Below are 57,671 nucleotides of genomic sequence, written 5' to 3' on the forward strand. Positions count from 1 at the left end.
TGAAAGCTAAAAGCTACTTATAGTAAGTATTTACCTATTGCCCATTGCCCATTCCCTATTGCCTCTTGCTATAAAGTTAATTTAGACTTTATTAGGCTGAAAATCTATTAAAATCCCATTATTCCCGATTCTCGGCTATAGATTAAGAATACTTCCTAATTTTCAATCATAGTAGAACGCTGGGCTCGACAGGCTAGAAAATATTCAACTTCTTCCTCGGTTGTGACCCAGGTTTTTAAGTTCCCATTCCAGGTAAACTCAATGCGATGTCTAAGTCTTAATTGAGAGACCCGTTGATGAGAAACTCCTAAAATTCGAGCTACATCAGATTGTCTTAACATGGAAATTTTCAACCAAAAATGGGGATACCGATGAACAGTAGTAAATCATTTTATTAACACTACTTTTCATCTGATTTGGCTTGATTCTATCAGGGTTATCCTTTAAAAAAAACAGTATTTATTCGGAAAAATAATTCGCTAAAATCGCACTTTTTCGTTAATTTGCGTAATTCTACTGATGTGATGGAGCAACAAAAAGTTATATAGCACTACACATTCCCCCTGTAGAGACGTTGCATGCAACGTCTCTACAGGGGGGGTTAGAAGCATAATCCATAGCATCTATAAGATGATATAAAGATGAATCACCATGATAAAATTTAATAAGCGCTACTCATCATCCTTGAATTCTTCACATAAATCCTGCAAGGTTTGATGTTGAAAACGACGGGAAGAACGACGATATTTTTTACTCGCTAATTTAGGTTCTAATTGTTGTTTACCTCCTAATTTGGTTTTAGATTTAACATTAGTTTCTATATCCGGTTGTTGTTTAATCGCTTCTTGATACTCGATCGCAGTTTCTAAAAACTCCAAATAAATCGGATAACGTTCCCAGTCGCCCCGAACAATACAATTCGGTTCATCTCGATGGGAACAATCACTAAATTGACATTTTCCGGTACTTAAACGGAGTTTTGCTTCCGGGAAATAATCGATTAATTCTTCTGGATGACATTCTAATTCAGGTTGATTAAATCCCGGTGTATCGGCTAATAATCCCCCAGTTGGTAATTGAAATAGTTCAACATGGCGAGTGGTATGTCTTCCCCGTCCTAACTTTCCTGAAACCGTAGCGACTCTTATATTGAGACTCGGAATTAATTGATTAATTAAACTGGATTTTCCCACCCCAGAGGGGCCAGAAATTACCGTGGTTTTATCTTTAAGTTGATAAAGTAAAGTATTTTCTTTAAAGGTATTTTCAGCTTGAAAAATAGATTTTTCAACCACTCTACGCTCAGAATCAACCGTATATTCTAAACCACTATTAACACTAATAAATAAAGGATAATATCCACAATTTAATAAGCGATCTCGCCAAAATAATAACGCCTCGGACGACACTAAATCGCACTTATTCAAACATAAACAGACTTCTAAACCCGTTGATTCAGCTTTAACTAAAAACCGACTTAAAGCCGTGATTTCTAACTCCGGTTCGGCGATCGCAAAAACTAACAAAATTTGATTCGCATTGGCAATGGGAGGACGACTCAGTTCCGTAATTCGGGGAAACACCCGAGCGATCGCCCCCCGTTTTCCTGACCAGTCCGGTTCCTCCACAACCACCCGATCCCCCACCATCACCTGCTGACCCATCTTTTTTAAAAGAGAACGACGGGTACATAGCAATAGGGGTTCAGGTGCTAAAACCCGGTCAGATTCCAGTTGAACCTGATAGAAATTCGCTTGAACTGCGACGACGGTTCCCACCAGTTCCGTTGTATTTAAGGAGTCATCACTGATCATTGGACGGGTTTAGGAGTGAGGAACGAACCTGAACCGCAAAAAACTCTCCACAATCTTTGATTTGTTCGATATGATATCCCGCCATGGTCAAACTATCGGGGACTTGTTCAATGGGTTCTCCCCCATCTAACCAAACTTCCAACAGCGAACCCGATGTCATCTGTTCCAGGCGCAATTTAGTCCGAACAAAATTCAAAGGACAAGGAGTCCCCCGCAAATCCAATTGAGCATCCGGCGTTAAAGTATCGGTTTCTCTCATAAAAACAAGGTATCAAAATAATCAAAATCTGATTAAATTAGTGCTACAGATGGCAAGGGAACAGGGAATGGGGAATGGGGAATGGGGAATGGGGAATGGGGAATGGGGAATTACGAATTACGAATGGCAAAAGTTTACCTCCCCTGCCTCCCCTGCCTCCCCTACTCCCCCTACTCCCTTACTTCTGGTGGAATAAGTTACCCAGAAACCCCTCAATGCCGCCCTTCCCAGTGCGATCGCCTCGAATTTTGACCAACTGTTCCAGCAGTTCCCGTTCTTCCGGTGCCACCTTGGTAGGAATTTCCACCTGAACTGTAATTAAATGATCCCCCCGGCTCACCGGATTTCCCAGACGGGGAACCCCCTTATTTTCTAAGGTTAATACCGTTCCGGGTTGAGTTCCCGCCGGAATAGTTAACTTAGTGGGGCCATCAACGGTTTCCACCTCAAAATCAAACCCCAGGATTGCCTGAAGATAGCTAATTTTGACTTCCGATAGAATATTAATCCCATCCCGTTTAAATTTCGGATCGGGTGCTACCGACAAGAACACATATAAATCCCCCGGAGGCCCACTGCGTTTGCCTGCATCCCCCTCGTTAGCAACCCGTAAACGAGTGCCATTATCCACCCCGGCCGGAACATTAATTTTTAGTTTCTTCGTGACTTCATTTAAACCCCGACCGCCACAGGTGGAACATTTATCCTCAATCATCTGTCCCGTACCATTACAGTTCGGACAAACGGAAACTTGAGTAAAACTACCGAAGGGAGTCCGAGTCGCCCGACGGACTTGACCACTACCGCCACAGGTAGAACAGGTTTGGGGGCGAGTCCCCGGTTTTGCCCCTGTTCCGGTGCAGGTTTCACAGGTTTCTAAATGCTTAATGCGGATTTCTTTTTCTCCGCCAAAAATCGCTTCTTTGAACTCTAAACGCAGGTCTAAGCGTAGATCATCCCCCCGTGCCGGGCCAGTGCGTTTACGCGCTTGGGTATTACCGCCCGCCCCGCCACCGAACCCACTGAAGAAGCTCTCAAAAATATCGGTAAACGGATCGGTAAAGTTGGGGTCAAAGCCACCCGCACCACTCGATACCCCGGCTTCTCCAAAGCGGTCATATCGCGCCCGTAACTCCGGTTCTTTTAGCACTTCATAGGCGCGACTAATTTCTTTAAACCGTTCTTCCGCGCCCGCTTCTTTATTCACATCGGGGTGATACTTGCGAGCTAGGCGACGATAGGCACGCTTAAGTTCTTCTGTATCTGCCTCGCGGGAGACACCCAATATTTCATAATAATCGCCTGCCATAGAGTATTTTGCCTAAAATTATTCAGTGAATTGAGAGGTAAAAGGATTGCCCGGATCGGGTGCTGGCTCGGGAACAGAAACTGGATCTATTCCAAAGGGAGTGTCAATGATACTGTTGTTCACAAGGGATAACCCGCTACTGGTATCATCGGTATCTTCCATGCCTTCTAAATCTTCTGCATTTTCCGTGTCTTCTACATCTTCTTGAGTAGCATCCAATTCTGAATCCTCAGAAGCGAAAGACGAAGACGGGGACGGGGACGGGGAAGAATTCTGGCCAGCTTGTTCATAAATGGCCGAACCCAAAGCATACAACATTTCTTGGAACGATTCTACCTGTTGTTTCATCTCCTCGTAGGAGATCTCGGCATTAGCCACGGCTTTTTTTAAGGCAGCAGCTTCTTGACGGACTCGTTCTTTGAGTTGATCACTAATCCGGTTAGCATTTCCTTTCAGGGTTTCTTTACAATTATAGAATAGGGTTTCGGACTGATTTTTCAAATCGGCAACTAAACGCCGTTTTTCATCTTCATCGGCATAAACCTCTGCCTCTTGACGCATCCGTTCAATTTCCGCTTCGGTCAGTCCTCCGGTATTACTAATTTCAATACTTTGTGCCTGCCCTGTCCCCTTATCCTGAGCCGAAACCTTGAGAATGCCATTGGCATCAAGATCAAAGGCGACTTCAATTTGAGGAATACCCCGTTTAGCCGCTGGAATACCACTGAGGAGGAACTTGCCTAAACTTTTATTATCCTTTGCCATGGCTCGTTCTCCTTGGAGGACGTGAATTTCTACGGAGGACTGACCATCAACGGCCGTAGAAAACATTTGAGACCGGCTCGTGGGAATAGTAGTATTGCGTTCAATAATTTTAGTTGAGACTCCCCCGAGGGTTTCTAAACCTAAAGATAAAGGGGTAATATCTAATAACAATAAATCCTTCACTTCCCCTGCTAAGACTCCCGCTTGAATGGCGGCACCTAAAGCCACGGCTTCATCGGGGTTAACCGAACGATCTGGGGTGCGACCGCCAAAATAATCACTAATGGCTTGTTGCACCGCCGGAATGCGGGTAGACCCCCCGACTAAAATAATCCGATTAATCTGATCAGGTTGTAAACTGGCATCTTTGAGGGCTTGGGCAACGGGTTCGATCGTGCTGTCTACGAGATGTTTCACCAACCCTTCAAATTCGCCTCGACCGAGTTCTAGTTCCAAATGTTTAGGCCCAGAATCATCGGAGACAATAAAGGGTAAATTAATGGAAGTGGTGTTGCGATTGGATAGCTCGATTTTGGCTTTTTCGGCGGCTTCGCGTAACCGTTGCACCGCCATTTTTTCCGATGATAGGTTAATTCCTTCCTGGGTTTTGAATTTTTGGATCATCCATTGCACGAGACAGTTATCAAAATCATCCCCACCGAGATGATTATTGCCCGCCGTTGATTTGACTTCAAAAATCCCGTCTCCGAGTTGCAGAATGGAGACATCAAAAGTACCGCCTCCAAGGTCAAAGACCAAAATTTTCTGTTCTTGATCTTGTTTATCTAACCCATAGGAGAGAGCCGCCGCCGTGGGTTCATTGATAATCCGCAGCACGTCTAACCCGGCAATGGTTCCGCCGTCCTTGGTGGCTTGTCTTTGAGCATCGGTAAAATAGGCGGGAACCGTAATCACCGCTTGGGTGACGGCTTCTCCCAAATAGGCTTCTGCATCTTCCTTGAGCTTTTGCAAGACCATCGCCGAGATTTCCTGCGGGGTATAGACTTGGTTGCGAATTTGGACATTAACGGTATCGTCCTTGCCCTTCACACAGTTATAGGGAACCCGGGAGCGTTCTTCTTCGGTATCTTCCCACCGACGCCCAATAAACCGCTTAATGCTGTAAACGGTATTTTCCGCATTGGTAACGACTTGTCGCTTGCCCAATTGACCGATGAGGCGATCGCCATACTTGCCAAATCCCACAATACTAGGAGTGGTTCGTCCTCCCTCGGAGTTGGAAATGACAATGGGTTGACCCCCTTCTAAGACCGCCACACAACTATTTGTTGTTCCTAAGTCAATGCCAATGACTTTTCCCATAACTCCTCTTATCAGTAATCAGTTATCAGTTATCAGTCGATAGTTAATAGTTATCAGTTATTGGTCATCAGTTATCCGTAAACAGTTATTATCAGTCAAAAATTATTTTCAGTAATCAGTTATCAGTTATTATCGATAAACAGTGATCAGTCAATAACTATAGCAATCTGCGCTTTCGAGAAGGAGGTTATAACATTTCAATACTGATATGAAACAGTCAGAAGTATTATCCCATATGCGGTGTTCCCTTTGGCTCAGTAATTTTGAACACAAATCAAATAGGATTGCTACAGGTATTAACTATTGACTGATAACTATTAACTATTAACTGATAACTGATAACTGATGACTGACAACTGATTAAGGGGTTTCTGCTTCTGCCGTGGATGCTTCTGTAGAATCGGAAGAACCCGGTTCTGGAGCGGTTGCTACCTTCACCATGGCATGACGTAATACCTTTTCTCCCAATTGATAACCGTGCATTAAATCCTCAATCACCGTTCCTTCCGGGTAGGCATCCGTAGGTTCTCGCATCACCGCTTCATGTAAATTCGGGTCAAAAGGCTCTCCCTCTGGACGCATCACCGCTACCCCAAGTTGTTTGAGGGAATCTACCATTAATTTATAAACCCCCTGGTAACTTTTGTGGATATTCATTTCCGCATCCGTCTGGGGTTTAATTTGAGATCTAGCCCGATCAAAGTTATCCACCACCTGGAGTAACGGTTTCAGGGTTGACCCTTTAATGGAAATTTCTAAATCTTCTTTTTCCTTTTGAGTCCGTTTGCGGAAGTTTTCAAAATCCGCAGCTAGACGGCGATATTGCCCCGTGATGTCTTCTAGTTGAGCTTTCAAGGAAGTATTGGCTTCTGCTAAGGCCATGAATTCTTGCTGAAGGCCCTCACCGCTTGATTCTATTTCCTGACCAAAGGTGGTTTCGCCAGGAGCAGTCGTGTCCGTTGCCACAGAAGTTTCAGAGCTTGATTCTGTCGCCGTTGTAGCATCATCTTCGAGATCACCAAAGCTTTTCGCTTCCGATTCAGAGGTTGAATAGGATTGACCCGTTAGTTCATCAGGAGTATTAGCTGTTGAATTAGGCACCATAATCGTACTTTGTCCTTGTTGATCACAAAAAATCCAGCGAGATTTCCTAAACCTTCAAGATATTAGGAGCAACCTCACCCTTTATGACTGTAAACGTTACTTCAAAAATTTTAACTGAATCGGAGCCATTCATCCCACCCCAGGGGGAATACCGCAACAGTAGGATTTTTGAGGAGTTATCTTGAATCAGAAGTTCTTCCATTCAGTTGCCTCAAACTATTAAATCTTAAAATACAATCTGGTGACTGAGGAAAAGCTATCATCAATATAGATTATTAATAAAGTGAACTACTCACCGCTAACCGGGAGTACCAGGTGGAGCGGGGGACTTCCCTGCGGTGTAAGTTAAAATCCAGATAAATTGCAGATGAAAGCGGTTGTATTCTGGAGACTTGGCTCTTAGATGGGTCTGAAAATCGGCTAGAAAATTTAAAGATATATACCTTAAGTCTAGGCTATGACTAATACATCCCAAAGACGCGCCTTGGTTGTTCAAAGTAATACTCCCTTTGGCAACAAATTAATTCAATCTGGCTATATTAATCCTGAGCAACTTCAGCAGGCCCTAAAAACTGCCCGCCCCGGTCAGCCCCTAACGGAAATTTTGGAATCAATCACGGGTCAGCCTCTGCCCCCGGAGTTAGCCCGTCAGTACAAAAAACAACAGTTATTTGAACTGAGAATTGTTCATGGGGTCGAAGCCTATGATCCTGAAATTGAACCGATGACGACGGAAGAACTCGAAGTCATGCTGAAATTTCTGGAGACGGGTTTAGAAACCTGTAAACGCCATCGCTTTATTCCCCTACGCAAAGTCGAAAATGATCCCTCCTCGGTCTTGATTGCGATGGTTGACCCCGATAACCTAACGGCGTTGGAGGAGTTAAGAAACCAAATTCTGCGACCCAAAGCCCTGAAGTTACAACGGCGGGTGATTACCCATGAAGATTATGACCAAATCATTTCTGCCTACAGTGATGAGGATGTTAAACGCAAAGCCGTTGAAGCTGCCATTCGTGACAAAGAGAAATTAGAATTTACCGCCGGGGATTTTGATACGACAGACCTCGAAGATGTGGGGGATGACGGCGGTGGGATGGATTTGGCTGACGAAATCCAAGAGTCCGAAACCGCCCCGGTGATCAAAGCGGTGAACGTGATTTTAGCCAAAGCTCTCTCGGAAGGGGTGTCTGATATTCACGTTGAACCCCAAGAACATGAGATGCGGATTCGGATGCGTCGAGATGGGGTGTTGGAGGAATATTATAAATTTCCTAAAAAGGTGATTCCCGCCATTACCTCCCGGTTTAAGATTCTAGCAGAAATGGATATTGCCGAACGCCGTCAAGCTCAGGATGGCCGGATTCGTCGCAAGTTCCGAGGACGGACGGTGGATTTCCGGGTGAATAGTCTCCCCAGTCGCTACGGGGAAAAAATTGTTTTGCGGATCTTGGATAGTTCCTCGACTCAATTAGGATTAGATAAATTAATTACCGATCAAGAAACCTTAGCCTTAGTTCGGGAAACCGCTTCTCGACCCTTTGGGTTGATTTTGGTGACTGGGCCAACGGGTTCAGGAAAATCCACCTCCTTGTATTCGGTTTTAGCCGAACGCAACGATCCTGGGATTAATATTAGTACGGCCGAAGACCCGATTGAATATGCCTTACCCGGAATTACCCAATGTCAGGTAATTCGAGAGAAAAATTTAACTTTTGCTAATATTTTACGGGCGTTTTTACGACAAGATCCCGATGTGTTGCTGGTGGGGGAAACCCGGGATTTAGAAACAGCTAAAACTTCTATTGAAGCCGCCTTAACTGGACACTTAGTGTTAACGACTTTACACACAAACGACGCCGCCGGGGCGATCGCCCGTTTGGATGAAATGGGGGTAGAACCCTTCATGGTGTCGGCTGCCTTATTAGGGATTCTCGCCCAACGTCTGATGCGTCGGGTTTGTGGCGAGTGTCGGGTTCCCTATACCCCCACGGTTGAAGAACTAGGTCGCTATGGACTATCGGCTTCCCAAGAAGTTGATATTACCTTTTATAAAGCCAATACCATTCCTGTTGAACACCGGAAGCATCTGACGGATGGGAGTCAGTTGTGCAAAAAATGTAATGGACTGGGTTACAAAGGTCGGGTAGGGGTATACGAATTCTTGAAGGTGACTGAAAGACTGCAAACCCTAATTACCAAAGGTGCCCCCACGGAACAAATTAAGGAAGCGGCCGTGGAAGAGGGGATGAAAACCATCTTAGCCTACAGTTTGCAGCTAGTCCGCGAAGGCTATACCACCTTTGAAGAAGTGGAACGGGTCACGTTTACCGATTCGGGTTTGGAAGCGGAACTCAAAGCCAAACGGAAACAGGGCTTAACCTGTAAGAGTTGTGAAGCGGAATTGAAACCGGAATGGTTAGATTGTCCCTATTGCATGACCCCACGCTTTACCAGCTAAACATGGGGGAAAAATTGCTATTTTCCACAGGTTTCCCAGGGGTTTTGGTGCTTAGTAAAACACTACTATTGGGAATACTAGGAGAAATTCTTAATTTTCAGAGGTCTTGGGTTAACACTCCCAACTGATCAAATCGTTACAACTTAATTTAGAGGAGAACAATAATGGGATTAATGATTGAAGACGCTTTAGAGTCTTTAGTCGAGCAGGGGGGGTCTGATATTCATATTCAAGCAGGCGCGCCCATCTTTTTCCGAATTAGTGGGAAACTCACCCCTCAGCCTCAATTTGGGGAAACTCTATCGGCGGAGGAAGTGCAATCTCTGATCTATCAAATGCTGAATAATATGCAGCGTAAGCAGTTAGAGCAGGAATGGGAATTGGACTGTGCCTATGGGGTACGGGGACTGGCGCGGTTCCGGGTGAATGTCTATCGGGAACGGGGGTGCTGGGCGGCTTGTTTACGGGCCTTAGCCTCTAAGATTCCTAATGCGGATAAATTAGGGGTTCCCCAAGTGATTCGGGATATGACCGAACGTCCGAGGGGCATGGTGTTGGTCACTGGTCAAACGGGTTCGGGTAAAACCACAACCATGGCGGCTTTGTTAGACTTAGTGAATCGGACTCGCTCCGAACATATTCTGACGGTGGAAGATCCGATTGAATATGTGTTCCCTAATATTAAAAGTTTATTCCACCAACGGCAGAAGGGAGAAGACACTAAGAGTTTTGCGAATGCTTTAAAAGCGGCATTGCGGGAAGACCCCGATATTATTCTGGTGGGGGAAATGCGGGACTTAGAAACCATTGGTCTGGCGATTTCGGCGGCTGAAACCGGTCACTTAGTCTTTGGAACCCTGCACACGAACTCGGCAGCGGCGACGGTAGACCGGATGTTAGACGTATTCCCACCTATCCAACAACCCCAAGTTCGCTCCCAGTTATCGGGTTCACTGGTGGGGGTTTGTAGTCAAAACTTGGTTCCCGCCATTGGGGGAGGTCGTCGGGCTTGTATCGAAATTATGATGAATACTCCGGCTATGGCTAACCTGATTCGGGAGGGAAAAACCGCTCAAATTTATTCCCAAATTCAAATGGGGGCAAAGTTAGGAATGCAAACGATGGAAATGGCCTTGGCGAGACTCTATACCGAGGGTCAAGTGACTTGGGAAGCGGCGATGAGTAAATCGTCTAAACCCGATGAATTGGAACGTTTAATTGGCCCGGCTCCCTCGGCGACTAAGGGACAAAAAGCTAGAGCATAATCAGTTATCAGTTAACAGTTAACAGTTATCAGTGTAAGAGTTATCAGTCATCAGTTGACAGTAAAGAGTTCATTGTTAATATTTGTGGGCTAAAAATAGTTAACAGTTAACTGTCAACTTCTTAACTGATAACTGTTGACTGTTAACTGATGACTGATTAGGGGCAGGTTCATCGAGATGCACGGTAATTAACAAAGATCGAAAAGAACCCGCCCGTACCAGTGATCAGTAAAAGGTTAATTAATACTGAATAGGTAAAAATATATGGCAGGTAGTGTAGTTCGGAGTCAAGTCAGAAATCGGGGTTTCGACTTTAAACGAATTGAAGAAAGTATTAGTATTGCCCTGGCAAGTATTACAGTTAAAGACTTGGCAATTTTTGCTCGTCAGTTTGCGTCTATGTTTAATGCTGGGATTGCGATGGCGAGATGTTTGAGTGTATTAAGTGAACAATGTAGTAATGCCAAGTTAAAAAACGCCTTAACTTCGATTCGGGCTGATGTGGAAGAAGGGACGGAACTTTCTGTGGCGATGAGGAAATTTCCCGATATTTTTGATCAGCTTTTTATTAGTATGGTGTCGGCGGGAGAAACTGGGGGGGTATTAGATGAAGTTTTAGAACGGCTGGCGGTGATGATGGAAAAAAACCACAAAACCAGCGCTGAAATTAAGTCAGCGATGTCCTATCCCAAAACCGTGTTTTTTATTGCTATTACTATCTTTTTTGGGATGACAACATTTTTGCTTCCCACTTTTGCTAAGGTGTTTCAGGATATTGGGGCAACACTGCCAATGTTTACCCAGATTATGCTCAATATTAGTTCCTTTTGTAGAACTTGGCCACCGATTCCGCAGGGAATTATCATCGGAGTAATTTTTGGGCTATTGACGGCCTATAAAATTTCCTATAAAACCCCCGCCGGAAGAATGTTTTTTGATAAGCTATTTCTGAAGTTACCGATTTTTGGAAACCTGATTAAAATTTCTGCTGTAGCAAGGTTTTGTACCATTTTTGGGAGCTTAACTCGGTCTGGGGTGCCGATTATGAATTCCCTGGAAATTGTGGAAGAAGTGGCGGGAAATGCCCTGATTGCCCAAACGATTCACCATGCTAGAGAGTCTATTCAACAAGGGGGTTTAATTAGTTTAGCTTTACAGGAGGGAAATGTATTTCCGGCTTTGGCGATTCAAATGATTGCCATTGGAGAAGAATCGGGGGAACTGGATAAAATGTTGATGAAGGTGGGGGCGTTCTATGAAACGGAAGTGGAAGAAGCCGTAAAAGGACTCACCAGTATGTTAGAACCTCTGATGATTGTGATGGTGGCCGGAATTGTCGGTTCAATTTTGTTATCTATGTATTTGCCCATGTTTTCAGTATTTGAAAAAATGGGTTGAACACTGTTCAAGGGAAGACTAAACGATATGTATTCCCTTGAATCTAATAATTTGAAATTAATTTTTTATCCAGGTTATGTCTATTCAAAAATCTCATTATGAAGCGTTGCTGGCAGAATATAGTAATTCGGAAGCTGTAATTACTTTACTCAAGCAACATCGTCCTTATTTTGAAATGGTTCCGAGTATTCGCCGTTCCGATGATAGTGTGATTACGATTCCCTTACCCATCGTGCGTTTGCGTCATGGCGTTTCCTATTCGGGAGTGCCGGGAATTAGTATTAAACCTGGCGATGCCCTGGGTTTGCCCTGCGATATTGGGATTCTGATGTGTGACCCAGAATGGAAAGTTAAAATTGGGCCGGAAATTTTTGTTTTTATTCATCGTCCTCAAGAAGAATTATCGGATTTATTAAGACGCTGGCGATTAACTCAAGTCCTATTAGATCAAGATTATGAATGGATTATGCCTCACCATTATAAACATATTGATTCCCAAGAGGCGGAGGATCTTTATCCTTTATTTGTTTTATTTCCCGAGACATCGGAATCGATTAAACGCGGATTAATTGGAGCCAATTTACCATTTGTTATCCACTCCTTAGAGGAGATCATTGACAATTATGAATACCCGGATTTTGATGCAATCCCATTAGAAGAATATCAAGAATTTGGTGGGGAATAAGGATCAGCTTTGATACTTCATATAATCAATCCGGTTCCCGTTTATAACGTCGGGGGTTGCGTTCTCCATGGTGACTTTGTTTCCTGTACCAGCGATACCATTCCCCAGAAATCCGAATGGAAAGCCATAGTAATAATAATGCAATTAATCCCCCCTGTTTAGGGGCGTCGAAGGCAAAAATTACCAAGAAAATACAAAGAATATCCTGTCCTAAAATCACCCATAGGGGCAAACCCCGTAGACGATAAAATAATCCTGTTTGCACTAATTGTAAAACCAGAGCCAGTAAACCCGCAACAATGGCAATAATCCAATATAAGCCCGGTTGAACGTTAGTTGCTCCGGCGATCGCTAAACCCAAAATAGCACCCACAAAGGGGCTAAATAGTAATTGTATTATTTGTAAAATCCGCTGTCCCAGTAGTTTTTTTGATGCAAAAATTTCAAATAATGACCAACTGACGAGAACCCCGACAACAACCTGTGGAGAAAATTTAGACAGAAACGGTACACTCGACCATAAATCATTTCGCAATAAACCAATAACCAGTAAGGGTAAAGCAATCCTTAATCCCGCCGCCGCCGAAGCCGATAGCACCGCTAGAAGTTCAATCATAAATCAAAGTGAGGAACGGAGTATTTGATACCGAAAATTAAATAGGGGGTCTGAGCCTGGTTTAAAGGGTGATCTTATATTCTATATATTAATTATGATTTTGTTACAAATGGTGATTTTATTTTCTCTATTCAATAAATGAAGTTTCTCTGTCAAGGTTTCTATGTTTATAAACTGGGTTAATTCTATTATGACATATCTATTCTAACTGGGAACTTTTCAAGTCATTAAATGTCTATAAAGTTCGGAGCAAACAGCACTAAAATGATCCCAAAATTCCTAATTGGTTTAATCGTTAGTATCATCTCTTTAAATCCCAGTTTATCCCTTGCCTTAGTAACCCCTGATCGAATTGATCAAAAAGTAGAATGTGATCTATTAGTGGTTGGGGGCGGACTGGCGGGAAGTGCGGCGGTTTATGAAGGGTTACTGGCAGGAAAAACCGTTTGTTTAACCGAAATTACCGACTGGGTTGGGGGACAAATTTCTGCCCAGGGAACCTCCGCCCTCGATGAAAGACCGACCCAAAGATCTCTTTTATTTTATCCGATAGGGTATTTAGAATTACGGGCAGAAATTGAAAAAAAATATGGGATTCTGAACCCGGGGGCTTGTTGGGTGAGTGAGGCTTGTTTTATGCCAGAAGCTGGGCATGAAATATTATTAAAAATGTTTAAAAAAGCTGAAAATAAAGGGAAAGGAAAATTACACTGGTTTCCCGCTACTGTCATTAAAGATATGGCAATTACCGATCATCAAATTATAGAAGCGATCGCAATTCAACATATTTCTGCCCCTGGACAACCGCCCTTAAATACAAAACCTTTATCTGCGATTATTGATGATGCTTATGAGTATGAAAATTCCCCACAATTACATAAAACAATTATTAAATTTATTCCTAAACAAAAAGCGAATCAAGGAGCCGATTGGTATATTATTGAAGCGACAGAAACCGGAGAAATTATTGGTTTAACTAATATTCCCCATCAACTCGGAATTGATCCCCGTTCTCCCCAAGAACCCACATCATCTAGTATTACAAAATATCCCTATTGTACTCAAGGATTTACCTATACCTTTGCTATGGAGGCGACTAAAAATCCCCAAATCCATGAAAAACCCTCATTTTATGATCAATATGCTCCCTATTATAGTTATGAATTACCCCGATTAGCCAATTTTAATTTAGTTTATACCTATCGGCGAATTCATAGTATGAATCCCAAAGAAAAACGGTCAGGAAATCCCAGGGAATGGCCGATTTATCCTGGGGATATTACTATGCAAAATTGGACGTGGGGAAACGATTATCGACCCGGAACCTCAGCAGATAACTTAATTTTAAGCCCCGCTCAATTAGAAGCAACAGATCAACTCGAACCAGGGGGATGGAAAGGCGGGTTAAGAACAGAAACCTTGCGAAAAGGAGAAGAAAATGCCCAAGGGTTTTTCTATTGGTTAGTAGCAGGAACTACCGACTCCCAACTGGGTGAAGGTATTAAACAAAAATATCCCAATTATCGCTATTTATCAGGGTTAAATTCTCCCATGGGAACCGTTCATGGGTTATCTAAATATCCCTATATCCGAGAAGGGAGACGAATCATTGGTCGTCCTTCCTATGGTCAAAAAGACGGATTTAGGGTATCAGAAATTGATATTTCTCGGAATAACTTTCGTCAAGATTGGTATACTAAAAATTTAACTCCAGAAACCTATAGACTGCTGTGGTTAGAGTTAGGGAGATTAAACAGTTTACCCGCTTTCTCCGGCGAAAAAACTATTGCAGAAATTAAAGCCCGTTCTCGGGCTACAATTTATCCTGATACCGTAGGAATTGGTCATTATGCGATTGATTTTCACCCCTGTTTAACCCTAAGTCCACCGGAAACTCCAGGGAATATGGAACGGGAAGGAGAACGTCAAGGACAGGGGGAAGCTTATCCCTTTCAAATTCCTTTAAGAGCCATGATTCCGCAAAAAATTGATAATCTATTAATAGCAGGAAAAAGTATTGCTGCCAGTCATGTTGCGGCGGCGGCTTATCGGGTTCATTCCTTTGAATGGTCGGTGGGGGCGGCGGCGGGAACCACCGCAGCATTTAGCTTAAAAACCGAAGTTTTTCCCTATGAATTAGTGGATGATTTACCCTATCGGGAACCAATATTAGAGGAGTTACAACGGTTATTAGAAAGCAATAATAATCCGATTTTATTCCCAGGAATGTCTATTTTTAATCAGTCTTGGGAAGATTGGCAATAATCACATAACTTCCGCAGGAGTTCTATTAATTTATCCTAGGCGACTTAGGATATAATAGTGAGTATCCTAGTAATTGTAAACAGAACAGATCACAATTATGAGACTAGATGAAGCGGTTGAATTTGCAGAAAATCCTGAACCTCGGTGTCCCTGTGTGTTGTTGTTGGATACTTCCGCATCCATGCAAGGAGTTCCCATTGACGCCTTAAACGATGGACTGATGGCGTTTAGAAATGATTTAATTCGGGATGAACTCGCTAAAAAACGGGTGGAAGTGGCAATTATTTCCTTTGATAATCAAGTTAAAATTTTACAGGATTTCGTTACTGCCGATCAGTTTGAACCGCCTTTATTAACCGCCCAAGGTCAAACTTTTATGGGAACTGCTATTAACCAATCTTTAGATTTAGTGGCGGCGAGAAAGTTAGAATATCGTAATAATGGTATTACCTATTATCGTCCCTGGGTATTTATGATTACCGATGGTGAACCTCAAGGAGAAAATGACCGGGTGACAGAAGAAGCAACTAGACGAATTCAAGAGGAAGAATTTAAAAAACAGGTGGCTTTTTTTGCTGTGGGAGTTGAAGGAGCAAATCTGGATAAATTAGCTCAAATTGTCCAGAGAACTCCGTTAAAATTACGAGGGTTAGACTTTAGAGAAATGTTTATTTGGTTATCTACAAGTATGCAAACCGTTTCCCATTCTAAAGTTGATGAACAAGTGGCTTTACCGCCTCCAGGATGGGGAAGTGTTTAAGCAATTATTCATAAAAAATAGGAGTTTTCTGTCCGTCGTTAAATTATATAAAATTACAATGGATTTAATTGGTCATTGGCAAGTTGTCTCAGCATCAGTAACCGGAAAAAGTCATGAAAAACAAAATATGCCTTGTCAGGATGCTCAGGGTTATAAACGGTTATCTAATAATCAATTAATTTTTGCTGTAGCTGATGGAGCAGGTTCGGCAAAATTAGCGGATTTAGGAGCGAATATTGCTGTTAAAATAGCTTTAGAGACTCTGGAAAAACAGATTAATTCTGTTGATATAGATATTGTTTGGGAAGATTATCTAAAAGAGGCTTTAAATGCGGCTTTAATTGCTATCCAAACAGAATCTGTTACCCAAGAAACAGAAGTTAGAGAATTAGCAACTACTTTAATTATAGGTATAGCCACACCGGAATTAGTCGCTGTTGCTCAAGTGGGAGATGGGGCAATGGTTGTGGAGGATAAAACCGGAAATATTCTGGAATTAACCATACCAACTAGTGGAGAATATTTGAATGAAACGGTATTTTTAATTGCTCCGAATGCAGTTGAAACTGCACAAATCAACCTCTGGTTAGGACAACCGAAATATTTAGCTGCTTTTTCCGATGGTTTACAAATGTTAGCGTTAAAAATGCCAGAAGGAAAACCCCATCACCCGTTCTTTTCTCCTCTGTTTAAATTTGTAGAAACCATCACCGATGAAACCGATGCTCAAGAACAGTTAATCGGGTTTTTGCGATCGCCCCGGGTCACAGAAAGAACCGATGACGATCTAACCTTAATCTTAGCCAGTTTTAACCCTTAATCTAATTCATCTGGGTTAATTCCCATCTGTCGCAAACGTTCTGCTAAACGTTGACTACGTTCGGTTTCTTGTCTTAATAATACTTCCGTTTCTTCTGCTCGTTGGTGTTCAGTTTCTGCTCGTTGACGTTCAGTTTCTGCTCGTTGACGTTCGGTTTCTGCCCGTTGACGTTCGGTTTCTGCTCGTTGAATTTCCTGTTCCAACTGTTGATTAATTTCCACATAAGACAAGAATTTTGCCCCATCAGGGCGATAGATTTGTAGTGGGTGTTCTGAAACTTCAAAACGAATCCCCAACCGAGGACTAACATAATTTTCAGAGATTTCAATTACATCTAACCCCCCATCCCCACGCTGCCAACCTTGGAATTGATAATTGTCAGGATTATAAATATAATATTCCTCCACGCCGTAGCGTTCATAAAACACTAATTTGCGTTCCATTTCCGACTTTGTATTCCCCGGAGAAAGAATTTCAAAAACCACTTGCGGGGCAATTCCTTCTTCCCTCCATTGCAAATAAGAACCCCGTTTTCCTTTCGGTCTTCCTAATACCACTAAAACATCCGGTGCATTGACAATATGAGGTTTTCCCTCCACCGGATACCAGAATAAATCCCCGGCTACAAATACATTAGGATCATGAGCAAATAACCATTCTAAATTCTGTTCAATTGCCACAATCCAATTAAATTGTTCTGTATTATTTGCCATGGGTTTTCCATCAGTTTCGGGATAGATAATTTCCGTTGGGTTAAGAGTTGCAGGTTGAGAAACCATAACTTTAATTAAAATAAAGGGAATGGGGATCACGGATCTAATAGGATGACGCAGATTAACACAGATTTTAATCTGTGAAATCCGTGAAATCCTCTTAAATCCGTGATCGGTAATGGGGAAGATATAAAATCCTTTTAATCTATTATACTATCTACTTCATAACCTATGATCCAGTATAAATTCAGTCCCGTTGTCAGGAGTTGCAGCAGATGAAGCTTAAAGAGTTATTAGCAAAAGTTGGGATATCAATATCGTCCGAGTCTCACCCGGCTTTAGAACAAGAAGTTAAGGGGTTAAAAACGAACTCTATTGCTTGTCAACCGGGGGATTTGTTCTTAGGAATGCCCGGAACCCGGGTCGATGGCGGGGAATTTTGGCCTAGTGCGATCGCCTCCGGTGCGGTAGCAGCTATTATTTCCCAAACCGCCGTCGAAAAAACCCAAGACCGCATTACCGCCGAACATCCCTGTATCATTCCCAGCGATAATCTGACCCAAACCTGCGCCCAAATTGCCACGGCTTTTTATGACCATCCGGCGGAAAAATTGCGCCTGGTAGGGGTCACAGGAACCAATGGCAAAACCACAACCACCCATTTGATTGAATTTATCCTCAGCCATAGTAACCATCCCACAGCCTTACTGGGAACTCTGTACGCCCGTTGGCCAGGATTCCAAGAAACGGCCACCCATACCACCCCCTTCTCCGTAGAATTACAGGGACAACTGGCCCAGGCGGTGGCCGCCGGATGTGAGTTTGGGGCGATGGAGGTGAGTTCCCATGCGTTAGACCAGGGACGGGTTCTTGGTTGTCCGTTTCAAGTGGCCGTGTTTACCAATTTAACCCAAGATCATTTGGACTATCACGCCACAATGGAGGATTATTTTGCGGCGAAATCCCTATTATTTAGTCCCGACTATCTCAAGGGTCGAGCTATTATTAATGCCGATGACCCCTATGGCCAAAGGTTAATAGCCCAATTGGGGGATAGGGCGTGGAGTTATAGCACCAGTGACCCAAGGGCTGATCTCTGGGCGGATCAACTGTCCTACCAACCCACGGGGGTTAAGGGTGTTCTCCATACTCCCCAAACAGAGGCGGAATTTTATTTACCTTTGGTCGGTCAATATAATTTATCTAACCTGTTAGCTGCTGTTGGGGCGGGGCTAAGTTTGGGCTTAGATTTAACTACCATTGTCGAAAAAACGACTCAGTTTGAGGGAGTTCCAGGACGGATGGAACGGGTACAAATTAGCCCTGATCAGGATATTAGCGTAATTGTGGATTATGCTCACACCCCCGATAGTTTGGAGAATTTACTCAAGGCGTCCCGTCCGTTTATTCCGGGTCGGATGATTTGTGTCTTTGGTTGTGGGGGCGATCGCGATCGGACTAAACGGCCAAAAATGGGAAAAATTGGGGCAGAATTAGCTGATATTGCCGTTGTGACTTCGGATAATCCTCGCACGGAAGACCCAGAACAGATTTTACAAGATGTTTTAGCCGGAATTCCTGACAGTATCAAACCGATTGTAATTGCAGATCGAGCCCAAGCAATTCATACTGCTATTCTCGAGGCTCAACCGGGAGATGGGGTATTAATTGCGGGAAAGGGTCACGAAGATTATCAAATTTTGGGGACTGAAAAAATCCATTTTGATGACCGAGAACAAGCTCGGAATGCTTTAGCTATTCGGATCAAATAACACAGTTAGAAAAAAAATGATTCTCTTTAACAGTGCAACTTATTCCCCCTTTTTTAAGGGGGTTTAGGGGGGATCATCTGTAGCGTTAATAGATTTTATATTGGTTTTTGTGCTATTTCCCAGAGTTATGAAACACCCCTGAAGGGGTGACTACGAAGATTGTATATAGGCTTGTCTAAAGATATAAATTGAGAGAATAATTAAAAATATTCTAAACATTAGAGTCACGGTTTGATCGGATAATTTGGGTAAAAATCGGGTGCTAATTTGCGCTCCGAATAATCCTCCTAACCCTAAAATAATTCCTGGAATCCATAATACATTCCCTTGAGTTGCGTGTCCAACACAAGCAGAAATAGCTGTAATCATAATCACTCCTAAACTGGTTTGAATCGCAACTTTAATGGTTTCTCCTAATAGCAATATTTGCAAAGGAACCATAATAATTCCTCCACCCACGCCAAATAATCCGGCTAAAATTCCGGCGGAACTTCCGGTTAAAATTCGAGAGAAAACCGGATTAAATGGCATATTATCCTCAGAATTTATAGTAGATTCAGAGGTTTGTTGTTCTTCCCGTTGTTTTTTCTTAGCTGTTATTTGTTTACGAACTTCTACTAAATAAACATTTAATAATAATAAACAGCCAAATAAAAATAATAATAATCTTGAGGAAAATATTCCCGCCAAAAATACCCCAATTTGTGCCGTTAATACCGAAGGAAATCCTATACCAATTACTTTATTTAAACTCAGATATCCCATCCGCCAATTTTGAAAACTTCCAGAAATAGCCGTAATCACAATGGATAAACTACTGGTTGCGACCGCTTGAACAGGTGTATATCCTAAGGCTACTAATAAAGGAACTAAAACCGTCCCGCCCCCAATTCCTAAAAATCCCGCTAAAATCCCAGCAATCAATCCCCCACCAGCTAAAATAATTAATTGAAATGTAGTCATATTTATTGTAATTAATAGGGTTCCTATCGATTATAATGAAAATCTGGCTATAGAATTTACTTTAGGTGTAATCCTATTTCCTATTCCCTACCATGATCATTATTCAGAAAATTATACAATTTTTATATACGATTTTCACCCAACCCATTAGAATCGGCGAAATCACGATTTCGGTAAGTCTAATTATTACGGTAATTATATCACTATTAGTCGTAATTTTCTTGGCGCGATTGGTGACAAACTGGCTGCGGGATAAATTATTGATTAAATGGGGATTTGATGAAGGAAGTCGAGAAGCGATCGCCACAATTTTTTATTATTTTGTAATTGCATTAGGGTTTATTATTGTTCCTCAAGCCTGCGGTTTAGATATTCGATCTTTAACCTTCTTAGCCGGGGGTTTAGGGATTGGAATTGGTTTAGGATTTCAAGGATTATTCCAGAATTTTGTCAGTGGATTAATCCTACTAATTGAACGTCCGGTAAAAGTAGGAGATTATATTGAAATTGATGATTTAGAAGGCAATATCAAAAAAATATCTATTCGCGCCACAACCATTTTAACTAATGATGGAATCTCAATTATTGTCCCTAATCAAAGTTTAGTCAATGCCAATATTATTAACTGGAGTTATGGAAATATTAATAGTCGAATTCATATTAAAATCCCCGTCGCTTACGGAAGTGATCCGGTGTTAGTGACAGAAGTTTTATTAACCGTTGCTCGTCAAGAATCCAGAGTTTTATCCTATCCGGCTCCTCAAGTTTGGTTAAGAAATTTTGGAGATGATTGTATTAATTTTGAACTCTTAGTTTGGATCGATCAACCCAAAGCTAGACTTCCAATTCAAAGTGCCTTAAACTATATGATTGAAAATGCTTTTAAAAAAAACAATATTACTATTCCTCTACCCCAAAGAGACTTATGGATTAAAAATCCCGAAGACCTAAGAATGATTTTTAACCCCGATCAAACTGCTGTTAATTCTCCGGTTGAAACCCCATCTTTTCCGATTCAAACTATTGAAAATTCTCAAGGTTTAGAACTGGAATCTATTAATCATATATCCCTGCGAGATTTATTAAGAAAAGTTGTTTATTTTGAACAGTTAACCGAACTGGAAATATTAGGATTAATTGAACAAGGGTATCGAGAAACTATTGTTCCTGGAGCGTTTATTTTCCATGAAGGAGATCCGGGGGATGCGTTCCATATTATTCTTTCAGGTTCTGTAGAAATTATATCAGAAAAACTCGATAAACAGATTAGAAATTTACAAGCTGGGGACTTCTTTGGAGAACTAGCTTTAATTATGGGAATCCCCCGCACAGCGGCGGTTAGAACCCTAGAAACAACCATTTTATTTGTGGTTGATCGCAATGTATTTCACTATTTTTTATCTAAATATCCGCAAGTCGCGGATCAAATTGCAGAAAAATTAGTTGAACGCAAACAGGAATTAGTTGAACGTCAACAACTATTAAGAGAAATGGGAGTATTGGGGGAAGAAGAAGATTTAGAGATTAATCCTCTGGTCTGGATAAGAGAACGAATGAAAGCATTATTTGGAATTTAAAAGTAACAATAATATTAATCAATTTTTAGATAATTTCCTGCGTCTACAGCGTAAATATTTCGCGGTTATTGTTTTTTTGCGAAGGAGTGATCGCTTTCTTTTTCGGCTGCTTCATAGCACCAGGGGAAACACCGGAAAAGTAAGCCGTGAATGAGTTTCAGGATTTTGGAGTGTGTAATACGTAGCACTGTAGAAGATCCTTTGATGGACTCGTGTGGGAAGATAGATATAACTTATATAAGAAAAAGCTTGACAAAATCAATGTTACTGACTTAGATTAGAAGATAGTTTAAATCAGGCTTATCTTTTAACTAAAACGCCTTCAAGTAAGGCTTTTTGGAACTAAATCCCTGGTTTTTTGCTTATTCTCATCTTTCAGGTGTATCTATGGCTTCCCGAAAAGGCTTTTTTGGTTCTCGTGCTCCGCAGCATCAGCAGTCTTTTATCCTTGAACCGATTCTGACACCGAGTGGTTTTATTGATGGTGGGGACGATACACCTGATCCGGTTAATGTAGACCTGGTAACACCCCTAGATGATGAATTCGAGATCTCAGTAGACGAAGGGGATGTTATAGATGGGGGTGAAGATTTAGCGATACACCCGCAGGAAATCCCAGATATCTTAGCGGATGACGACTTAGAAGAAATAGCTTTTGTTACTCATTTAGACTCAGACCCAGATATTACTGATGGGAGTCAGGACTTAGTTGGGGAAGATTTAGATACCCTTGATACACCCTCTCCAGAAGATCCTCAAAACTCGGAAAATGTAGCTGAAACCGATCCAAAACTATTAGAAACTCAAGACTTTAATCCCGTTGCTGAAGTTACCGAAGAAAGTAATATCCCTGAAAATTCAGATAGTCAAACATCCTTAAACTTAACAGATACATTTACTGAAGAAAAAACGGCTGATTCTGTTTCCCAAGTTGATCAAACTAATAACAGTATTTCAGAATTAGATCCAGATCAAGTTGCTGCAAATTCTTTAGAAGAATCTAATGATTTTGAAGAATTATCTCTCGATATTAACACAGAAACCCAGGATGTTAATACTTTAGAGGAAACCGAACAATCTGAAGAATTATCAATCCTAAATGAAGCCGAATTACAATCTCAAACTGAGGTTAATGGTCAACAAATTGAACCCGAATCTGAGTTAGAATCCGATCATCTAACTACTTCAGAAGTCGAGGGAGAACCCGCAACAGAAATAATACCAACTGAACAAATAGATGCAGAGAGTGAAGTTGATGTAGTAGATGCGATCGCTACCTCAACACCTAACTTTAAATTTGATTCCGGGGTATTTACCGTTGACGAAACCGGAGAAGTTGGGATTGATTATCTATTTGATGGTGGGAAATATAAAGGACAATTAGCCATCTTTAGTTTAGAGGGGATGGAACAATTTGAACCCGGTTCATCGGACTTTATTCAAGAAGCCGCGAGTCGAGCTTTAAGTAACTCAGAATTGGGTTATATTGTGATTTCTGATGCTACTGAAGGAGCTAAATTCAGTGGAAAATTATCGAACGAAGTTGATTGGAACCAAGGAGAATATCAGGGTGTAAAAACCTTTAATATGCAAGCTGGAGATCAGTTTGCAATTATGTTAGTTCCTAATGGAAAAGTAGCCCAAGTTTTTCAGAATCCTGATGCAGAAGGTTCACTACGTCCTCTATTTTCCCTCGCAACAGCTAATCCTGAAGATGGATTTAATGTTGGACAAATTGCTGATGTGACTGGCGATGGAAATACCTTTGTGATGGAGGATGTGCGGGTAGATGGGAATACGGATAAAGACTACAATGACATTGTTTTTCAAGTCAGAGGAGCAACGGGGAAAGCGGTTCATTTAGATGAAGTTATCAACCCGGCAAAAGACTGGCGAACTTCCGATTTAGGTGAAGGGTTAATTGCCTATGCTAAACCTTATATTACCCCGGAAGATCCACTTCCAGAAATTGAAGATGATCTCGCTTCGTTACTCGATGAACTCGATGGTTTACTCGCAGATGATTTCGATTTTGAACCAGAAACAGAACCCGAAGTTGTTGTTGCTGAAACCAACCCCGAACTAGAAACAGAACCAGAAGTTATTGTTGCGGAAACGATTCCTGAATCTGAAGCAGAACCCGAAGTTATTGTTGCTGAAACTACTCCTGAATCAGAAACAGAACCCGAAGTTGTTGTTGCTGAAACCACTCCTGAATCAGAAACAGAACCCGAAGTTGTTGTTGCTGAAAATAACCCAGAATCAGAAACAAAACCCGAAGTTGTTGTTGCGGAAACGATTCCTGAATTAGAAACAGAATCAGAAGTTATTGTTGCGGAAACGATTCCTGAATTAGAAACAGAATCAGAAGTTATTGTTGCTGAAACTACTCCTGAATCAGAAACAGAATCAGAAGTTATTGTTGCTGAAACTACTCCTGAATCAGAAACAGAAGTTATTGTTGCTGAAACTACTCCTGAATTAGAAACAGAACCCGAAGTTATTGTTGCTGAAAATAACCCAGAATCAGAAACAGAACCTGAAGTTATTGTTGCTGAAAATAACTCTGGACTAGAAACAGAACCTGAAGTTATTGTTGCTGAAAATAATCCAGAATCTGAAGCAGAACCTGAAGTCATTGTTGCTGAAACTAACCCAGAATCAGAAACAGAACCTGAAGTTATTGTTGCTGAAAATACTCCTGAATCTGAAACAGAAGCAGAAGTTGTTGTTGCTGAAAATAACCCAGAATCAGAAACAGAACCTGAAGTTATTGTTGCTGAAAATAACCCAGAATCAGAAACAGAACCTGAAGTTGTTGTTGCTGAAACAACTCCTGAATTAGAAACAGAACCTGAAGTTATTGTTGCTGAAAATAATCCAGAATCAGAAACAGAACCCGAAGCTATTGTTGCTGAAACCAACCCAGAATCAGAAACAGAACCCGGAGTTGTTGTTACTGAAACTAACCCAGAATCAGAAACAGAACCGGAAGTTATTGTTGCTGAAGACAATCAAGATTTAATTGAAGAAACAGAACCGATTGTTATAGGAAGTGAACAAAATGATACATTAACCAAAGTAGAAACCCCTGAATATCCGACAGAAACCATTAATAATCCTGAAGAAATATCTAGCGACAACAATCCAATTGTACCGCTTAATATTACTCAGAATAATATTCAAACAACAGAAATAAAAATTACGCCCATTGTTCCACAGGAGCCGAATAACCCATTAGTAGATCGATTAGAAAATCTCACCCAACAATTACGCCATCAAACTGTATCGGAGCAACCCGTTAATCAAACACTGATTACGCGCTTAGAACAATTAACCACTCAACTGCAAAACAAACCCTCTACCAGCCTCAATTCTACCGCCTTACAATTAATCGAAAAACTAGAGGCAAAATTAGGAACTCAACCCCCAATTCCTGCAACCGTCGAACCGCCTGTCCAGTTTGAATTTGCTACAGAAAAGCAACCTTTAGTTGGGGTCATTGATACTGGATTTAGTGGGAATAATCCTGATATTGACTACACTCGAATTACCTGGGGAAGCGATAAAGTTGATGGCGATGCTGACCCCACTTTATCGGCTGGAGAAGGCAACGAACATGGGACTCATGTATTAGGAATTATTGCCGCCCAACAAAATAATGGCATTGGTATTGATGGGATTAATGATAACGCTCCGATTTGGGCAGGACGGGCAATTGGTTCAGGAAAATGGGCAGAATCTTTAGTGGAATTTGTGGATGCCGCTAAAGCGTCAGGACAACCCAATGCTGTGGTTAATTTAAGTTTAGATTTAACCCAAATTAATCCCGATGGAAGTGTAACCACTCGTTATGAATTAACCCCACAAGAACGAGCCGCGATTGAATATGCGCGCCAGAATGGGGTATTAATTGTAGCTGCGTCGGGTAATGATGGCGGTGTCATGTCAGTTTTGGGTCAAGCTTCCCAGGAATTTGACAATATTATTACCGTTGGGGCGGCGCAACGAATTAATGATCAAATTGCCCTTTCTAAAGCTTATGATCGCGCGGACTATTCCAGTTACGGTCGCGGATTAGATATCATGGCCGATGGGGGGACAGTGGAAAATCCAGTGTTGTCCACTACTGGTGATGGAGTTGGTACGATGGCGGGAACATCGGTGGCGACGGCGAAAGTCACGGGTGCTGTTTCGCAAGTTTGGGCCGCAAATCCTGAGTTAAGTTATCGTCAAGTGATTGAAATATTGAAACAAACCGCAACGGATTTGGGTGTAACGGGTTTCGATCAGGAAACCGGAGCCGGGTTACTGAATATTGCGGCGGCGGTGCAGTTGGCGAAGGTGACAACACCGGAAGTTTATAACCCTACTCCGTGGGTGACTCCTGACACTTGGAGTGGTGAAGGGAAGGTAACGCCAGAGGAACGGGCGGCGCAGGGTGGGACTTCTCTTGCTACGGCTACTGTACAAACAGCACCTAATTTCTCGGAGCGCGATCGGGTTGACTCGAATCAGCCTGATAAATATTATCAGTTTACGGTGAACGAACCTGGTTATGTCAAGTGGAATTTGACCAGTCTCAACCCGGTTTCAGGATTTCCTACTCCCCCAAATGTAACTATTATCAAAGCTGACGGCAAGCCTGGATCTCATATCTTCAGTAAAGGGATAGGGATTTCTCTTAGTTCTTCTGTGATCGGGGAGGGACAGACTTCTTTCTCAGGTGGCGATTTTTACGATCCGGGGACGTACTATCTCAAGGTCGGTAGCGGTGCTGGGTCTACTTTCAAGGATTACAACATATCAACTCAGTTTACTGCCGATCAAGTTTCCAGTTTTGCTGGGAATGTGCAGTACAGAACTCAGCCCTATTATTCCTTAGACGACAGCCTCCAAAGTCCGATTTTCTCAGGGCCGGCTGTCTCTGAGTTGAATAATTTAGCAGGTGTGGTCACTTATGACGAGATAAATTTCAACAACCGGATTGCTAAGTATGGGTTTGAAGTGAAGGAGTCGGGAAAATTCAGGATAAATTTGAATTCTCCCAATGGCAAAATGGAACTGAGCGTTAAGAAATTTATCGGTTCTGAAGATAGACCAGTACAACTTTCTGGCCTTGGGGTTGCTGCTAACTCCAATCAATGGTTGGAACTCGAACTGAATAAAGGGCGCTATGACATTGAGGTGAAAACTCCCAGCAATTACTGGCAAGAACCTGATTGGACTTGGGCTAAACAGACATTGGTACGACCTTATACATTGAATGCCACTTTTACTCCCAATGCGCCACAACCCGGACAAGGGAAAGTTCCTTCGTCCGCAGGGGTATTTGATAAGACAGTAGTGAGTAATGGGGTTGTTAATCACTATTACAAGAATGGGCATTTGACGGTGCAGCCTTCGGGTCAAGCGAGTTGGTATGGCTATCCTATGATAGTGATATCAGGTTCAGCGCAACGAATTAATGAACCTTTGACCGATCCTGATGGTAATTACTCAATCCAGACTGCCGCAAATTTATTTTATAGTAATCTTGACTTGGGGGATGGGATTGATATAAGACGTGCTCTTGGCTCAATTGGTGGTAACGATTTAAGCGATTTCCACAAATTCAGCTTAAACAGCTTGAAATTAGTAAATTTTCAATTATCTCAACTCACCAATGGTGCTAAGTTGGAGTTAATTCAAGACCGAAATGGTAATGGTCAAGTTGATTTTGGTGAAGCGATTACTACCAGCGATCCTGGATTGAATCCCCGTTCTTCATTCTCGTTTGATCGAATTTTAAGAGCAGGGAATTATTATTTGCGAGTGAGTCCTGGTTCTTCTGGTGCGACGACTAAATATCAAGTGGATGTGGCAGAGCGATCGCCAGAGAATCAAGTCATTGCTGGCTACAATTCGGATTACTATTTAGTCCAGAATGCTCAATTGCGACCGATTCCAAATCAAGAAACATTGAACGCACTAAAAATTAATCCGAATACAGTTAAGCGTTTCTCGAATGAAGATTTAGCTCGGATTCCACAGGGAAATCCTTTACCTTCACGTAAAGACGGCGATGTATTTAGAGATCAGTCTGGAAATATTTACTTGATGCAGTCAGGAAAAGGATATTTGGTTTCTGATTTGGATACTCTGAGAGCCATTGGCATAAACGAGACAGCGATGGCAACTTTTCCTGAGAGCGATCTCAAGGATATTCGCTCAGGAGAACCTTATGTTTTACTGAACCACTGGAAGGCAAGCTTTATCAACCGCAATGCAGGAAACGTTTCCCAATTGTATAATATTGGGGATTTCAATAATCCTGTAGCCACTTTGGATTTGGGAGTTCAAGGAAGTGGGGACGGTAATCTAAGTTTGTACCGCAATTGGGGCTTGACCAGTCCTGACAATCGGGTGCAAAAAGATTACTTTGCTATGCAGGCATCGACTCGCACTAATATGCAGGCTGGTAAGTTGTATCAGGTGAGAACTAAATCTGATGATGGGACTCGGTTCTTACTCAAGAATGTCAAGACGGGTGAAGTTAAAACTATTGAACAATTAGGTGGCTGGAGTGGTGGAGATTGGCGGGGTCGTGGTGCTGATGAACCAAATAAGATAATTTACTTCAAAGTACCTGATTCGGGTGATTACGATTTCTATGTCCAGTATTACGAAAATGATGGGGGTTCTACAGTTGATATTTCAATGGGTGAAGTTAAGCCAGTTGACGGTTTCTATGACAGCGATCGGACAAATTGGAAATCCAGTGTTTACTGGTGGGATCGGACTAAAGCGGGCGATCCACCTTTAGATTTCCAAAAAGCAGAAAATAAGATAGGGGTTTACAATCTGGGTAAAAATGACCGCAGTGATGGTAAAAAGGGTATCAGCCTGGATTGGCGCAGCAAGCTTCCTAATAATGACGTTACCTTGCCAAAAAACAATTTTGCTATCAGCAGCTACACTCAGGCTCGTTTTGAACAAGGTAAAAAGTACACAGCATGGGTGTATTCAGATGATGGATATCAGCTATATGCTATCAACCGCAGTACGGGTCAACGAGTTAATATCACGCCTAGTAATGAGTGGAAAAAAGATGCTTACGGGAAGCATCAACCAATTGATATCAACGTTCCACCCGGTGATTATGATGTTTATTTTAATTACTTTGATGGGGGTGGTGATGCTTATTTTGACTTGTCTTGGGAGGGGGTTGCTTCTTCTTCACCAAAAATTGATCTTCCTTCTGGAAGTAGTGGTATTGATGTATCTAATAACAATGGTTATGTAGATTGGCAAAAAGTGAGAAATGCAGGTAACTTATTTGCTTTTATGAAAGCAACAGAAGGTACAGGCTACACCTATAATCGCTTTTTCCAAAACTTGCAACAGATCCGACAAGTTGGTATGCGTCCTGGTGCTTATCACTTCTTTGTTTCTAATGTTAATGGACAGGAACTTAGCGGTGAAGAGCAAGCTAACTATTTTCTCAATGCTGTAGGAACTATAGGGAAAGATGATCTTCCTCCTGTGTTGGATTTAGAAGAATATGATGGCAGGCCTGAATACAGTTGGAAAAACATAACTTTAGAAGCTCGTTTAAAGCTTGTCAAGCAATGGTTAGATACAGTTGAACAGAAGACAGGACGCAAGCCGATAATTTATACAAATCCGGGCTTCTGGAGATATTATATGGGGGATTCTAAAGACTTCGCAGAATACCCATTATGGATTGCCAACTATGGTGTAAGTCAACCTGATATTCCGGGTGGCTGGAAGAATTATGCTATTTGGCAATATTCTGAGACAGGTCAGGTAGATGGGGTAAGTGGAAATGTAGACTTGAATAAATTTTCTTCTTTGAATGAGATTGCTGCCCCTAGTGGCGGTTCCAACAATGGTGGTGGCACTATCAATCCTGGAGGCAACAACGGTGGCAGTGGAACTTCTTCAAATCCAAATCTGACTCAACTGCTAAACGGTCAACTTACGGGCAACTATATAGATGTAGACCGTGCCTATGGTAATCAATGTTGGGATTTAGTTGCTTATGTGACAGGACAAACGGGATTAACAACAAATTGGAAACGCAGCGTCAATGTCATGTCCAGTGGAAATATCCCAATTGGAACTGCTATTGCAACTTTTCTGGGTCCAAATGGTACTTACGATACACCACCCTATTACAACAACCAACACACCGGGATTTTTGCCGGCTACGGCACTGAGAATGGATCACCTGGCTTTTACATCTGGCAGCAGAATTGGCCAATAGGTTCGTCTGTGCAAAAGGGCTTTATCAAAGCTAGTGGTTCAGGAGTTTATAATGCAAACAATTACCATGTAATTCAGTTCTGAGTATGACAACATTTAGAGCAATATGTCAGTAGTAGTTGTAGAGTACGTTGGATGGAGAGGGCGATCGCCTTTTAGGATAGAGAAACTGCGATCGCTCTTTATTTCTTTATCTCAAATTAGTTGTTTTTCCTCATCATTTCTTCTAACAAAATCGGAGGGCTTTCATCATAGAATACTTGCTTGTTGTCAATCGTTTCATCCCTAAATCTGCCACAAGATTAACAGCAGGTTTAGCCAGCACTGCGATGCGACGCATTTTATGTATTTATTTTTCTCAAATCAGAAGTAAAATGAGACAAAGCTATCTAAGCCTCCCAATCTAACTAACCATGCAAACTTTAACATTTGACAGCATTTTAGACGCGATCGAAACCTTGTCTATAGACGAACAAACCGCTCTGCTTGTCATTATGCACCGAAGACTTAGCGATCGCCGTCGCACCGAAATTGCCGCTAACATTGCACAAGGAAAACAGGACTATCAATCTGGAAACATCTTTAGAGGTACAGTTGATGAAGCGATCGCGGAGCTAAACCGTTGAAAACTATCACTTTTACTTCATATTTTAAACGTGCCTACAAAGCCCTCATCCGTAAACACCCAGAGCTACAACCCAAAGTTGAAGATGTCTTGAGACTTTTGGCAGAAAACTCTTTCGATCCATCACTGCAAACACACAAACTCAAAGGTCAATTAGCTGGCTCTTGGGCTTGTACTGTGGAATATGACTGTCGGATTGTATTTGATTTTGTTGAGAATCCAGAGTCGGGAGATGAAGAAATTCTCTTGCTCGACATTGGCAGTCACGATCAGGTGTATTGAAAATGTTGGCTTATGCGATCGCCTTTTTCTATCTGCCATAGTCAAGGGCGATCGCTCTATTGTCACCTCAACATATTGCTCAAATTAGTTGTTTTTCCTGATCATTTCTTCTAACAATATCGGAGGGCTTTTATCGTGGAATACTTGCTTATTATCAATCGTTTCATCCCTAAATCTGCCACAAGATTAACAGTAGGTTTAGCCAGCACTGCGATGCGACGCATTTTATGTATTTATTTTTCTCAAATCAGAGCGATAGGGCTAACGTGACGCAGCGCGATCGCTCTTTCTCCACCTAAGAAACCTGCTTTAATCGCTTGAGACGTTGTTCTCTAATATTACGTTCTAACATTTCAATCACCTCTTGTAACTCCAAACCAGCTAACTCCATATCTTGACAAGCACGATGGGCCTTCGCGAGAGTCCGCTTTACCTGTTGTGGATCGGGCAAAAAGGGTGTTTCATTCATAATAAATTCCAATCCGCTTTAATTTCTTGTGTACTACGTTCCAAGGCGGGAACCCTGCTAGAGATACTAACAATCCTATCATCTAATAATGTTAACAGATCGGGAGTAGCCCTGGGCTGTGATTCCGCAATCCGCATTTGTAAGATAGACAGTTGAGAAAATCGTTGTTTAGCTTGCTCGGCGATTTCAGTCAGTTGCTCCAATGCACCCAATGTACTCTCCGTCTCTCCAAAACGCTCCAATAAGTCTAACTCAGTAGCCTTAGCTTCATCCACAATATCTAATAATCGTTGTTTGAAATCCCAAATAATTGCCCGACGCTCTGGGGGTAATTTCGCCATCTTGTGATCGTGAATCAGTAACAGTAGGTATTATAGGGATAAAGTACCCTCAATCATTCAGTTTTTGTGAAAGGGCTTTAAAAAGCGTGGCCTCAGCCCTATCGCTCTTTTGGGGATGGGAAGGCGCGATCGCTTTTCACCTCACATATTGCTCAAATTAGTTGTTTTTCCTGATCATTTCTTCTCACAATATCGGAGAGCTTTGATCATGGAAAACTTGCTTGTTGTTAATCGTTTCATCCCTAAATCTGCCACAAAATTAACAGCAGGTTTAGCCAGCACTGCGATGCGACGCTTTTTATTGATATCTTTTTCTCAAATCAGAGCGATCATACTCCACTCTTATCCCCCCCTTTTTAAGGGGGTTAGGGGGGATCAAACCCAACAACTCCCCACAAACCCCCTCAAAACTCTGCAACACCTCAACATTCGTAAACCTAACAACTTTCAATTCATACCCTTCTAAAATCACAGTTCTTTCTGCATCATATAGTTTCCCTTGTTCGGTAAAATGACTATCCCCATCTATCTCAATCACCAATTTCAAAGCAGCACAATAAAAATCGACAATAAAATTATCAATGGGTCTTTGTCTCAACACCCGAAACGGAAAATGTCTCAAAAAATCTTGCCAAAGTTTACGTTCTGCTGGGGTGGCATTTTGTCGCAGTTGTTGAGCAATGGGTGTCAGTTTAGAATTATAAGGAAGATGGAAGTTGGAGTTATTGAATCTGGGCATGATCCCCCCTAGCCCCCCTTAATAAGGGGGGGATAAGATGTTAGGAGGAATTATAGGTTAAGTTGAGGAGGGTATAGGATGTTGATGGAAATTTGTGTTAAAGAGAGCGTCTTAAAGCCCCCCTTCTCAATGGGGGTTTGGGGGGATCTCCACTTAGATTATCCGAAGAAGATCCCCCCTAGCCCCCCTTAAAAAGGGGGGACAAGATGTTAGGAGGAATTATAGGTTAAGTTGAGGAGGGATAAGATGTTGATGGCAATTTGTGTTAAAAAGGGCGATCGCTTACCTCTTAAAGCCCCCCTTCTCAAGGGGGGTTTGGGGGGATCTCCACCTAGATTACCCGAAGAAGATCCCCCCTAGCCCCCCTTAAAAAGGGGGGGACAAGATGTTAGGAGGAATTATAGGTTAAGTTGAGGAGGGAATAAGATATTAAGAGTAATTTGTGTTAAAGAGAGCGATCGCTTACCTCTTAAAGCCCCCCTTCTCAATGGGGGTTGGGGGGATCTTCACTTATATTATCCGAAGAAGATCCCCCCTAGCCCCCCTTAAAAAGGGGGGGACAAGATGTTAGGAGGAATTATAGGTGAAGTTGAGGAGGGATAAGATGTTGATGGTAATTTGTGTTAAAGAGGGCGATCGCTTACCTCTTAAAGCCCCCTTTCTCAAGGGGGGTTTGGGGGGATCTCCACCTAGATTACCCGAAGAAGATCCCCCCTAGCCCCCCTTAAAAAGGGGGGGACAAGATGTTAGGAGGAATTATAGGTTAAGTTGAGGAGGGAATAAGATATTAAGAGTAATTTGTGTTAAAGAGAGCGATCGCTTACCTCTTAAAGCCCCCCTTCTCAATGGGGGTTGGGGGGATCTTCACTTATATTATCCGAAGAAGATCCCCCCTAGCCCCCCTTAAAAAGGGGGGGACAAGATGTTAGGAGGAATTATAGGTTAAGTTGAGGAGGGATAAGATGTTGATGGTAATTTGTGTTAAAGAGGGCGATCGCATTCTATTTATTCAAAGCCAACTATAAATAACAAAAAGAATTGACAAATTATCTCAATCAATATATAATTGAGATAATTTATATATCAATTTGTTAAAAATAATGAATACTATTGAATTGCGAAAGCACATCGAGCAAAGTCTTTTAAAAATTTCGGCAGATAACCTCAAGATAATAGCTGAATTTGTTGAATTTATTAAACAAAAAGAAAACGCTAAAAATATTGATTATCCATCACCAGAAAATATTTCTTACAAACCCGCTTCTGGTCAGTCGGTATTGCGACACGCTGGTCAGTGGGTTGGTGATGACTTACAAAACTGCCTTGATTTAGTTAATCAAACCAGAGGAAAAGTATCGGTCAATAGACATATTAATCCTTTTAAATAATGTATCTTTTAGACACCAATCATTGTAGCCTTATTCTCCTCAATAACCAAGCCGTTATCCAAAACATAGAACAGGTAGGAGAAACTAATATAGCTACCTCTATTATTACAGCAGGTGAGCTAATTTATATGGCAGAAAATTCCACTAATAAAGATCAAAATTTAACCCTAATAAACCAGTTTATTGAAGATATTAGAGTTTATTATATTGATCAAGAAACCGCTAAATTCTATGGACAAATTAAAGCTGCCTTAATCAAGGAATTTGGCCCCCAACAAAAAACGAAACGAAAAACAACTAAAATAACAGAATTAGGTTTTGATGAAAATGATCTCTGGATAGCTGCTATTGTTCGGCGTTATCATCTTACCCTAGTAACATCTGATAGTGACTTCAACCGCATCAAAACAGTTATCAGTTTTACCCTAGAAAACTGGAGAATATAAAGTATTGCGATCGCATTCTCCCCAAAGTGCTCATTTTTAATAAAAATTTTACCTAATAAACCCTTGACTTATCCCTAAAAGTTTAATAGAATGAATTAGTGCATCTAGGTAATCATGAATGCTCATAATCCTCTCCCTGAATCCAACAGTTTAGACTGGATTTGTCCAGACTTAACTCTCTACTGGAAATTAGCAAAAGTTAAAAATTTTAATCAAATCGTTCTCAAAGCTAAACAAGGTCAAACTCACCATTTATTTTCATCTCAAGAAAGCTTTGCCCTGCGATATTTTACCGGACAATTCACGATTACAAAAGTTCAAAAAGTTTGTCAACAGGAATTTGGAGAAACCTTAGCTCCCAATTTTGTGATTAACCTGCTACAAAAATTGATTGAACTCAATATATTAGCCTTGGATGAAGAAGAAAACGGCGAGAACCCAGACCTGGGGTTTTTAAATACCTCACTTAAAAAACAGCCACTCTCCAAAGCCTCCTTAAAACTGAAAGATTGTGTGCAGTGGATAAAACACCCCGATGGATATTGGATTCTGCGGAACCCGGAAGATGTCAAATTCATCCAAGTCACCGAACAAGATAAAACCATCATTGACCAACTGGGACATCAGCCGATGGCTGCGGTGGCTGTGGAATTCGGCATTTCCCAAAACCAGATTAAATATTTGCTGCAAATGCTGACGGTAACGGCCATGTTGGAGGGAACCACACCGCCCCAACCCCCCAAACGCAAATTCAACCCGATGCAGTTGTTGTTTTTCCGCATTCCCCTGTTCAACCCTGACCCTTGGTTAAGCCGACATATCAAGGGTTTGCGGTGGATCTGGACTCAACCAGTTGGCCTGCTTCTGGGTGTGTTCCTGACCGTTGCCGCCCTGATGGGGTATTCCCAACACGGTGAACTGCTCCAAACTGGACAACAACTATTGGCCCATTCCCCCAGTTCTCTGCTGCTTCCCTTTGGGTTGTTGACGATGTTGGTTGTCACCCTGCACGAACTCGGACACGCCTTCACCCTCAAATATTACGGCGGCATTATTCCCCAAATTGGACTGTTGATGATTATGTTCATGCCCGCCGCCTATACAGATACTAGCGATAGTTATTGTTTAGTGAAGCGATATCAACGGGTTCTGGTCATCGGCGCGGGGGTTTTAGTCCAGTTAATCATAGCAGCAATTAGCCTATTTTTATGGAACGGGTCTAGCCCTGGAACCTGGTTAAATTTCCTCAGCTATTTGTTAATGTCGGCGGCTCTGTTCACCGTTGCCCTTAACCTCAACCCCCTGGCTAAATTTGATGGCTATTACCTCGCCGTTGCCCTGACTGGAATTAATAACCTCCGTAGTCGGTCGTTTGGATTTTATAAAAATTTATTCACCAGAAAACCAATTCAGGAGACGGGAAAAGATGCTCTAATTTTAGCGATTTATGCCCCTTTAAGTTTTGTCTATATCTACTTTGTGTTTGGATTTTTATTCGTTAGAATTGCTGACTGGTCATTCACGAATATTCCTATTTTATCATTAATGTTGTTGCTCATCTGGGCAATTTATTATTTTCTCCCCCAAGACCGTTAACATTCAAAATTAACCCTTAAATTCGGAGATTTCACCATGACTAACCACCCTCAAAACCCATCCCAACCCCGTCTAAAAGTTGTTCCTCCTGTGGTTCAAGATACTCCTGTTTCTAAACCTGTAGAAGCACCCGCTCCAGTTTCTCAACCCGCACCTAAGACTTCTAATTCCTTGATAATTTGGGGGGTTGTAGTTTTGGGAATTAGTGGTATTGGGATGATTCCAGTTAACCCTAGACTGAGTGGGGAAACAACTATTACTTCAACGGTTGGAGAACGTCAGGCTATTACAATGCCTCAAGCGGGTACTTTAATGCTTTCTGTGCGCCCGAATCAAGTTGTTAACCCGGGGGAAATTTTAGGAACAATTTCCAGTCCAGAGTTAGAAAAACAAATTACTGATTCTCAACAAAAATTAGCCGAGGGTAAGACGATATTAAGTGCGGCACAACAGCAGTTAATTCTTGCTCAATCAAAATTAGGAGTTGCTAAAATCCTAGAAGCGAATGCCCAACAACATTTTGATAAAAGACAAGATGAATTAAAGGGAGCTATTTCTGAAAAAGGTTTACCGAAAATTCGGGGAATTCAGGAAGAACAGGAGGGAATTGAAAATGAAATCACTGGAATACAACATCAAATTAATGGGATAGGAGATGAAATTTCAGGAATAGAAAGTGAAATTGAAAAAGTTAAAATTAATATCCAAGGACTAAAAAACCAGTTAACAATAGTAGAAGGTAACCTGAATCGGCTAAAACCTTTAAAGGAACAAGGAGTATTAGGTGCTTCAGCTTTTGTAAACCCAGAAAAAGAATTTGAAGAACTAACAAGTAAAATTCTTCAGGAAGAACAACAAATCAAAACCCATCAACAGCAAATTAATCAAAAACGCAATCAAATTCTGCAAATTCAGGAACTAAAAAGTCAGAAAGATCAAACGATTCAAGCTAAATCTGAGCAAATTAATGAAGTCGCTCAATTAAGTCAAGAGAACTTAGACCAAGCTCAATTTCAAGTTCAACAAAGAATGGCTGAGAGTGTATCATCTCAAAAGGAAGTAGAAGCGGCATTAACTGAAATTTCACACCAACAGAACTTAGTAACTCAACAAGAAGCTGAATTAAAACGTTTACAGGAACAAAAACAACAGTTAACTCTAAAATCGACTATAGCGGGAACGGTTACAACTTCTGATTTAGACTTATTGAATAATCGAACTTTAGAAGCGGGGAAAGAAATTTTAACTATTCTAAATTTATCCCAGTTAACAGGATTAGCAGAAATTCGTCAGGAAGATATTGATTTAATTAATCGGGATTCACCTGTTATCTTTAAACCTCGTCAGGCTGAATTTCATCAGTATCAAGCTCAAATTGAAGATATTCAACCTGTGATTCAATTCGATGAATCTAAGCAAAAGTCAGTCTTAAAAATTAAAATATCAATTGATAATGCTGATCAAAAATTACAAGCTGGGTCAACTGGAGAAGCTCATTTTCAGACACCCAAAATGAGAGTTTATCAAGTGATTCAGCGAGAAATATTTAAACTATTCCCTTGGTGGAAACTTTAGTTTTAATATTAATTATTGGCAAAGTAGATAAAGTACAAGACCTGTAAAGACTAACCAAAGTTATGATTACATCCCAGCATCAATATACACTTTTAGCCCCTAATATTTTTGGGTTTAAAGGGGGAATTCAAACCTACACTACTTTTTTCTTGCAGGGATTACAATTGATTGACCCTCAAGCAAAATACCAAGTTTTGCTAAAATATGATAGGTCTTGTCCTGAAAATCATCAATTTCTACCTCAGACTGAATTTCATGGCTTTGGACGCTTTCCTCGGTGGCTGCAAAGCTGTTTGATGACCTTCACAATGGTGCAGTTAGCAATTGAAAACCCCTCATTAACCTTCATTTGCACCCACGTTAATTATAGTTGGATTTGCTATTATCTCAAACGTTTATTTAAAGTTCGGTATTGGGTAATTGCTCATGGGTTAGAAGTTTGGGATTTAAAATCTGTTCAATTGCAAAAAGCTCTCCATAATGCTGATAAAATTATAGCCGTTAGTAACTATACGCGCGATCGCTTAATTCAAGAACAAAACCTCGATTTTAAACCAGTTATTGTTGTACCGAATACCTTTGACCCCACGCAGTTTCAAATTGCTCCTAAACCTGAATATTTACTAGATCGTTATAATTTAACTGCTAAACAACCGATTATTTTAAGTGTTACTCGCTTAGGAAAATCAGCCCGCTATAAAGGATATGATCAAATTTTACAAGCATTAGGATTAATTCGTCAATCTTTCCCCAGTATCCATTATATTTTAGTGGGAAAAGGAGATGATACACCTCGAATTAAAGATTTAATTAAACATCTGGGTTTAGAATATAATGTTACCTTAACAGGTTTTGTTTCTGATCAAGAATTATGTGATCACTACAATTTATGTGATGTATTTGCTTTACCCAGTCAGGGAGAGGGATTTGGAATTGTTTATTTAGAAGCATTAGCTTGTGGTAAACCCGTTTTAGCAGGAAATCAAGATGGTGCAGTTGATCCCTTGTTAGGGGGGGAATTAGGCTGTTTAGTTGATCCAACGGATGTAAAGGCGATCGCTTTAAACCTATTACAAATTTTGCAAGGAATTTACCCAAATCCTATTTTATATAAACCCCAACAGTTAAGAAAGAACGTTATTAAACAATTTGGAATTGAGTCATTTCAATCTAATCTTAGGCAAATTATGAATATTTTTCCGGTTCATATTTGAGTGATTCAATGATCAATTATTCTACTTTCTTAATACTCCAAATTTGCTCGCGCATTCCGACGCCACATTTGCGGTTTAATACGTCTTAAAGCAGAAGCGCGAAATCGTTGATCCCATTCGGTTTCAGAAAGTTCGGCTAATTCCGTTAATTTAGGGGCAATATTTTCAGGATAGGGTTGAAATTCTATAACGTCTGTTTCCTGGGAAAAACGTTGATTCCAAGGACAAACTTCTTGACAAATATCACATCCGGCGACCCAACCGTTTAAGTTTTTGCTAATATTTTCGGGTAAGGTTTCTGCCCGATTTTCGATGGTATGATAGGCAATACAACGGTTAGCATCTACTACAAAGGGTTGAGTAATTGCGCCCGTGGGACAGGCTTCTAAACATCGGGTACAAGTGCCACAATGTTGAGTATGGGGAGGATCGGGCGTGAGGGTTAAATTAGTTAAAATTTCCCCTAAAAATACCCAAGATCCGTATTTTGTGGTAATCAAATTACTGTTTTTAGAAATCCATCCAATTCCTGCTTTTTCCGCCCAAACTTTATCTTGAATTGGCCCGGTATCGGCATAATATCGGGCTTGAATTCCAGGTGCTTGTTGTTGTAACCATTCGGAAAAAGTCTTTAATTTTTTATGTAAAACCCTATGATAATCTCGTCCCCGGGCGTAACGGGAAATTTTACCCAATTCGGGATTTTCTGGTTGTTGATCGGGGGTATAATAGTTGAGTGCTACACAAATAGCCGATGCCACTTCTGGCATTAACTGACGAATATTTTGGCGTTTGGGGCTATTCATCCATGCCATATCCGCCGCATATCCTTGATCTAACCAAGATTGCAGATGTTGACGGTTTTCTTCCGTTTCAGTGATAGCTGCAATACCAACTTGATGAAATCCCAAATCTAGGGCTTTTTGTTTAACTAGATTGGTGTTAATTGCTGAATTCATAGAGACAAGAAGGAAGCACAAAGACACGAAGACACAAAGAAAGGGAAAGGGGTTTTAATGGGGTAATTAATATTTATTTAAAAAAACTAATGGGGACACAGAAGGAGAAAATTTACCATTCCTTCTGTCTCCTGTTTGTATTGAATCAGCGCCTATGCTTTCGGGGTTTTATCGGGTAAACTCGCTTGTAATTTCAAACAATTGCCACCTTCAATTTGTAAAGAATAATCCACCCGATCCATTAGTCGATTCATAATTAACCAACCATAACCATTTTCTTGTTTATCTTCTGGTTTAGGCGGATTATAATTATCGATTTCATAACCGGTACCGTGATCCCAAATTTCTAAAGAAATATCTCGTTCTTGTAATTCTAAACGAACCATCACAGGAAGATGGGGTTTATCGCGGTGAGCATGACGGATGACGTTGGAGTAAGCTTCTGCAAGGACAAGGCGAAACCGATTTGACTGACGGGGCCAATCCACATGATCTCCTAGTTCGACTTCCAAACTGCTCAATAACCAGTTTTCAACGATGGTTAAAAACCTAATATCGCTTGGCACTTGAAGCTCAGTTTTCATCGGTCAACAAAACCTCCAGAGAGAGTATAGTCTGATCATCTTCCTGAACGGGATTATGTTCTCGGATAGCGGCTAATAAGCCATCTAAATTTAGTTTTTCTTGCTGTTGGAGTAACTTCCAAAGTCCCTCCTGTTGCAACATTGAACGAATGGCGGGACTGCCATCGGTTGTTTCTTGCACCACTGTAGCTTCAGTAATCCCATCACTAGTTACTAAAAAGATATCACCGGGGTTGAGGGTAAGACTGTCTCCTTTGCCCCTCCAGACAGGAAGAATTCCTAAAGGAATCCCACGGGTCTTGAGAAACAACGGTTCGACAGGAACAGAGGGATTCGGGTGATTTTCCCCCAGGTTACTCTCCAGCCTTGACCAAACCAAGGGATAAATATGTCCAGCATTGGCATAGGCTAAATATCCCGTAGAGGGCGTGTAACGAGCCACAACCATTGTAATAAAGTGATTATTACTGACTAAATCATCGGACAAAATGCTATTAAGATTTTGCATGACTTGATCGGGTTCGGGGGACGTTTCCACGGAAAGTTCCCGACGCATCACCGAAATCGCACTGGCCATAAATAGGGCGGCCGGAACTCCTTTACCCGATACATCCCCCAAACCGACCCAAATATCTCCCTGGGGATGGGTAAAGACTTCAAAGAAATCTCCCCCCACCTCCCGGGCTGGATGACAACAGGCTTGTACCCGCAGGGTCTCAAACTCTGGCCAACTTTGACGCAGGAGATTATTTTGAATTTGACTGGCGACCTTGAGTTCGTTCTGCATCTGTTCGGCTAACTCTACCGTGCGTTGATAGAGTTTGGCCTGGGACAGCGCTAAGGATGCCTGTTCGGAAACGACTTCCAACAGTTGAATATCATCCTCTGACCAAGGAGAGGAACTGTTTTCTTGATAAAGGGCTAAAACCGCCAATAAATCATGTTGATAGGTCAGGGGTAAAACGATTTGACTAACTGGGTTAGAGTTTTCCCCCTGTTGAATTTCAATTTCTCGACTTTCTAAGACCCCTTGCATTGAGGTTTCCAGTTGAGATAACCAAGTTTGGACATTCTCTGTTTCTCCCCCATAGGAAAAAGTTTGAGCCGAAAGTTTCCCCGTTTCAGCCGAGCGAATACAGCAGCCCGTGGCATTAAAGGTTTCTCCCAGGGTGCGAACAATGGTCTGGAGCATACTGGAGTAGTCGAGGGACTCTCGCAGGGCGCTGACAACATCGTTATAAAGAGATTCCCGACGCAGAGCGCGCCGCAGGGTGTTTGTCCTTTGTTTGAAGAATTTGTATGTTTCCGAAGCTTGTTGAATTACAGACTTGAGTTCTTCGGGATTCCAAGGTTTGGTGATATATTTGAAAACTTGGCCAGAGTTAATCGCTTCCACGAGGTCTTCGACATCCGTATATCCGGTTAACAGAATCCGAATGGTGTCTGGAAAACGTTCAACGGTTTTACCGAGAAATTCGGTTCCGTTCATTTCTGGCATTCGTTGATCAGAAATAATCACAGCCATTTCACCCTCGTCGTCGAGAATTTGCAGAGCTTTGAGGGCGCTGTCGGCCTTGAACACTTGGAAGTCCCGGCGAAATGTCCGAAACAACAAATCTAAGTTGTCTGGTTCGTCATCGACGACCATGAGTTTCAGCTTTCGACCATCTCCCCGACTCATGCGATTCTCTACTCCCAGATGAACAGATCAGGTGTTACTCATCTTATCAAAGAAACGGGTGCAAAACCCCGAACCAAGAATACTCCTACTCTATAGATGGGGTTTCGGTAAAATACGGACGAATTTAACAATTTGACCGGTGACTTCAATTCCGATTAAATGATTTTCTAAAGTAAATCGATAAAAAATAGCACTGGAACCTAAAGCTTTAAGTTCGGGTAAATCTTTGATATTGTTAACATCTTTAAATTCGACAAACACAAAATGATAGACCCTAGAATAAGCTGATGCTTCTAAGTTCATCAGGTCATGGATAAAAGAACGACCATAGCGAACATCGAGAGTCACAACAGGGTTATTTATTTACTCATTCACTTTGGGCATGGGACGATAGGTCGGATGTTCTGGATGGGTAGTTGTTGATCGATTATACTCAAAATGCAGCATTTCTAAGGCTTCATCATAGGTTAAGGAATCCCCTGGTCTGAGGCTTTCCTTGGCTTCTTGAATGGCTTTGAGCATATAGGTATCATAAATTAGGGTTTGCAGGGATTTCCATGCTTTTCCTAAGTCTTCTTCGGAGATCTGATCCACTAAGTAGTGCAGTTTTTTTCTAAGCGGATTTATCATTTTTACAGTTAAAATCCCGACTTGGGTAGTCTGCACCTACTATCTTATCATTTGTGGGATCAATTTTCAATTTGTGAAGTGCCGTTTAAAACGGGGATCAAGATCGGCTTTTTTGTTCCGATTACACTGAAAACACAAGGTTTGTAAATTACTAATATCGTTAGTTCCCCCTTTAGCCAAGGGAATAATATGATCAATAGTTAATTGGGCTTCATTTTCTCTTTTACCACAACTTTTACACTGATAATTGTCCCGTCCAAATACATAGGTTCTGACTTCTGGAGGAATAAAAATTCTGGGGGTTTTATTCATGGTTTTACCTTCACTTTAACCGTTGTTATATTCTCTAATTAATTATATAGCAAACAGGGAACACTTCGACACTTCGACAAGCTCAGTGCAAAGCAGGGAACAGGGAACACCGGATAATAATTCTGGTTGTTTAATATCAGTATTAAAGTGTTACAACCTATTTAAGATTGTTATATTTCCTAACACCATCCTTTAAAACTCCCCCAATTTTGACTTAATCATCAAATCAAGATTCTGCCAATCTTCAAGATTAGATTGAGACAATGACAAATATTTTTCCGAACCCAATTTTAATCTATTTTCCATCTCAGCATATAGGTTACGACTGTTAGCGGTGGGACAGGTAAAAGAATATTCAACCAAAGCAAAATTCAGGGCAAACCATAGGTAATAAATCAATTGTACATTCCGATCACTTTCTAATTTACCTAAAGAATTATAGATAGCTGATGCAATTCTCCCAAATTCATTTTCTGCCTTAGTATTAGTTGCGCCAATTTCAGCAACAAGATCATAGTTTAAATCAGAATATTGATTTTTGGCTTTAGTCCAAAATTTATTAAACAGTTCATCGCTATTCACTTTTCTGGGATTTTCTCGACTATTAATACTGCTACAAATTTCGTTTATTAGATCATCAATTGCAAAATATAAGGTGTAAATTTTTTCTATGTTATTCATGGTTGTTTATGAAAGTATAAGTTAGGGACAATAGGGAATATAGCAAGTCTAAATTAGTTCTCTAATTTGTCAACATTAAAAGAAGTATTATAAATCGGTGTAGCAAAAACCCCAGATTCTCAAATAAACCGGGGTTTTTAGAGTCTAATTAGAAATCAAAAGGCTCATCAACAACACCAGAATCAGCAATAGTCGGTAATAAATGTTCAAACAGTTGCATCGACTGTAAACAACTATTAATTTCCGAAACAAATTGATTATATTCGTTAATCTTTTGATTCACTTCCGCATTAGATTGGGCATTATTTTTGATTTTCTCCTCCGCTTCCTGCGCTAAGGTTTTTTCCAAATAAACCCGCGCTTGACTATACTGTTGCATAATCTCATCCGCTTGAATTTCCGTCATCGGTAATAGATGGGTTTTCAGGGTTTGGTTAACCGTTTGGCGGAAGTTTTGATAAATAGATTTTGACACTTTAGGCTCAAAATCTAACTTCAATAATTGACGGATAGCGGGTTCGGCATCGACTATCGTTGTACAATCATAACTGGATGAAGTTTGTAATAGAGTTTGGCGAAATTGATAAATCGAAAATGTGCCTTCATCATAGAATTTAGGACTTTCTCGCACATAGCGATCACATTCAGTTTTAGCCATGGCAATTAAGGCTTGATTTACTTCTGCTTCCAACTCTTTTAAGCGTTTTTCTAACCCCCCATCATTCCCTAATAAACGATTGAGTTTGCGATAATATTCAGTCTTGCGAACTTTTTCCACTAAACGACGGAAAAAACCTGCATTCACAGATTTAATAGCCTCGACTAAAATATCCTCTAATTGATTCGCTAAATAATACAACGCTTCAACTAAAACCGCTAATAAAGGTGCGGTTGCATTCCGAGGATGATTGAAAGTTGCTCGACTATAGGCTTCTTCGACCGAAAAACTATCTAATAATTCATCTAAACGCCGCACCATTCGAGATTGTAATTGCTTGAAATCCTGTTCAAAGCCATCACATTTACCGGTGACAATCTGATTGACTTCTTCATTAATATGATCTCGAAATTCTTGCCCTGCTTCTTGTAATTGTTGATTGAGAAGTTGTAATTCCTGGGCTTTCATCGCTTCAATTTCCCGGGGTTGACTGTCTAAGTCCCGTTGAATTGATTCATAATACTTGCGTAGCGGAATACAAATATCTTCTAAATCATCGGCTAGATTTTTAAACAGTTGGGGGCGTTTTTCCTCCGTTAAATAGTAAGTAATAGCATCCCGGAATTCTTCGATTCCGCTATCTTTTATTAACTGATCAATTAACGGTTGTCCCCAATCGGCTAAAATTCGGGTGTAGTTTTGATTCGGAGATTCAAAGCCATTAATAGTGACTCGAAACTGGAGGGGAAGTTTGCGAGAACTGCCGCAATAGTTATTAAAAGCATAGACAAATTGGGGGGTTTCTTCTTCTCCTCCAAATCCTTTAATACTCTCAGCGAAAATACTATCTAAACCAAAGCGATCGCGTCCGCTTGTGCCTTTAATTTGACTGCCATAAAACCCTAATAATCCACTGGTTTTATAGACCCTTGTGGTATCTTGAAAGTCAGAATAAATTAAGTTCTCTAACCGTTGACGCAGTTGGGCATTATACCAGGTTTCATCAATCCGATTAAAGATATAAAAAACCCGATCGCGGATACTCGGATTTTGACGAATTCTTTCTAGAAGTTCCGTTTCTTCAATCGTCATTTCTCCCGCCGATGCGGGTTTCAAAACACAGACCACCGCCGAGGTATCGGGATTCTCGATTTTGTTATAAGTTAATTGGGCATCTTTCTCCACGGGAGCGTCAATTCCCGGGGTATCTATAATCACATTTCCATCTTTTAATAGGGGATGGTAGCAATAGTATTCAATCCGTTTTAAGACCGCGCTATTACTCCCTCGACGGGCATAACTCGCCGCTTCTTTGAGGTTGGAAAAATTAAACTGTTCCATCGAATAGGTGGCGTTATTTAGGGTTTGAATGCGATCGCGATTTTCCGTAAATCCTTTGAGCAATAAATCTAAGGCTTTAGCTTGTTTTGCCCGTTCCGATTTATTCACTCCTCCTTCTTGCTGAATAATTCTTTCGCATCCTTCTACTAATACATCAATCATGTCATTTCGATTGATATTAACGTTAGAAGATAACCCCAATAATTGACATAAAGTAGCGACTTGTTCCCGAATTTCGGCTTCACTTAAAAAGGTTAAAACTACTCGCTCTTGATCAAGTTCAGCATAATCAATATAACATTCTGTTCCGGTGGCGTGTCCCTCGGCACTATATAATAATTCCCGTTCTAAAAGGGCATTAATTAACATCGATTTTCCAGCACTAAACGCCCCGGCAAACACGATTTCAAATTTGGGAGAAATGACTTTCTTCAAAGAAGCATGAACAGCAGTAATATCCTGTTGACGTAGAGAGGGTTCTTGATGTAGGAGTTTAACTAAGCCTTCAACCTGATGTTGTAAATTTTGGCACTGGGGCGATAGGGGATGATTCATAGATAAAACTTTACTTTTGTTGAAAAATGTCTCACTTTAGATTATCCCTGATCGAATATAACTTGAGAATTAAATTTTACTTTAATTTACAATTCCCATTTTATCGTAGGGGTTGGGTCTCCCAACCCTCTTTGCCCAGATAAATAAAAGAAAGTATGCTATAATTAATTGCTAATTTAATTTATATAAGTACCTAAACAAAATTAATTACACATCCTCCACCCTGTTCCCTGTTCCCAGATCCGGTGTTCCCTCTCTCAACTAGGTAATTTATTTTGTGTAACTACTTACTATAGCAATCCTAAATAGGTTGTAATATTTTATCATAGGGGTTTGGTCTCCAAACCTAGGCGCAAAGAGGGTTTGGAGACCAAACCCCTACGGGTTTTTAAGTACCTACACAAAATTATTTGCACATCCAATTATTCTCTGTTTTGTGTTATAAAATATGGACAGTTTAACAACAGCAGCAACCCCTCAAGATATCAATGTGACGATACTCCTTTTAGGAGGTTATCAATATCAAATTACTTTAGCCTCCAATTCTCCCTTACTCTTGAATTTATTAAATGCTGTGGTTCATCCCACCGAAAAAAATCAAGATGAACCGCCCAAACTGTTTCAAATTCCGATGAATGGACAGCAACAAGCCCTATGGTTTTCAAGTCATTCTTTAGTCGGAGTCATTACCGAACCACCGATTTTTATTAAAGCGCATACTCCCGTAATTCCCGCTAAACCCCAAGGGGAAATTTTTAAAATTAAATATTGGCAAATTGATAATTTTTTATCCCCAGAAGACCATCAAAAACTCCTGAATTATGCTTTAGAAGAAGAACAGCAATTTCAATTAACTGGCCCAGCCACTAATACATCAGACTATCCTGAACATCGGGATTCTTTGGTTCTCTATTATTCTCCAGATTTTGGGGATATCATTCTAAATAAAATCAAAGCGGTGTTCTGGAAAGCCTTAGAAAAACTCGAGATTCCCCCATTTCCGATTACCCATATTGATGCCCAACTCACGGCCCATAACCACGGCCATTACTTCCGAACTCATAATGATAATGGTTCAGCTAGGGATGAAACTCGAATGTTAACTTATGTTTATTATTTCTATCAGGAACCCAAGGCATTTAGTGGAGGAGAATTATTAATTTATGATACCCAATGGCAAGGTCAGTATGCCTATTCTAAATTAGAAAATTTTCAAGCGATTGAACCTGTGAATAATCGAATTGTCTTTTTCTATAGTGGTTTAATGCACGAAGTTCTACCCGTTGATTGTCCGTCTAAACAGTTCGCAGATAGTCGATTTACGGTGAATGGTTGGGTGAGAAAGTGAAAGTTTGTTGTTTTCTTTCTAGTCTTAGACCCCCCTAGCCCCCCTTATCAAGGGGGGAAACGGACTTTAAAGTCCCCCTTTTTAAGGGGGATTTAGGGGGATCTAATCTCGGCTATAATCAGAGGTTTTCGGCTGTGAAGTTAACACCGATGCGCTGGTAATATTCCTAACGCAAAATTAGAGCGACTTCCTTAGCAAAATAGGTGAGAATTAAATCCGCCCCAGCCCGTTTAATACTGGTGAGGGTTTCTAACATCACTTTTTTCTCATCAATCCAACCCATTTGTCCAGCCGCCTTAATCATGGCATATTCCCCACTGACGTTATAGGCCGCCACGGGTAAATCCGTTGACGAGCGCAACAGATGAATAATATCTAAATAGGCTAAAGCGGGTTTAACCATGACAATATCAGCGCCTTCGGCTTCATCTAAAGCCAATTCTGTCAAGGCTTCTCGGGAGTTAGCGGGGTTCATTTGATAGGTTTTTTTATCGCCAAATTTCGGGGCCGAATCCAAGGCATCCCGAAAAGGGCCATAATAGGCCGAGGCATACTTAGCGGTATAGGCCAAAATCGCTACCTGAGTATAGCCCGCCTCATCTAACCCCTGACGAATCGCCCCAATTCGACCATCCATCATATCCGAAGGGGCGACAATATCAGCCCCCGCCTGGGCATGGGAAATCGCCTGTTTAACTAAAACTGCGACGGTTTGATCATTGAGAATTTCCCCATCCTCGCTGACAATTCCATCATGACCCTTACTTGAAAAAGGATCAAGGGCAATATCCGTGATGATCATAATATCAGGAATTGCCTGTTTAATTGCCCTAACAGTACGCTGAATTAGGCCGTCTGGGTTATAACTTTCCGTTCCGGCGTTATCTTTTTTTTCTTCCGCAACCAAGGGAAATAAGGCAATGGCGGGAATGCCTAACTCCCAGGCTTCCTTAACTTCTTTTAACAGTAAATCCAAGGTATAGCGGTAACTTCCAGGCATAGAAGAAACCTCAACCTTTTGATTTTCCCCCTCCATGATAAACAGAGGATAAATTAAGTCATTGACCGTAAGCTGGGTTTCCGTGACCATGCGCCGGAGGGCATCGGTGCGACGCAGACGACGGGGACGTTGAACCAGATTTAAGGCATTTTTATGAGATTCTGAAGACATAAGAAACGGGGTAAAAATATTTTTAGTAAAGACCAATTGTTAATTATCCCATTCGGGTGGGTTCTGGATGTCCCTAAGTTGTTAATAAATGTAACAATTTTAAAAAAACAGCAAAATTGCGACAAGTGCAACAGTCTAGTTAACAAATCAGCCTACAATGACTGCAAGAGTGTCTATTGCCTTTTTTATTTATGATTAGCAACCTATATATTACTAGCATTGAACCCGATAGTGGTAAGTCCTTAATTCTGTTAGGAATTATGGAATTACTCTCGAAACGCATCCGACGGTTAGGATTTTTCCGGCCGATTATTCAAGCGGGAACTCAACTAGATAATGATATTGAACTGATTCGGAGTCGCTATCATTTGGAGTTTCCCTATCAAGATTATTATGGCGTGACCCATGAAGAAACCCGGACTTTAATTGCCGAGGGACAGTTTGAAGAAATCCTGAAACGGATTATTGAGAAATATAAGGCTTTAGAAGAAAAATGTGATTTTATTGTTTGTGAAGGCACGGATTTTACTGATATTATTTCCGCTTTTGAATTTAACTTTAATGCCGAAATTGCTAATCAACTCGATGCACCGATTTTATTAGTCGCGAATGGACAGGGAAAAAGCCAAGAAGACGTGATTAGTAGTGTTAAAAGTGAACGAAAAGCCTTTATAGAAAGGGATTTAACCCTGGTAGCAACCATGGTTAATCGAATTTCTCCCGAACAATTTCAATCCGTTTCCCAGGAACTGGCAGAGATTTGGTCTTATGATGATCCCGTCTTTATTTTACCCGAAATAGAGGCTCTTTCTAAACCCACCGTCGGGGAAATTATAACTGCCCTTGAGGGTGAATTTGTTCATGGCGATTCCGAACAATTAAAACAGGAAGTGTTATCGTTTAAAGTAGCGGCGATGCACGTTCCTAATTTTCTCTATCATATTCGAGAAGGCTGTTTAATTGTTACCCCAGGAGATCGGGCTGATATTATTCTAGCGTGTTTAGCGTCGGCTTTTTCAGAAACTTACCCCAATATTGCCGGAATTATTTTAACTGGGGGGTTTGAACTACCACCCTCTCTGCAAAAACTAATTCAAGGGTTTACAAAATGGACAGTACCGATGTTTAGCGTAGAAACCGATACCTATAATACTGCAACCATCATTAATAATATTCACTCAAAAATTACCCCCGATAATGAACGAAAAATTGCCTCAGCTTTAGGACTATTTGAAAACCATATTGATACGTCTAAAATTGAAACCCGGATTTCTCTATCCCGTTCTTCCCATATTACTCCGATTATGTTTGAGTACGAACTGGTCGCCCGGGCTAAGAAACAACGTCAACATATTGTTCTACCCGAAGGCACAGAAGAACGAATTTTAAAAGCCACTGAAATTCTATTAAGACGGGGGATTGTGGATATTACCCTATTAGGAAATCCCCAAGAAATCCGAGAAAAAGCAATTTCACTGGGATTAAAGTTAGAAGGAGTTAATATTGTGAATCCCATGACATCTCCCTGGCATGAAGACTATGCTCAAACCTATTATCAATTGCGAAAACATAAGGGAATTACGGAAGATTGCGCCCTAGATGTGATGCACGATTTAAGCTATTTTGGCACGATGATGGTTCATAAAGGTATGGCGGATGGGATGGTTTCCGGGGCTATTCATACCACCGGGCATACTATTCGTCCCGCCTTGGAATTTATTAAAACTCCACCGGGATGTTCGATTGTTTCCAGTGTGTTTTTTATGTGTTTAGAAGACCGGGTTTTGGTCTATGGAGATTGTGCGGTGAATCCCAATCCTAACCCCCAACAATTAGCCGATATTGCCATTAGTTCTGCCCTAACTGCTGAACAATTTGGAGTTGAACCTTTAGTAGCGATGTTATCCTATTCCACCGGAGAATCAGGACAAGGAAAAGATGTGGATAAGGTGCGAGAAGCGACCTTGATTGCCCGTCAATTACGCCCCGATTTAAAAATAGAAGGCCCCATCCAATACGATGCGGCCGTTGATGAAGATGTAGCTAAAACCAAACTACCAGGAAGTGAAGTTGCCGGACACGCAACGGTATTTATTTTCCCCGATTTAAACACCGGAAATAATACTTATAAAGCCGTACAAAGGTCTGCGAATGCCGTTGCCATTGGCCCGGTTTTACAAGGATTAAATAAACCCGTGAATGATTTAAGTCGGGGTTGTACGATTACCGATATTGTGAATACCGTTGCCATTACCGCTATTCAAGCCCAGGGAATGAATTAAAACTCATTCATTCCCCCGAACTTAAAATTAGTCAATCAACTCTGGACTCGGAATTTGGGTATCAATTTCCGCTTGGGATAATGTGGGGATTAACCCATTGCTTTCCGCCGCTTTGACAATTTTGGCGGGTTCAATATTTAATTGAATTTCCCCGGTTGTCGGGTCAGCCGTAGCAACGGACTGAGTACCATCAACAAAATTCACCGTAATGGGTTCAGTTAATTCTTCGGCGGGAGTATTCGGACTGAATACTACTTGAGTTCCTGCGGGGAAGTAGAAGCCATCACAATCCCAATCATCATCGGTAATTTGACCGGCTGCGAGAAAATAGAGTTCGCTAGGAGTTTTGCCTCCGTCACTGGCATAAACCCCTACTGTTTTTCCTGTTTCATTGTGGCACTGAGCTCGTTTTTTCGCAGTTTCTATAATTTTTTTCTGGGACTCTAATTGAGCCAGTCGCTGTTGAAATTGCTCAGGAGTATAACCGGCTTCTTCTGGTGTATCTTTAACCAGTAGAAGTTGATTCAATGTCTGAGTAACCTCTGCATAGTCAGCCCCTTTAGTAAGATCTTTGCTGGCCCAAGAGGGTTGGGCAATCATTAGATTCACGCATAATAAAAGACCGACAAGCACAATTTTGATAAACCGCATATTGTTTTCCTTTTTTGAAAATTGGGTAGATGCCAACAATTGAATTATAGCCATTTCGCTCTAATTTGCTATGACCTTAGTTTAAGTGGCATCAATTCATAAAAGCAAATAGTCTTACTTGTCATTTTAATAAATTTAATTGATTAAATTTCTGGGTCGTAACTGGGAATAGAAGGAATCATTTCCAGTCGATTTCGGTTCACCCAGCGATTGACGAATTCATTATTATTTTTACAAAACTTAATTTGTACTTGCTTAGAACCTAGCTTAACAATTTCCGCCGGAACTTTATGGACATTTGCCGAATCAGCACGGGCTTTGTAAAGCCAAATGACTTTTTGACCCACTTCCAGAGCATCGGAATTGCTGGTTGAAGGGGAGGAGGTTTCTGCCACAGAGGAGGCAGAAACAAAGAAGTTGATTCCCAGTAAAAATACAACTACAGACATAGGTAAAACCTTCATCTTGTTTTCCGATTACAAACTTTGAGTTTTGAATTGTGAGGCTTGAATAATTTTGATTAATCCCATTAAACACAAACAGCTAGTAATTAAAGCAATGGGACTTAAAGAAGCACTATCAAGGATAATAAATACACCCAGACCAATTAATACAAAGGGAACAAAATGATTCCCATAACGGGCGAGTAAATTGGATATATCCCGTTGACAAGTTAATTTATAGGTCATGTAACACCAAACTCCAACCAGCAACAAAAAGACTGAAATAATAATCAGTAAACTAGAGATACCCGCAGAAGCAAATAAGGGCATATAGATACTAATATTGTCGCTACCATTAGCAATAGTAATCGCTGCTACACTATAAGCGGGAGGAGAAATTAACCTAGCTAAACCAGAAGTAGGAGAAAATTCCGTTTCTAATTCCGGCTCGGAGGATGAATCACCATCATCAGGATTGAGTAACTGATTAAGTCCAATGGTAATGGGAACTAAACCCAAAAGTCCAATCCATTCGGCGGGTAGTATTAACCCCCCAAAAAAACCAACCATACTAGCAATAATTAAAGTACAAAAACCGAGATACTGACCGATAACAATATGGCGACGACGAAAGGTGGCATTAACTTGAGAAAACAACAGTGTAAGGATAACTAAATCATCCAAATTTGTAGCGGTAAAAGCTGTAATACCAGTAAAAATAGCAGTAAAAATCTCATTCATTTTTATGTCTCCTTAATCTTTTGAATATTCCACCTGTAAACTTTTGTTTCAATTTGGGTTCCCCCTACAACCTCTAATCTACCCCGATTAACCGATAGAAACAAATGTTCTTTGTTTTTAAAATGATAAGTACAAATAATCAAAAGTCGAATTATTTCCAGAAGCCATGCCGGGCATGGCTTTCATTCTATTGTCATCTTCCCTACTTCCCCTTTTCCTAAAAACCATTGCCCATTGGCTATTCCCGATGAATCATAAATTTTGGAGGCCAATCAAATAGGACTGTGATAAATTAATATCACTTATAAAAACATAGGAAAACGTCCAATGAATATGACTCATTATATGGAGCTTCTAGCCACTAACCAGCCCTGGAATCTTTTGATTTTTATGGCTGTGCCTGTTATTCTGGCAGAAACAATTGCCGTCTCCGAACTTTATATTTTATTTACTCGAAATTTAACAGGAATAGTCAGAAATATTAATAAAATCGCCGGGATTTTAGTGGGATTTTACTTTTTAGTGATCTTTTTACATCTATTTTTTAAAGCCGTAATTCCCATCACAATGGCGGGACAATGGAGAACCATTATTGACGTGATTGCGGTGGGATTTTATTTATTAGGAGTTGTGCCTTTATTGGGAATTAGTCTTTTAGAATTAAACTTAATTGCTAAACACAAAAGTGAAGAATCTAAACTCAAAATCCATGCTACCTTTGTGGCTATTTTTCTAGTGGTTGCCCATATTGCCATGATTTTTGGAATGTTGAGTCCTGCGGTATTGGGTGGACACTCAGAAATGCCCGGGATGTAAATAAAACCGGACGCAGAGGTCAATATTCTGATTATTTATTATTGATTACTACTTATTTGACCTAGTTGGAATTACATCACTAAATAATCGGTACAATGTGAAGGCATTCTGAATCGGTTGCAATAACGAAGAACCGCTATCACCCAATCTAGTTATCAAAGACCGACGAACAATAATCACATCATTATTCTGTAATACAGGATTATTCTCCTGGGCATTCCCCAATGTAAAATCTATATCAATTGTTCTTCGAGTTACTGAACCATTAGGATTCAGACGAATCAGTTCAACGGAACTTTTATTAGCACGGTTGTTATCAAACCCGCCCGCCGATAGTAGGGCTTGATTCAAAGGACGATTAGGGGGAATTTGAATCACACCGGGATTTTTGACCTCCCCGACCACATTCACCGAAATGGTGGCGGGTGAGAAACTGGCGGAAGCAATTTTTTGTAAATCGACCGCGGCAATATTAGTAGCCGTCGGGACAATTATAGTATCCCCTTCTTGTAAAAATACATCTTGGTTGATATCTCCCGATTGCAACAGTTCCCAAAGATTGATTTTTGTGGTTTGTACCCCGGTTCTGGTGATGCGTTGGATTTCAATATGGCGAATATCAGCTACATTGGTAATCCCTCCGGCTGTTTGTAACGCCTTGGTGACCGTGGGTAAATTAATTCTAGTTACTGTTGTGGTGGTTCCAGAAATGGTAGTATCGATTGCACTCGCTTCTGGAGTTAACGAATAAGCTCCCGGACGAAAGACCGCCCCGACAACTACCACCTGAATCGATTGGTTGGAAGACCCGGCTAAACTAGAAGAAGCGATTTGGCGCATTTGTTCTGAGTTAAAACCTGTTATCGTGGGAATAAAAATACTGTCTCCATCCCGGAGAATCGGATCTTGCTTTAAGTCTCCCTGAGCTAATAATTCCGCTAAATTTAAAGTAACAACGGGTTGTTGTGGGGTAGTCCGTCGGAGTTGAACTAAACTTAAATCCGCCGCTTGAGTTAGACCTCCAGCGATTTTGATTGCTTGGGTTAGTCGAGCAAATTGTTGATCTACTCCTAGATTATAGGAACCGGGACGATAAACTTCACCAGCAATGGCAATCTGTACAGGACGAGGTGTAACTAGATTAACCGTAACAATCGGTTGTCGGAGTATTGTTGAATAGAGTCGAGTAATCAATTTTTGAGTTTCCACCAGAGTCAAACCCACCACCGGGACAGGCCCAATCCCTTGAAGACTAATGGTTCCATCGGCAAGAACCGATTGTTCGCCCCCGTATCGCTCTACGCCAAAAACATCCACGCGAATTTTATCCCCCACTCCTAAAACATAGGGAAAATCTCGAACTGGGTTTCTTAACACGGGTTGCCGTCTGGGTAGGAGAGGACGAATTAGAGGAGCGGTTTGGGCTTTAACCGGGAAGGCGGAAATCAGGGGAACTCCTACAAGCAAAGTTAGGTGAGTCAAAAAATAACTAACATAGCGAACAAACATAAAATTATCAGAGGTTATCCACCAAAGTCCTTATTAATATATTCTAGCTAACAATTCTCAACCCTTCAAAATCCAGACAACAGAATAACTTGCTTGATCAGGAGGGATTTGGGATGGGGGGATTGACAATCTGTAAAAAGCTGTGTTAAACTAAGAAAGCGTGCGGGCGATTAGCACAGTGGTAGCGCACTTCCTTCACACGGAAGGGGTCGTGGGTTCAAATCCCGCATCGCCCATTCAAACTGTACAGTAACTAAATCTGAAGCCATCGGGCTTTTCCGGCTTCATTATTGGAATAAAAAGTAACAATTGTAGTTTTGATATAGTGGTAAACTGCACGCCAAAAAAAAACACTACAAAATATCAATTTTGGATTGACCGAGGCGGCACCTTTACCGATATTGTTGCCCGTCAACCCGATGGCAGATTAATCACCCATAAATTATTATCAGAAAATCCACAACACTATTCTGATGCTGTCATTCAAGGGATACGAGAAATTTTAGGATTATCCCCCCATCAACCCATTCCTAGTGAGTTGATTTCTGAGGTCAAAATGGGAACCACCGTCGCCACCAATGCCTTATTAGAAAGAAAAGGCGATCGCACGCTATTAATTATAACAAAAGGCTTCAAAGATGCGTTAAGAATCGGCTATCAAAATCGCCCCGATATTTTTGCCCGTCAAATTATATTACCCGAAATGCTCTATGAACAAGTTATCGAAGTCGAAGAACGTTATACCGCCCAAGGAGATGAATTAAAACCCGTTAATTTAGACCAATTAAAACCCCAATTAGAACAAGTTTATCAAACCGGAATTAGAAGTTGTGCCATTGTCTTAATGCACGGTTATCGCTATCCTCAACACGAACAACAAATCGCAGCTTTAGCCCAAGAAATCGGCTTTACTCAAATTTCCGTATCCCATCAAGTTAGTCCGTTAATGAAATTAGTCAGCCGAGGAGATACCACCGTTGTTGATGCTTATTTATCTCCCATTTTAAGGCGATATATTGATCAAGTTACCACTCAATTAAATTGTCATCCTCCCTTAGTAAAGGAAGGAGGAATAAAAGAAGAATTAGAGTTAGAAATTATTGAAAATATCAATAACTCCAACTCCCCCATTTTTAAGGGGGGCTGGGGGGTATCAAACCCCATCAAATTAATGTTTATGCAATCCAATGGCGGCTTAACCAATGCTCAAAAATTCCAGGGAAAAGATAGTATATTATCAGGGCCAGCCGGAGGAATTATTGGCGCAGTTCAAACCAGTTTAAAAGCCGGATTTGATTCTATTATTACTTTCGATATGGGTGGAACTTCTACCGATGTTGCCCATTTTAATGGCGAATATGAACGACAATTTGAAACCGAAATAGCTGGGGTGAGAATGCGAACGCCGATGATGGCTATTCACACCGTCGCCGCCGGAGGCGGTTCAATTTTAAGGTTTGACGGGTCACGATATCGAGTGGGGCCAGAGTCCGCCGGAGCTAATCCTGGGCCGGCTTGTTATCGCAATAACGGGCTATTAACGGTTACGGATGCTAACGTGATGTTAGGAAAAATTCAGCCCCAATTCTTCCCGAAAGTATTCGGAAAAAATGGCAATTTACCCTTAGATACTGAAATTGTTCAACAAAAATTTAGGGAATTAGCACTAGAAATTAAAAGCCAAACGGGAGATAACCGCACCCCCGAAGAAGTCGCCACTGGATTTATTACCATTGCGGTTGAAAATATGGCAAATGCTATTAAAAAAATATCCCTACAACGGGGTTATGATATTTCTAACTATACCCTTTGTTGTTTTGGTGGGGCGGGCGGTCAACACGCTTGTTTAATTGCGGATACCTTGGGCATGAAACAGATTTTTATTCATCCCTACGCAGGGGTTTTATCGGCTTATGGAATGGGGCTGGCTGATATCAGAATATTACGAGAAAAAGCCATGGAAAAACCCTTAACAGAATGTTTGATTTTCGAGTTAGAACAGATTTTTTCAGATTTAGAAACTGAGGCAAAAACAGAATTAGAAAATCCAGATTCAAAAACAGAGATAATTCTGAAACTCAATCTCAAATATGAGGGGACAGATTCCATATTACCCATTCGTTTTATCGGTAATTTGTCTAATTTAACCCAAAAATTTGAACAACAGCATCAAACCCGTTATGGATTTATTAAACCGGAAAAAGCCTTAATTGTTGAATCAATAACTACGGAAATTATTCAAAAAATGGATACCTTTGAAGAACCGATATTAAACCGAACTAATCAGTCTCTCACCCCCATTACTGTTGTTCCCATGTATACCCAGAATGAATGGCAACAAACCCCTATTTTTAATCGAAGTGATTTACAACCTGGAGATATTATTCATGGCCCAGCGATGATTATAGAATCCATCGGCACGAATATTATTGAACCGGGTTGGCAAGGGGAGATAACTGAAAAAAATTATTTGGTTTTAAAACAAACTAATTCTATT

Annotated in this window: 47 protein-coding genes and 1 tRNA gene (1 of these 48 running past the window's edge); 23 read left to right on the top strand and 25 right to left on the bottom strand. The window is 41.0% G+C overall.

The genetic code is table 11. From position 1 onward, the window contains the following. Nucleotides 1-155: 155 nt before the first annotated feature. The 3 genes from PL11201_RS18610 to PL11201_RS18620 all read right to left on the bottom strand — a co-directional run bounded on the left by PL11201_RS18610 (nt 156) and on the right by PL11201_RS18620 (nt 2,073). Complete coding sequence (locus PL11201_RS18610) at nt 156-341, bottom strand: hypothetical protein (protein WP_079680393.1); 186 nt, start codon at nt 339-341, stop codon at nt 156-158. Between the two features lie 330 nt (nt 342-671). Then, complete coding sequence (gene rsgA / locus PL11201_RS18615; protein WP_079680394.1) at nt 672-1,814, bottom strand: small ribosomal subunit biogenesis GTPase RsgA; 1,143 nt, start codon at nt 1,812-1,814, stop codon at nt 672-674. Then, entirely contained in the window at nt 1,804-2,073 is a 270-nt protein-coding gene (locus tag PL11201_RS18620) for a sulfurtransferase TusA family protein (protein ID WP_079680395.1), read from the bottom strand. The genes rsgA and PL11201_RS18620 overlap by 11 nt, the downstream gene beginning before the upstream one ends. 49 nt (nt 2,074-2,122) lie before the next feature. Here PL11201_RS18620 and PL11201_RS26545 point away from each other — a divergent pair, with 49 nt between their 5' ends. Further along, complete coding sequence (locus PL11201_RS26545; RefSeq protein WP_159451560.1) at nt 2,123-2,269, top strand: hypothetical protein; 147 nt, start codon at nt 2,123-2,125, stop codon at nt 2,267-2,269. Here the strand turns inward: PL11201_RS26545 and dnaJ are convergent. From dnaJ to grpE, 3 genes are all read right to left on the bottom strand, one after another. Next, a complete protein-coding gene (gene dnaJ / locus PL11201_RS18625) occupies nt 2,252-3,382 on the bottom strand; it encodes a molecular chaperone DnaJ (protein WP_079680396.1) in 1,131 nt (376 codons plus the stop codon). The two genes, PL11201_RS26545 and dnaJ, sit on opposite strands and share 18 nt — an antisense overlap. 18 nt (nt 3,383-3,400) lie before the next feature. Further along, nucleotides 3,401-5,470 carry a molecular chaperone DnaK gene (gene dnaK, locus PL11201_RS18630; protein ID WP_079680397.1) on the bottom strand — a complete coding sequence of 690 codons (2,070 nt, stop codon included), beginning with the start codon at nt 5,468-5,470 and terminating at the stop codon, nt 3,401-3,403. A 360-nt stretch (nt 5,471-5,830) separates the two neighbouring features. Next, a complete protein-coding gene (grpE, locus tag PL11201_RS18635) occupies nt 5,831-6,574 on the bottom strand; it encodes a nucleotide exchange factor GrpE (protein WP_079680398.1) in 744 nt (247 codons plus the stop codon). 457 nt (nt 6,575-7,031) lie between these two features. On the opposite strand from grpE, the gene PL11201_RS18640 reads away from it, so the two are divergent. The 4 genes from PL11201_RS18640 to PL11201_RS18655 all read left to right on the top strand — a co-directional run bounded on the left by PL11201_RS18640 (nt 7,032) and on the right by PL11201_RS18655 (nt 12,383). Beyond that, a complete protein-coding gene (locus tag PL11201_RS18640; RefSeq protein ID WP_079680399.1) occupies nt 7,032-9,035 on the top strand; it encodes a GspE/PulE family protein in 2,004 nt (667 codons plus the stop codon). A gap of 164 nt (nt 9,036-9,199) precedes the next feature. Beyond that, a complete protein-coding gene (locus PL11201_RS18645; RefSeq protein WP_079680400.1) occupies nt 9,200-10,300 on the top strand; it encodes a type IV pilus twitching motility protein PilT in 1,101 nt (366 codons plus the stop codon). A 264-nt stretch (nt 10,301-10,564) separates the two neighbouring features. Next, nucleotides 10,565-11,698 carry a type II secretion system F family protein gene (locus tag PL11201_RS18650; protein ID WP_079680401.1) on the top strand — a complete coding sequence of 378 codons (1,134 nt, stop codon included), beginning with the start codon at nt 10,565-10,567 and terminating at the stop codon, nt 11,696-11,698. Nucleotides 11,699-11,774: 76 nt separating this feature from the next. After that, on the top strand, nt 11,775-12,383 hold the full coding sequence (locus PL11201_RS18655; protein WP_079680402.1) for a hypothetical protein: 609 nt from the start codon (nt 11,775-11,777) through the stop codon (nt 12,381-12,383). Nucleotides 12,384-12,408: 25 nt separating this feature from the next. Here the strand turns inward: PL11201_RS18655 and PL11201_RS18660 are convergent, their stop codons facing one another. After that, nucleotides 12,409-12,999 (bottom strand): DUF4126 domain-containing protein, encoded by a 591-nt coding sequence (locus PL11201_RS18660; RefSeq protein ID WP_079680403.1) that lies wholly within the window; start codon nt 12,997-12,999, stop codon nt 12,409-12,411. 264 nt (nt 13,000-13,263) lie between these two features. On the opposite strand from PL11201_RS18660, the gene PL11201_RS18665 reads away from it, so the two are divergent. From PL11201_RS18665 to PL11201_RS18675, 3 genes are all read left to right on the top strand, one after another. Further along, nucleotides 13,264-15,264 carry an FAD-dependent oxidoreductase gene (locus PL11201_RS18665; protein ID WP_234996769.1) on the top strand — a complete coding sequence of 667 codons (2,001 nt, stop codon included), beginning with the start codon at nt 13,264-13,266 and terminating at the stop codon, nt 15,262-15,264. A 97-nt stretch (nt 15,265-15,361) separates the two neighbouring features. After that, nucleotides 15,362-16,024, top strand: a complete 663-nt coding sequence (locus tag PL11201_RS18670) for a vWA domain-containing protein (protein WP_079680405.1) — start codon at nt 15,362-15,364, stop codon at nt 16,022-16,024. 58 nt (nt 16,025-16,082) lie between these two features. Continuing rightward, nucleotides 16,083-16,844 (top strand): PP2C family serine/threonine-protein phosphatase, encoded by a 762-nt coding sequence (locus PL11201_RS18675; RefSeq protein ID WP_079680406.1) that lies wholly within the window; start codon nt 16,083-16,085, stop codon nt 16,842-16,844. On the opposite strand, the gene PL11201_RS18680 is transcribed toward PL11201_RS18675, so the two are convergent. Further along, entirely contained in the window at nt 16,841-17,623 is a 783-nt protein-coding gene (locus PL11201_RS18680) for a Uma2 family endonuclease (RefSeq protein ID WP_079680515.1), read from the bottom strand. The two genes, PL11201_RS18675 and PL11201_RS18680, sit on opposite strands and share 4 nt — an antisense overlap. 209 nt (nt 17,624-17,832) lie before the next feature. On the opposite strand from PL11201_RS18680, the gene PL11201_RS18685 reads away from it, so the two are divergent. Then, nucleotides 17,833-19,329, top strand: a complete 1,497-nt coding sequence (locus PL11201_RS18685; RefSeq protein ID WP_079680407.1) for a UDP-N-acetylmuramoyl-L-alanyl-D-glutamate--2,6-diaminopimelate ligase — start codon at nt 17,833-17,835, stop codon at nt 19,327-19,329. Between the two features lie 150 nt (nt 19,330-19,479). Here the strand turns inward: PL11201_RS18685 and PL11201_RS18690 are convergent, their stop codons facing one another. After that, nucleotides 19,480-20,292, bottom strand: a complete 813-nt coding sequence (locus PL11201_RS18690) for a sulfite exporter TauE/SafE family protein (RefSeq protein ID WP_079680408.1) — start codon at nt 20,290-20,292, stop codon at nt 19,480-19,482. Nucleotides 20,293-20,384: 92 nt separating this feature from the next. Between PL11201_RS18690 and PL11201_RS18695 the strand changes: the two genes are divergently transcribed. The 4 genes from PL11201_RS18695 to PL11201_RS18720 all read left to right on the top strand — a co-directional run bounded on the left by PL11201_RS18695 (nt 20,385) and on the right by PL11201_RS18720 (nt 31,044). Continuing rightward, nucleotides 20,385-21,869, top strand: a complete 1,485-nt coding sequence (locus tag PL11201_RS18695; protein ID WP_079680409.1) for a mechanosensitive ion channel domain-containing protein — start codon at nt 20,385-20,387, stop codon at nt 21,867-21,869. A 387-nt stretch (nt 21,870-22,256) separates the two neighbouring features. Beyond that, nucleotides 22,257-30,221 (top strand): BPSL0067 family protein, encoded by a 7,965-nt coding sequence (locus PL11201_RS27170; protein WP_234996770.1) that lies wholly within the window; start codon nt 22,257-22,259, stop codon nt 30,219-30,221. A 329-nt stretch (nt 30,222-30,550) separates the two neighbouring features. Beyond that, on the top strand, nt 30,551-30,763 hold the full coding sequence (locus PL11201_RS18715; protein WP_079680410.1) for a hypothetical protein: 213 nt from the start codon (nt 30,551-30,553) through the stop codon (nt 30,761-30,763). Further along, on the top strand, nt 30,760-31,044 hold the full coding sequence (locus PL11201_RS18720; RefSeq protein WP_079680411.1) for a type II toxin-antitoxin system RelE/ParE family toxin: 285 nt from the start codon (nt 30,760-30,762) through the stop codon (nt 31,042-31,044). Before PL11201_RS18715 ends, PL11201_RS18720 begins: the two co-directional genes overlap by 4 nt. Before the next feature lie 295 nt (nt 31,045-31,339). Here PL11201_RS18720 and PL11201_RS26895 read toward each other — a convergent pair whose 3' ends face one another. The 3 genes from PL11201_RS26895 to PL11201_RS18730 form a co-directional block, all read right to left on the bottom strand. Continuing rightward, on the bottom strand, nt 31,340-31,513 hold the full coding sequence (locus PL11201_RS26895; protein WP_197047341.1) for a hypothetical protein: 174 nt from the start codon (nt 31,511-31,513) through the stop codon (nt 31,340-31,342). Continuing rightward, entirely contained in the window at nt 31,510-31,854 is a 345-nt protein-coding gene (locus PL11201_RS18725) for a hypothetical protein (RefSeq protein ID WP_079680412.1), read from the bottom strand. Before PL11201_RS18725 ends, PL11201_RS26895 begins: the two co-directional genes overlap by 4 nt. Nucleotides 31,855-32,152: 298 nt before the next feature. Next, nucleotides 32,153-32,593: an endonuclease domain-containing protein gene (locus tag PL11201_RS18730; RefSeq protein ID WP_079680413.1), complete on the bottom strand. Its 441-nt coding sequence runs from the start codon at nt 32,591-32,593 to the stop codon at nt 32,153-32,155. A gap of 1,100 nt (nt 32,594-33,693) precedes the next feature. Here PL11201_RS18730 and PL11201_RS18735 point away from each other — a divergent pair. The 5 genes from PL11201_RS18735 (at nt 33,694) to PL11201_RS18755 (ending at nt 38,812) form a co-directional block, all read left to right on the top strand. Further along, nucleotides 33,694-33,981, top strand: a complete 288-nt coding sequence (locus PL11201_RS18735; RefSeq protein WP_079680414.1) for a hypothetical protein — start codon at nt 33,694-33,696, stop codon at nt 33,979-33,981. Next, complete coding sequence (locus PL11201_RS18740) at nt 33,981-34,427, top strand: type II toxin-antitoxin system VapC family toxin (RefSeq protein WP_079680415.1); 447 nt, start codon at nt 33,981-33,983, stop codon at nt 34,425-34,427. The genes PL11201_RS18735 and PL11201_RS18740 overlap by 1 nt, the downstream gene beginning before the upstream one ends. A 114-nt stretch (nt 34,428-34,541) precedes the next feature. Further along, entirely contained in the window at nt 34,542-36,023 is a 1,482-nt protein-coding gene (locus PL11201_RS18745) for a zinc metalloprotease (RefSeq protein ID WP_079680416.1), read from the top strand. A gap of 36 nt (nt 36,024-36,059) precedes the next feature. Continuing rightward, the gene (locus PL11201_RS18750; RefSeq protein ID WP_079680417.1) at nt 36,060-37,598 is read left to right on the top strand and encodes a coiled-coil domain-containing protein; all 1,539 of its coding nucleotides are present in this window, start codon (nt 36,060-36,062) and stop codon (nt 37,596-37,598) included. A 62-nt stretch (nt 37,599-37,660) separates the two neighbouring features. Next, entirely contained in the window at nt 37,661-38,812 is a 1,152-nt protein-coding gene (locus PL11201_RS18755; RefSeq protein WP_079680418.1) for a glycosyltransferase, read from the top strand. Between the two features lie 29 nt (nt 38,813-38,841). Here PL11201_RS18755 and queG read toward each other — a convergent pair whose 3' ends face one another. The 8 genes from queG to PL11201_RS18795 form a co-directional block, all read right to left on the bottom strand. Next, nucleotides 38,842-39,771, bottom strand: coding sequence for a tRNA epoxyqueuosine(34) reductase QueG (queG, locus tag PL11201_RS18760; protein ID WP_079680419.1), 930 nt, complete (start codon nt 39,769-39,771; stop codon nt 38,842-38,844). A gap of 152 nt (nt 39,772-39,923) precedes the next feature. Then, nucleotides 39,924-40,355, bottom strand: a complete 432-nt coding sequence (locus PL11201_RS18765; protein WP_079680420.1) for an ATP-binding protein — start codon at nt 40,353-40,355, stop codon at nt 39,924-39,926. After that, complete coding sequence (locus tag PL11201_RS18770; RefSeq protein WP_079680421.1) at nt 40,345-42,036, bottom strand: SpoIIE family protein phosphatase; 1,692 nt, start codon at nt 42,034-42,036, stop codon at nt 40,345-40,347. The genes PL11201_RS18765 and PL11201_RS18770 overlap by 11 nt, the downstream gene beginning before the upstream one ends. 90 nt (nt 42,037-42,126) lie before the next feature. Beyond that, on the bottom strand, nt 42,127-42,384 hold the full coding sequence (locus PL11201_RS18775) for a cytotoxic translational repressor of toxin-antitoxin stability system (RefSeq protein WP_079680422.1): 258 nt from the start codon (nt 42,382-42,384) through the stop codon (nt 42,127-42,129). Nucleotides 42,385-42,399: 15 nt separating this feature from the next. Then, on the bottom strand, nt 42,400-42,666 hold the full coding sequence (locus tag PL11201_RS18780; protein WP_079680517.1) for a hypothetical protein: 267 nt from the start codon (nt 42,664-42,666) through the stop codon (nt 42,400-42,402). Nucleotides 42,667-42,732: 66 nt separating this feature from the next. Next, nucleotides 42,733-42,978, bottom strand: coding sequence for an HNH endonuclease (locus tag PL11201_RS18785; RefSeq protein ID WP_079680423.1), 246 nt, complete (start codon nt 42,976-42,978; stop codon nt 42,733-42,735). A 192-nt stretch (nt 42,979-43,170) separates the two neighbouring features. Further along, a complete protein-coding gene (locus tag PL11201_RS18790; protein ID WP_079680424.1) occupies nt 43,171-43,659 on the bottom strand; it encodes a hypothetical protein in 489 nt (162 codons plus the stop codon). 148 nt (nt 43,660-43,807) lie between these two features. Next, nucleotides 43,808-46,213 carry a dynamin-like GTPase family protein gene (locus PL11201_RS18795; protein WP_079680425.1) on the bottom strand — a complete coding sequence of 802 codons (2,406 nt, stop codon included), beginning with the start codon at nt 46,211-46,213 and terminating at the stop codon, nt 43,808-43,810. Between the two features lie 448 nt (nt 46,214-46,661). On the opposite strand from PL11201_RS18795, the gene PL11201_RS18800 reads away from it, so the two are divergent. Then, the gene (locus PL11201_RS18800) at nt 46,662-47,561 is read left to right on the top strand and encodes a 2OG-Fe(II) oxygenase (protein WP_079680426.1); all 900 of its coding nucleotides are present in this window, start codon (nt 46,662-46,664) and stop codon (nt 47,559-47,561) included. Nucleotides 47,562-47,727: 166 nt separating this feature from the next. Here PL11201_RS18800 and hemB read toward each other — a convergent pair whose 3' ends face one another. Beyond that, nucleotides 47,728-48,732: a porphobilinogen synthase gene (gene hemB / locus PL11201_RS18805; RefSeq protein ID WP_079680427.1), complete on the bottom strand. Its 1,005-nt coding sequence runs from the start codon at nt 48,730-48,732 to the stop codon at nt 47,728-47,730. 191 nt (nt 48,733-48,923) lie between these two features. On the opposite strand from hemB, the gene pta reads away from it, so the two are divergent. Further along, nucleotides 48,924-51,014 carry a phosphate acetyltransferase gene (pta, locus tag PL11201_RS18810; protein ID WP_079680428.1) on the top strand — a complete coding sequence of 697 codons (2,091 nt, stop codon included), beginning with the start codon at nt 48,924-48,926 and terminating at the stop codon, nt 51,012-51,014. 27 nt (nt 51,015-51,041) lie between these two features. Here pta and PL11201_RS18815 read toward each other — a convergent pair whose 3' ends face one another. The 3 genes from PL11201_RS18815 to PL11201_RS18825 form a co-directional block, all read right to left on the bottom strand. Then, the gene (locus PL11201_RS18815) at nt 51,042-51,665 is read right to left on the bottom strand and encodes a hypothetical protein (protein ID WP_079680518.1); all 624 of its coding nucleotides are present in this window, start codon (nt 51,663-51,665) and stop codon (nt 51,042-51,044) included. A gap of 143 nt (nt 51,666-51,808) precedes the next feature. After that, on the bottom strand, nt 51,809-52,114 hold the full coding sequence (locus tag PL11201_RS18820; RefSeq protein ID WP_200816820.1) for a hypothetical protein: 306 nt from the start codon (nt 52,112-52,114) through the stop codon (nt 51,809-51,811). Between the two features lie 27 nt (nt 52,115-52,141). After that, complete coding sequence (locus PL11201_RS18825; RefSeq protein ID WP_079680430.1) at nt 52,142-52,849, bottom strand: cadmium resistance transporter; 708 nt, start codon at nt 52,847-52,849, stop codon at nt 52,142-52,144. A 327-nt stretch (nt 52,850-53,176) separates the two neighbouring features. Between PL11201_RS18825 and PL11201_RS18830 the strand changes: the two genes are divergently transcribed. Continuing rightward, nucleotides 53,177-53,665, top strand: coding sequence for a DUF6803 family protein (locus PL11201_RS18830; RefSeq protein WP_079680431.1), 489 nt, complete (start codon nt 53,177-53,179; stop codon nt 53,663-53,665). A 48-nt stretch (nt 53,666-53,713) separates the two neighbouring features. On the opposite strand, the gene PL11201_RS18835 is transcribed toward PL11201_RS18830, so the two are convergent. Next, the gene (locus PL11201_RS18835; RefSeq protein WP_079680432.1) at nt 53,714-55,174 is read right to left on the bottom strand and encodes an SLBB domain-containing protein; all 1,461 of its coding nucleotides are present in this window, start codon (nt 55,172-55,174) and stop codon (nt 53,714-53,716) included. 164 nt (nt 55,175-55,338) lie between these two features. Here PL11201_RS18835 and PL11201_RS18840 point away from each other — a divergent pair. Then, nucleotides 55,339-55,410 (top strand) — tRNA-Val (locus PL11201_RS18840). 89 nt (nt 55,411-55,499) lie between these two features. Continuing rightward, nucleotides 55,500-57,671: the 5' portion of a hydantoinase B/oxoprolinase family protein gene (locus tag PL11201_RS18845; protein WP_079680433.1), read on the top strand. The gene runs 1,593 nt beyond the window's last position; only the first 2,172 of its 3,765 coding nucleotides appear in the window; its start codon is at nt 55,500-55,502; the stop codon falls past the right edge of the window.

Source organism: Planktothrix sp. PCC 11201, from assembly GCF_900009135.1.
Taxonomy (GTDB): Bacteria; Cyanobacteriota; Cyanobacteriia; order Cyanobacteriales; family Microcoleaceae; genus Planktothrix.

What these genes read in the sequence shown, in the direction of transcription:
- PL11201_RS18695 (WP_079680409.1), top strand. Translation starts at nt 20,385, where the DNA reads ATGATCATTATTCAGAAAATTATACAATTTTTATATACGATTTTCACC.
- PL11201_RS18745 (WP_079680416.1), top strand. Translation starts at nt 34,542, where the DNA reads ATGAATGCTCATAATCCTCTCCCTGAATCCAACAGTTTAGACTGGATT.
- pta (WP_079680428.1), top strand. Translation starts at nt 48,924, where the DNA reads ATGATTAGCAACCTATATATTACTAGCATTGAACCCGATAGTGGTAAG.
- PL11201_RS18800 (WP_079680426.1), top strand. Translation starts at nt 46,662, where the DNA reads ATGGACAGTTTAACAACAGCAGCAACCCCTCAAGATATCAATGTGACG.
- PL11201_RS18690 (WP_079680408.1), bottom strand. Translation starts at nt 20,292, where the DNA reads ATGACTACATTTCAATTAATTATTTTAGCTGGTGGGGGATTGATTGCT.
- PL11201_RS18790 (WP_079680424.1), bottom strand. Translation starts at nt 43,659, where the DNA reads ATGAATAACATAGAAAAAATTTACACCTTATATTTTGCAATTGATGAT.
- PL11201_RS18685 (WP_079680407.1), top strand. Translation starts at nt 17,833, where the DNA reads ATGAAGCTTAAAGAGTTATTAGCAAAAGTTGGGATATCAATATCGTCC.
- PL11201_RS18835 (WP_079680432.1), bottom strand. Translation starts at nt 55,174, where the DNA reads ATGTTTGTTCGCTATGTTAGTTATTTTTTGACTCACCTAACTTTGCTT.
- PL11201_RS18675 (WP_079680406.1), top strand. Translation starts at nt 16,083, where the DNA reads ATGGATTTAATTGGTCATTGGCAAGTTGTCTCAGCATCAGTAACCGGA.
- PL11201_RS18610 (WP_079680393.1), bottom strand. Translation starts at nt 341, where the DNA reads ATGTTAAGACAATCTGATGTAGCTCGAATTTTAGGAGTTTCTCATCAA.
- PL11201_RS18755 (WP_079680418.1), top strand. Translation starts at nt 37,661, where the DNA reads ATGATTACATCCCAGCATCAATATACACTTTTAGCCCCTAATATTTTT.
- PL11201_RS18735 (WP_079680414.1), top strand. Translation starts at nt 33,694, where the DNA reads ATGAATACTATTGAATTGCGAAAGCACATCGAGCAAAGTCTTTTAAAA.
- PL11201_RS18640 (WP_079680399.1), top strand. Translation starts at nt 7,032, where the DNA reads ATGACTAATACATCCCAAAGACGCGCCTTGGTTGTTCAAAGTAATACT.
- PL11201_RS18665 (WP_234996769.1), top strand. Translation starts at nt 13,264, where the DNA reads ATGATCCCAAAATTCCTAATTGGTTTAATCGTTAGTATCATCTCTTTA.
- PL11201_RS18680 (WP_079680515.1), bottom strand. Translation starts at nt 17,623, where the DNA reads ATGGTTTCTCAACCTGCAACTCTTAACCCAACGGAAATTATCTATCCC.
- grpE (WP_079680398.1), bottom strand. Translation starts at nt 6,574, where the DNA reads ATGGTGCCTAATTCAACAGCTAATACTCCTGATGAACTAACGGGTCAA.
- PL11201_RS18795 (WP_079680425.1), bottom strand. Translation starts at nt 46,213, where the DNA reads ATGAATCATCCCCTATCGCCCCAGTGCCAAAATTTACAACATCAGGTT.
- PL11201_RS18765 (WP_079680420.1), bottom strand. Translation starts at nt 40,355, where the DNA reads ATGAAAACTGAGCTTCAAGTGCCAAGCGATATTAGGTTTTTAACCATC.
- PL11201_RS18825 (WP_079680430.1), bottom strand. Translation starts at nt 52,849, where the DNA reads ATGAATGAGATTTTTACTGCTATTTTTACTGGTATTACAGCTTTTACC.
- PL11201_RS27170 (WP_234996770.1), top strand. Translation starts at nt 22,257, where the DNA reads ATGGCTTCCCGAAAAGGCTTTTTTGGTTCTCGTGCTCCGCAGCATCAG.
- PL11201_RS18670 (WP_079680405.1), top strand. Translation starts at nt 15,362, where the DNA reads ATGAGACTAGATGAAGCGGTTGAATTTGCAGAAAATCCTGAACCTCGG.
- PL11201_RS18820 (WP_200816820.1), bottom strand. Translation starts at nt 52,114, where the DNA reads ATGTCTGTAGTTGTATTTTTACTGGGAATCAACTTCTTTGTTTCTGCC.
- dnaK (WP_079680397.1), bottom strand. Translation starts at nt 5,470, where the DNA reads ATGGGAAAAGTCATTGGCATTGACTTAGGAACAACAAATAGTTGTGTG.
- PL11201_RS18740 (WP_079680415.1), top strand. Translation starts at nt 33,981, where the DNA reads ATGTATCTTTTAGACACCAATCATTGTAGCCTTATTCTCCTCAATAAC.
- PL11201_RS26545 (WP_159451560.1), top strand. Translation starts at nt 2,123, where the DNA reads ATGGCAAGGGAACAGGGAATGGGGAATGGGGAATGGGGAATGGGGAAT.
- PL11201_RS18785 (WP_079680423.1), bottom strand. Translation starts at nt 42,978, where the DNA reads ATGAATAAAACCCCCAGAATTTTTATTCCTCCAGAAGTCAGAACCTAT.
- queG (WP_079680419.1), bottom strand. Translation starts at nt 39,771, where the DNA reads ATGAATTCAGCAATTAACACCAATCTAGTTAAACAAAAAGCCCTAGAT.
- PL11201_RS18750 (WP_079680417.1), top strand. Translation starts at nt 36,060, where the DNA reads ATGACTAACCACCCTCAAAACCCATCCCAACCCCGTCTAAAAGTTGTT.
- PL11201_RS26895 (WP_197047341.1), bottom strand. Translation starts at nt 31,513, where the DNA reads ATGAATGAAACACCCTTTTTGCCCGATCCACAACAGGTAAAGCGGACT.
- PL11201_RS18830 (WP_079680431.1), top strand. Translation starts at nt 53,177, where the DNA reads ATGAATATGACTCATTATATGGAGCTTCTAGCCACTAACCAGCCCTGG.
- PL11201_RS18660 (WP_079680403.1), bottom strand. Translation starts at nt 12,999, where the DNA reads ATGATTGAACTTCTAGCGGTGCTATCGGCTTCGGCGGCGGCGGGATTA.
- rsgA (WP_079680394.1), bottom strand. Translation starts at nt 1,814, where the DNA reads ATGATCAGTGATGACTCCTTAAATACAACGGAACTGGTGGGAACCGTC.
- PL11201_RS18815 (WP_079680518.1), bottom strand. Translation starts at nt 51,665, where the DNA reads ATGCGGTTTATCAAAATTGTGCTTGTCGGTCTTTTATTATGCGTGAAT.
- PL11201_RS18650 (WP_079680401.1), top strand. Translation starts at nt 10,565, where the DNA reads ATGGCAGGTAGTGTAGTTCGGAGTCAAGTCAGAAATCGGGGTTTCGAC.
- PL11201_RS18715 (WP_079680410.1), top strand. Translation starts at nt 30,551, where the DNA reads ATGCAAACTTTAACATTTGACAGCATTTTAGACGCGATCGAAACCTTG.
- dnaJ (WP_079680396.1), bottom strand. Translation starts at nt 3,382, where the DNA reads ATGGCAGGCGATTATTATGAAATATTGGGTGTCTCCCGCGAGGCAGAT.
- PL11201_RS18620 (WP_079680395.1), bottom strand. Translation starts at nt 2,073, where the DNA reads ATGAGAGAAACCGATACTTTAACGCCGGATGCTCAATTGGATTTGCGG.
- PL11201_RS18770 (WP_079680421.1), bottom strand. Translation starts at nt 42,036, where the DNA reads ATGAGTCGGGGAGATGGTCGAAAGCTGAAACTCATGGTCGTCGATGAC.
- hemB (WP_079680427.1), bottom strand. Translation starts at nt 48,732, where the DNA reads ATGTCTTCAGAATCTCATAAAAATGCCTTAAATCTGGTTCAACGTCCC.
- PL11201_RS18645 (WP_079680400.1), top strand. Translation starts at nt 9,200, where the DNA reads ATGGGATTAATGATTGAAGACGCTTTAGAGTCTTTAGTCGAGCAGGGG.
- PL11201_RS18655 (WP_079680402.1), top strand. Translation starts at nt 11,775, where the DNA reads ATGTCTATTCAAAAATCTCATTATGAAGCGTTGCTGGCAGAATATAGT.
- PL11201_RS18725 (WP_079680412.1), bottom strand. Translation starts at nt 31,854, where the DNA reads ATGGCGAAATTACCCCCAGAGCGTCGGGCAATTATTTGGGATTTCAAA.
- PL11201_RS18780 (WP_079680517.1), bottom strand. Translation starts at nt 42,666, where the DNA reads ATGATAAATCCGCTTAGAAAAAAACTGCACTACTTAGTGGATCAGATC.
- PL11201_RS18730 (WP_079680413.1), bottom strand. Translation starts at nt 32,593, where the DNA reads ATGCCCAGATTCAATAACTCCAACTTCCATCTTCCTTATAATTCTAAA.